This is a genomic window from Marinobacter sp. 3-2 (assembly GCF_003751355.1).
Lineage (GTDB): Bacteria > Pseudomonadota > Gammaproteobacteria > Pseudomonadales > Oleiphilaceae > Marinobacter > Marinobacter adhaerens.
In genome coordinates this window covers 55,032-112,702 of the sequence record NZ_RJUQ01000014.1, presented here as the reverse complement: position 1 = coordinate 112,702, position 57,671 = coordinate 55,032, and the positions used below count along the sequence as shown (strand labels likewise).

Annotated in this window: 45 protein-coding genes and 1 riboswitch (2 of these 46 cut by a window edge); of the genes, 26 read left to right on the top strand and 19 right to left on the bottom strand. The window is 57.7% G+C overall.

Annotated elements, in window-relative coordinates; translation table 11 throughout:
• The 7 genes from fdhF to EDB94_RS13110 all read left to right on the top strand — a co-directional run.
• Positions 1-2,836, top strand: partial view of a formate dehydrogenase subunit alpha gene (fdhF, locus tag EDB94_RS13140; RefSeq protein WP_108018912.1) — the 3' portion only. Its footprint begins 56 nt before the window's first position; the window shows 2,836 of its 2,892 coding nt (coding positions 57-2,892); its start codon lies beyond the left edge, outside the window; its stop codon occupies positions 2,834-2,836.
• Positions 2,837-2,962: 126 nt separating this feature from the next.
• Positions 2,963-4,084 carry a DNA repair exonuclease gene (locus EDB94_RS13135; RefSeq protein WP_108018913.1) on the top strand — a complete coding sequence of 374 codons (1,122 nt, stop codon included), beginning with the start codon at positions 2,963-2,965 and terminating at the stop codon, positions 4,082-4,084.
• Positions 4,081-6,729: an AAA family ATPase gene (locus EDB94_RS13130; RefSeq protein ID WP_108018914.1), complete on the top strand. Its 2,649-nt coding sequence runs from the start codon at positions 4,081-4,083 to the stop codon at positions 6,727-6,729. Before EDB94_RS13135 ends, EDB94_RS13130 begins: the two co-directional genes overlap by 4 nt.
• A 312-nt stretch (positions 6,730-7,041) precedes the next feature.
• Complete coding sequence (locus EDB94_RS13125; RefSeq protein WP_108018915.1) at positions 7,042-10,170, top strand: DUF3427 domain-containing protein; 3,129 nt, start codon at positions 7,042-7,044, stop codon at positions 10,168-10,170.
• Positions 10,137-11,849 (top strand): class I SAM-dependent methyltransferase, encoded by a 1,713-nt coding sequence (locus EDB94_RS13120; RefSeq protein WP_260312593.1) that lies wholly within the window; start codon positions 10,137-10,139, stop codon positions 11,847-11,849. The genes EDB94_RS13125 and EDB94_RS13120 overlap by 34 nt, the downstream gene beginning before the upstream one ends.
• Positions 11,850-11,895: 46 nt before the next feature.
• A complete protein-coding gene (locus EDB94_RS13115; protein WP_108018916.1) occupies positions 11,896-13,008 on the top strand; it encodes an FAD-dependent oxidoreductase in 1,113 nt (370 codons plus the stop codon).
• A 4-nt stretch (positions 13,009-13,012) separates the two neighbouring features.
• Complete coding sequence (locus tag EDB94_RS13110) at positions 13,013-14,347, top strand: NADH:flavin oxidoreductase/NADH oxidase family protein (RefSeq protein WP_108018917.1); 1,335 nt, start codon at positions 13,013-13,015, stop codon at positions 14,345-14,347.
• A 6-nt stretch (positions 14,348-14,353) separates the two neighbouring features.
• On the opposite strand, the gene EDB94_RS13105 is transcribed toward EDB94_RS13110, so the two are convergent.
• Genes EDB94_RS13105 through EDB94_RS13090 form a run of 4 tightly spaced genes read right to left on the bottom strand, consistent with a single transcriptional unit; the run spans position 14,354 to position 17,654 of the window.
• Entirely contained in the window at positions 14,354-15,400 is a 1,047-nt protein-coding gene (locus EDB94_RS13105) for a Gfo/Idh/MocA family protein (protein WP_108018918.1), read from the bottom strand.
• A 44-nt stretch (positions 15,401-15,444) separates the two neighbouring features.
• Positions 15,445-16,263 (bottom strand): SDR family oxidoreductase, encoded by an 819-nt coding sequence (locus tag EDB94_RS13100; RefSeq protein WP_108018919.1) that lies wholly within the window; start codon positions 16,261-16,263, stop codon positions 15,445-15,447.
• A 4-nt stretch (positions 16,264-16,267) separates the two neighbouring features.
• On the bottom strand, positions 16,268-17,110 hold the full coding sequence (locus EDB94_RS13095; RefSeq protein WP_108018920.1) for a hypothetical protein: 843 nt from the start codon (positions 17,108-17,110) through the stop codon (positions 16,268-16,270).
• A gap of 16 nt (positions 17,111-17,126) precedes the next feature.
• Positions 17,127-17,654: a CIA30 family protein gene (locus EDB94_RS13090; RefSeq protein ID WP_108018921.1), complete on the bottom strand. Its 528-nt coding sequence runs from the start codon at positions 17,652-17,654 to the stop codon at positions 17,127-17,129.
• 141 nt (positions 17,655-17,795) lie between these two features.
• Here EDB94_RS13090 and EDB94_RS13085 point away from each other — a divergent pair, with 141 nt between their 5' ends.
• From EDB94_RS13085 to EDB94_RS13070, 4 genes are read left to right on the top strand one after another with little or no spacing between them, the layout of a single operon-like run.
• The gene (locus EDB94_RS13085; protein WP_108018988.1) at positions 17,796-18,578 is read left to right on the top strand and encodes a hypothetical protein; all 783 of its coding nucleotides are present in this window, start codon (positions 17,796-17,798) and stop codon (positions 18,576-18,578) included.
• Positions 18,571-21,510: a hypothetical protein gene (locus EDB94_RS13080; protein WP_108018922.1), complete on the top strand. Its 2,940-nt coding sequence runs from the start codon at positions 18,571-18,573 to the stop codon at positions 21,508-21,510. The genes EDB94_RS13085 and EDB94_RS13080 overlap by 8 nt, the downstream gene beginning before the upstream one ends.
• Complete coding sequence (locus EDB94_RS13075) at positions 21,503-22,948, top strand: hypothetical protein (RefSeq protein WP_108018923.1); 1,446 nt, start codon at positions 21,503-21,505, stop codon at positions 22,946-22,948. Before EDB94_RS13080 ends, EDB94_RS13075 begins: the two co-directional genes overlap by 8 nt.
• Positions 22,941-23,567: a condensin complex protein MksE gene (locus EDB94_RS13070; RefSeq protein WP_260312592.1), complete on the top strand. Its 627-nt coding sequence runs from the start codon at positions 22,941-22,943 to the stop codon at positions 23,565-23,567. Before EDB94_RS13075 ends, EDB94_RS13070 begins: the two co-directional genes overlap by 8 nt.
• Before the next feature lie 11 nt (positions 23,568-23,578).
• Here the strand turns inward: EDB94_RS13070 and EDB94_RS13065 are convergent, their stop codons facing one another.
• From EDB94_RS13065 to EDB94_RS13055, 3 genes are all read right to left on the bottom strand, one after another.
• Complete coding sequence (locus tag EDB94_RS13065) at positions 23,579-25,285, bottom strand: bifunctional diguanylate cyclase/phosphodiesterase (protein WP_108018924.1); 1,707 nt, start codon at positions 25,283-25,285, stop codon at positions 23,579-23,581.
• Between the two features lie 124 nt (positions 25,286-25,409).
• The gene (locus EDB94_RS13060) at positions 25,410-26,888 is read right to left on the bottom strand and encodes a DUF3336 domain-containing protein (protein WP_108018989.1); all 1,479 of its coding nucleotides are present in this window, start codon (positions 26,886-26,888) and stop codon (positions 25,410-25,412) included.
• A gap of 85 nt (positions 26,889-26,973) precedes the next feature.
• Positions 26,974-28,881, bottom strand: a complete 1,908-nt coding sequence (locus EDB94_RS13055) for a hypothetical protein (RefSeq protein WP_108018925.1) — start codon at positions 28,879-28,881, stop codon at positions 26,974-26,976.
• On the opposite strand from EDB94_RS13055, the gene EDB94_RS13050 reads away from it, so the two are divergent.
• Positions 28,874-29,143, top strand: a complete 270-nt coding sequence (locus tag EDB94_RS13050; protein ID WP_014576985.1) for a hypothetical protein — start codon at positions 28,874-28,876, stop codon at positions 29,141-29,143. The genes EDB94_RS13055 and EDB94_RS13050 overlap by 8 nt on opposite strands.
• A gap of 207 nt (positions 29,144-29,350) precedes the next feature.
• A riboswitch (glycine riboswitch) is annotated at positions 29,351-29,443 on the top strand.
• 163 nt (positions 29,444-29,606) lie between these two features.
• A complete protein-coding gene (locus EDB94_RS13045) occupies positions 29,607-30,827 on the top strand; it encodes a D-amino acid dehydrogenase (RefSeq protein ID WP_008171203.1) in 1,221 nt (406 codons plus the stop codon).
• On the opposite strand, the gene EDB94_RS13040 is transcribed toward EDB94_RS13045, so the two are convergent.
• The 5 genes from EDB94_RS13040 to EDB94_RS13020 form a co-directional block, all read right to left on the bottom strand.
• Complete coding sequence (locus EDB94_RS13040) at positions 30,808-32,367, bottom strand: FGGY-family carbohydrate kinase (RefSeq protein WP_108018926.1); 1,560 nt, start codon at positions 32,365-32,367, stop codon at positions 30,808-30,810. The two genes, EDB94_RS13045 and EDB94_RS13040, sit on opposite strands and share 20 nt — an antisense overlap.
• Positions 32,357-33,955 carry a glycerol-3-phosphate dehydrogenase/oxidase gene (locus tag EDB94_RS13035; protein ID WP_108018927.1) on the bottom strand — a complete coding sequence of 533 codons (1,599 nt, stop codon included), beginning with the start codon at positions 33,953-33,955 and terminating at the stop codon, positions 32,357-32,359. The genes EDB94_RS13040 and EDB94_RS13035 overlap by 11 nt, the downstream gene beginning before the upstream one ends.
• A 26-nt stretch (positions 33,956-33,981) precedes the next feature.
• Positions 33,982-35,586: an FAD-binding oxidoreductase gene (locus tag EDB94_RS13030; RefSeq protein WP_108018928.1), complete on the bottom strand. Its 1,605-nt coding sequence runs from the start codon at positions 35,584-35,586 to the stop codon at positions 33,982-33,984.
• 123 nt (positions 35,587-35,709) lie between these two features.
• A complete protein-coding gene (locus tag EDB94_RS13025; RefSeq protein WP_008171198.1) occupies positions 35,710-36,372 on the bottom strand; it encodes a transglutaminase-like cysteine peptidase in 663 nt (220 codons plus the stop codon).
• A gap of 8 nt (positions 36,373-36,380) precedes the next feature.
• Positions 36,381-37,031, bottom strand: a complete 651-nt coding sequence (locus tag EDB94_RS13020) for a type II secretion system protein N (protein WP_108018929.1) — start codon at positions 37,029-37,031, stop codon at positions 36,381-36,383.
• Positions 37,032-37,197: 166 nt separating this feature from the next.
• Between EDB94_RS13020 and gspE the strand changes: the two genes are divergently transcribed.
• The 11 genes from gspE (at position 37,198) to gorA (ending at position 47,093) form a co-directional block, all read left to right on the top strand.
• Positions 37,198-38,706, top strand: coding sequence for a type II secretion system ATPase GspE (gspE, locus tag EDB94_RS13015; RefSeq protein ID WP_108018930.1), 1,509 nt, complete (start codon positions 37,198-37,200; stop codon positions 38,704-38,706).
• 3 nt (positions 38,707-38,709) lie between these two features.
• Positions 38,710-39,921 (top strand): type II secretion system inner membrane protein GspF, encoded by a 1,212-nt coding sequence (gspF, locus tag EDB94_RS13010; RefSeq protein WP_014576990.1) that lies wholly within the window; start codon positions 38,710-38,712, stop codon positions 39,919-39,921.
• Between the two features lie 67 nt (positions 39,922-39,988).
• Positions 39,989-40,441 (top strand): type II secretion system major pseudopilin GspG, encoded by a 453-nt coding sequence (gene gspG, locus EDB94_RS13005; RefSeq protein WP_108018931.1) that lies wholly within the window; start codon positions 39,989-39,991, stop codon positions 40,439-40,441.
• 6 nt (positions 40,442-40,447) lie between these two features.
• The gene (gene gspH, locus EDB94_RS13000) at positions 40,448-40,978 is read left to right on the top strand and encodes a type II secretion system minor pseudopilin GspH (protein WP_014576992.1); all 531 of its coding nucleotides are present in this window, start codon (positions 40,448-40,450) and stop codon (positions 40,976-40,978) included.
• Positions 40,975-41,349, top strand: a complete 375-nt coding sequence (gene gspI / locus EDB94_RS12995) for a type II secretion system minor pseudopilin GspI (RefSeq protein WP_008171187.1) — start codon at positions 40,975-40,977, stop codon at positions 41,347-41,349. The genes gspH and gspI overlap by 4 nt, the downstream gene beginning before the upstream one ends.
• On the top strand, positions 41,346-42,125 hold the full coding sequence (gspJ, locus tag EDB94_RS12990; RefSeq protein ID WP_108018932.1) for a type II secretion system minor pseudopilin GspJ: 780 nt from the start codon (positions 41,346-41,348) through the stop codon (positions 42,123-42,125). The genes gspI and gspJ overlap by 4 nt, the downstream gene beginning before the upstream one ends.
• 6 nt (positions 42,126-42,131) lie before the next feature.
• The gene (gene gspK / locus EDB94_RS12985; protein WP_108018933.1) at positions 42,132-43,136 is read left to right on the top strand and encodes a type II secretion system minor pseudopilin GspK; all 1,005 of its coding nucleotides are present in this window, start codon (positions 42,132-42,134) and stop codon (positions 43,134-43,136) included.
• Between the two features lie 2 nt (positions 43,137-43,138).
• The gene (gene gspL, locus EDB94_RS12980) at positions 43,139-44,443 is read left to right on the top strand and encodes a type II secretion system protein GspL (protein ID WP_108018934.1); all 1,305 of its coding nucleotides are present in this window, start codon (positions 43,139-43,141) and stop codon (positions 44,441-44,443) included.
• Positions 44,444-44,446: 3 nt separating this feature from the next.
• Entirely contained in the window at positions 44,447-44,977 is a 531-nt protein-coding gene (gene gspM / locus EDB94_RS12975; protein ID WP_108018935.1) for a type II secretion system protein GspM, read from the top strand.
• A 56-nt stretch (positions 44,978-45,033) separates the two neighbouring features.
• The gene (locus EDB94_RS12970) at positions 45,034-45,705 is read left to right on the top strand and encodes a GNAT family N-acetyltransferase (RefSeq protein WP_108018936.1); all 672 of its coding nucleotides are present in this window, start codon (positions 45,034-45,036) and stop codon (positions 45,703-45,705) included.
• A 26-nt stretch (positions 45,706-45,731) separates the two neighbouring features.
• Entirely contained in the window at positions 45,732-47,093 is a 1,362-nt protein-coding gene (gene gorA / locus EDB94_RS12965) for a glutathione-disulfide reductase (protein WP_108018937.1), read from the top strand.
• Positions 47,094-47,131: 38 nt separating this feature from the next.
• On the opposite strand, the gene EDB94_RS12960 is transcribed toward gorA, so the two are convergent.
• The 3 genes from EDB94_RS12960 to EDB94_RS12950 all read right to left on the bottom strand — a co-directional run bounded on the left by EDB94_RS12960 (position 47,132) and on the right by EDB94_RS12950 (position 52,201).
• A complete protein-coding gene (locus tag EDB94_RS12960) occupies positions 47,132-49,075 on the bottom strand; it encodes an ATP-binding protein (protein ID WP_108018938.1) in 1,944 nt (647 codons plus the stop codon).
• Positions 49,068-49,823, bottom strand: coding sequence for an ABC transporter substrate-binding protein (locus tag EDB94_RS12955; RefSeq protein WP_260312591.1), 756 nt, complete (start codon positions 49,821-49,823; stop codon positions 49,068-49,070). Before EDB94_RS12955 ends, EDB94_RS12960 begins: the two co-directional genes overlap by 8 nt.
• 254 nt (positions 49,824-50,077) lie before the next feature.
• The gene (locus EDB94_RS12950) at positions 50,078-52,201 is read right to left on the bottom strand and encodes a TonB-dependent siderophore receptor (RefSeq protein WP_260312590.1); all 2,124 of its coding nucleotides are present in this window, start codon (positions 52,199-52,201) and stop codon (positions 50,078-50,080) included.
• Between the two features lie 157 nt (positions 52,202-52,358).
• Here EDB94_RS12950 and EDB94_RS12945 point away from each other — a divergent pair, with 157 nt between their 5' ends.
• Positions 52,359-53,003, top strand: coding sequence for a hypothetical protein (locus EDB94_RS12945; RefSeq protein ID WP_014577001.1), 645 nt, complete (start codon positions 52,359-52,361; stop codon positions 53,001-53,003).
• 14 nt (positions 53,004-53,017) lie between these two features.
• Here the strand turns inward: EDB94_RS12945 and EDB94_RS12940 are convergent, their stop codons facing one another.
• The 4 genes from EDB94_RS12940 to EDB94_RS12925 all read right to left on the bottom strand — a co-directional run bounded on the left by EDB94_RS12940 (position 53,018) and on the right by EDB94_RS12925 (position 57,268).
• Positions 53,018-54,013 (bottom strand): bile acid:sodium symporter family protein, encoded by a 996-nt coding sequence (locus tag EDB94_RS12940; RefSeq protein WP_108018940.1) that lies wholly within the window; start codon positions 54,011-54,013, stop codon positions 53,018-53,020.
• A gap of 3 nt (positions 54,014-54,016) precedes the next feature.
• Positions 54,017-54,694 carry a FadR/GntR family transcriptional regulator gene (locus EDB94_RS12935; protein WP_108018941.1) on the bottom strand — a complete coding sequence of 226 codons (678 nt, stop codon included), beginning with the start codon at positions 54,692-54,694 and terminating at the stop codon, positions 54,017-54,019.
• Between the two features lie 81 nt (positions 54,695-54,775).
• Complete coding sequence (locus EDB94_RS12930; RefSeq protein ID WP_108018942.1) at positions 54,776-56,272, bottom strand: NAD(P)/FAD-dependent oxidoreductase; 1,497 nt, start codon at positions 56,270-56,272, stop codon at positions 54,776-54,778.
• 84 nt (positions 56,273-56,356) lie between these two features.
• Positions 56,357-57,268 (bottom strand): LysR family transcriptional regulator, encoded by a 912-nt coding sequence (locus EDB94_RS12925; RefSeq protein WP_108018943.1) that lies wholly within the window; start codon positions 57,266-57,268, stop codon positions 56,357-56,359.
• Between the two features lie 100 nt (positions 57,269-57,368).
• On the opposite strand from EDB94_RS12925, the gene EDB94_RS12920 reads away from it, so the two are divergent.
• Positions 57,369-57,671 carry the start of an NADH-quinone oxidoreductase subunit L gene (locus EDB94_RS12920; RefSeq protein WP_108018944.1) on the top strand. 1,317 nt of this gene lie beyond the right edge of the window, so 303 of the gene's 1,620 nt are visible here — the first part of the coding sequence; it begins with the start codon at positions 57,369-57,371; the stop codon falls past the right edge of the window.

Below are 57,671 nucleotides of genomic sequence, written 5' to 3'. Positions count from 1 at the left end.
GGACGATATCGAAGTCGAGGCCTTCCCCGGCGAAACCCTCTGGCAGGTTGCCAAACGAGCCGGAGAGACCATCCCCCACCTGTGCTTCAAGGATGCCCCGGGCTACCGTGCCAATGGCAATTGCCGGGCCTGCATGGTGGAAGTGGAAGGCGAGCGGGTGCTGGCAGCAAGCTGCATTCGGGAGGCTGCGCCCGGCATGGTCGTGCGAAGCGCGGGCTCTTCACGGGTTCAGGCGGCCCGTAAAGGCGTTCTGGAATTACTGCTGGCCGACCAGCCCGAGCGAGAGCGCAGCCCCGATCGGTCCAGCCATTTGTGGGATACCGCGGACCAGCTGGCCATCGATGCCGCTGCCGTGCGCCAGCGCCTGCCGGCACGTTCAGATCGCGAAGGGCCGACGGTCCACCATGTTGAACCCCGTTCCGATTCTCTGCCACACGCCGGCGGCCACGACGCTACCCACTCGGCCATGCACGTCAATCTCGACGCCTGCATCACCTGTGGTCTGTGCGAGCGGGCCTGCCGGGAAGTGCAGGGCAACGATGTGATTGGGCTGGCCCACCGGGGGGCCGCTTCGAAGGTCATCTTCGATTTTGACGACCCCATGGGCGACAGCACCTGCGTTGCCTGCGGCGAATGCGTGCAGGCCTGCCCGACAGGGGCGCTTATGCCGGCAACCCTGATCGATGACCAGGGCCGGGGAGACTCTACGACGGCGGACCGGACCGTGGACTCCATTTGCCCATACTGCGGCGTAGGCTGCCAGCTCAGGTACCACATCAAGGATGAGCCTGCCGACACCAAAACAGAGTCAGGCCTTCAAAGAGGAAGAATTCTTTTTGTGGAGGGCAGGGATGGCCCCTCCAACCAGGGCCGGCTCTGTGTGAAAGGCCGCTTCGGCTTCGATTATCCCGCGCACCCGGCCCGGCTGACACGACCACTGATTCGACGGGAGGGCGTCCCCAAAGGGCTCGACCCTGACTTTGATCCGGCCAATCCCCTGACGCATTTTCGCGAGGCAAGCTGGGAAGAAGCGCTGGAACTGGCGGCGAACGGTCTAACCGAACTCAAAGGCCAGCATGGCCCCAACGCACTCGCCGGCTTTGGCAGCGCCAAGTGTTCCAACGAAGAAGCCTGGCTGTTCCAGAAGCTGGTAAGAACCGGTTTTGGCTCCAACCACGTGGACCACTGCACACGGCTTTGCCACGCCAGCTCCGTGGCGGCGCTGATGGAGTGCCTCGGCTCGGGTGCCGTAACGGCCTCCTTCATGCAGGCGCTCCAGGCAGACGTGGTGATCCTCACCGGCTGCAACCCGGCGGTGAATCACCCGGTAGCAGCTACCTACTTCAAGCAGGCAGCCCGTAACGGCACCAAACTGATCATCATTGATCCCCGGGGCCAGTCGTTGGACGCCTATGCCTGGCGCAGCGTGCGTTTTTCGCCGGGTGGCGACGTATCGCTTTTCAACGCCATGCTCAATGTGATCATCAGCGAGGGGCTTTTCGACAAGGACTACATCGATACCCATACCGAAGGCTTCGAGGCGCTCGCGGCAAGTATCGAAGGCATGACCCCGGAAGTGATGAGCCCGGTCTGCGGCGTCGACCCCGACACGATTCGTGAAGTGGCCCGTGCCTACGCGCAGGCCGATAGCGCGATGATCTTCTGGGGCATGGGCATCTCCCAGCACGTGCACGGTACCGACAACGCCCGCTGCCTGATTTCTCTGGCCCTGACCTGCGGCCACACCGGCCGTCCCGGCACCGGCCTCCATCCGTTGCGCGGGCAAAACAACGTGCAGGGCGCCTCCGATGCCGGCTTGATCCCCATGGTGCTGCCAGACTACCAGCCGGTGGGGGATGCCCAGTTGCGAGCCGCCTTCGAAGAACTCTGGAATACCAAACTGCACCCGGAGCCTGGGCTGACCGTGGTGGAGATTATGGACGCCATCAGGGCGGGCACCATCAAGGGCATGTACATCCTCGGTGAAAACCCTGCGATGTCCGATCCGGACCTCACCCACGCCCGGGCCGCGCTTGGCGCTCTCGAGCACCTGGTGGTTCAGGATCTGTTTGTTACCGAGACCGCCCAGTTCGCCGACGTCATCCTGCCCGCAGCCGCCTGGTCGGAAAAGTCCGGCACCGTCACCAACACCAACCGGCAGGTGCAAATGGGCCGGGCTGCCCTTGCGCCACCAGGTGATGCAAAACCCGACTGGTGGATCATCCAGGAAATGGCCCGTCGTTTCGGGCTTGGCTGGAACTACGAAGGCCCCGAGCAGGTGTTTGCCGAGATGAAACAGGGCATGCATTCGCTGGATCATATCTCCTGGTCCCGGCTGGAGCGGGAAGGGTCTGTGACCTATCCGTGCCCGGCGGACGACGCGCCCGGCGATGATGTGGTCTTTGCCGATGCGTTTCCCAGGTCCGGGGGTAAAGCCAAATTCTCTCCGGCCAGCCCGCTGCCTCCCGACGAGCCGGTGGATGAAGCCTACCCCACGGTGCTGACCACAGGGCGTTTGCTGGAGCATTGGCACACGGGCGCCATGACCCGTCGAAGCCGGGTACTGGACGAACGGGAACCCGAAGCGGCGGCTTTTCTGGCGCCTGCGGAGCTGGATCGCCTGGGCGTGGCCTCCGGAGAGAACATCCACATCGCCACCCGGCGGGGCAGCATCACTCTCACGGCGCGGGCTGATCAGACCATGCCCGAGGGCATGGTGTTTGTGCCTTTCGCGTTCGTGGAAGCAGCGGCCAACCTGCTCACCAACCCGGCTCTGGACCCCTTCGGGAAGATTCCGGAATTCAAATACGCAGCGTGCAGGTTGAGCCCGGCCTAGTTTCCCAAACCAACTGGCTTTGCCTGAGCTCTGCCTGAACGACAGTCGTCGTCGCATCGCGTCTGTAAACTAAGCGCAGTTGGTCTAAAATGGCGCCAAAATTTCCAGATTTCTCAGGGACATAAAATGCCAAAGTTTTTGCATACGGCAGACTGGCAGATGGGCCGGGCCTTTACCCGTTTCGAAACGGAAGACGGTGCAGCCCTGGTCGAGGCCCGGTTCGAGGCCATTGAAACGCTTGCACGGCTGGCAAATGAGCATCACTGCGATGCGGTTCTGGTCGCCGGTGACGTCTTTGACGCCCAAACGGTGTCCGACCGCACCATACGGCGGGTATTCAACGCCACGAAAGCGTTCGCCGGCCCCTGGGTCATGCTTCCGGGTAACCACGACGCCGCACTCGCCGAGAGCGTGTGGACGAGAGCCCAGCGCCTGGGTGCGGTACCGGAGAATGTGCATCTCGCGCTTCAGCCCGGCGTGATAGATCTGGAACCCGAGCGCCTCAGCGTCCTCTGCGCACCGCTGACCCAGCGCCACACGTATGGTGATCTCACCGAGCCCTTCAGCGGTTACGAGACTCCGGAAGGTTTCATAAGAATCGGCCTGGCCCATGGCAGTGTCCAGGGCCTGTTGCCGGACGAGATTGATTCCACCAACCCCATCGCACCGAACCGTGCGGAAGCCAGCAGGCTCGACTACCTCGCCCTGGGCGACTGGCACGGCACCAAACAGATTGATGAGCGCACCTGGTACAGCGGGACGCCCGAGCCGGAACGGTTTCGTAACAACGAAGCGGGCAATGCCCTGATCGTTGAGGTGTCCGAGCCAGGCACAACTCCCTCAGTAACCCGACTACCAACCGGGCGGTATCAATGGCACCAATGGCGGGAAACCCTCGCAGTTCACTCCGATCTTGAACAGTTACTGGAACGTTTGAACGACTTGCCCGAATCCGCCGTGGTCGATCTGCGCCTTGAAGGCTCGGTGACCCTGGCTGGCGAGGAAACCCTGTTGAAGGCTTTGTCGGTCGCAGAAGCACGATTCCGCAGCCTTCGCTGCGAGCGAAGTGGGCTCCAGCTTGCCCCGACCGACGAAGACATCGCGGCTCTTAAAGCGGATGGCTACGTGGGCGAAGTGGTTGAGAGCCTGCGCGATCGGCAAGAAGGCGCGCAGGATGACACCGCCCGGGATGCGCTGGCTATCCTGGCCGGTTTACTGCGGGAGTGTGAACAGGAGGCGGGGCAATGAAGCTGCAGCGAATGCGCATCGAACAGCTGCGCCAATTCCGCAAACCCTTTGTTCTGGACAACCTGCAGCCCGGCCTCAACCTGATTCACGGGCCCAACGAGTCCGGCAAAAGCACGCTGGTACGTGCCATCCGTGCCGCGTTTTTCGAGCGCTATCGCTCAACCGCCGTTGACGACCTTCGCCCGTGGGGCGACTCCGCTGCGGCGCCCACCATTGAGCTGGATTTCGAGCACGACAACCGCGTTTGGCGGCTCACCAAAAGCTTTCTGCAGCGTAAACGGTGCGACCTGGTTGTTGGCACCGAGTCTTACAGTGAAGACGATGCGGAAGAAAAACTGGCGGAACTGCTGGGCTATCAGTACCCGAAACGGGGCGCCAGCAAAGCCGAGCACTGGGGCATTCCGGGACTATTGTGGGTCGAGCAGGGCACCGGGCAGGACATTGAACAGGCCATAGAACACGCCGGAGATCATCTGAAATCCGCCCTGAATTCCATGGTCGGCGAGGTGGCCAGTTCCGGGGGCGATGACCTGATCGAGACGGTTCGCAGCCAGCGGGACATCCTGCTCACAGGAACCGGCAAGCCCCGTGGAGATTACCTGAAACTGGAAAAAGACCGCGCCCAGTACCAACTTGAAATCGAAGAGCTGAAGGAGCGAGTTCATAAATACCAGGAGCAGGTCGACCGGCTTGGCAAACTGACCCACGACTATGAGCAGGCGGAATCCGAGCGGCCCTGGGAAGACGCTCAACGCCATCTGGAGGAAGCCCGGGCGCGCTATCAAAAGGTCGAGCGCCTGGAGCAGGAGCAAAACCAGGAAAAGGCGACGTTTGCCCAGCAGCAGCAAAACCATCGATTGTTGCAGCAGAACAAAGAGCATCTGGAAGGGCTCAGTCGCCAGTTGGAGAGCCGAAAGGCAGAGCTGGATCGCGCTGAGCACGACCTCGACTTGGCTCAAGCACAAACGCCGGCCGTCACAGGCCGTTTAACCGACGCAAGAACCGCCTACGAGCAAGCGGAAAAGCAACGGAAACTGGCGGGGCTGCTGCAAACCCGGCAGCGGCTGGAGCAGGATTTGAGGCGGCTTGAACACCAACAACAAGTGATCAGCCAGAACCTCGCCAAAGCCAGGGAATACCAACAGCAGTTAGAGCAAGCTAGGCAGCAGGCCAGGGAAAACCGGATCGATCCAGAGTTGGTTAAAAAACTGCGAGCGACCGGGAGCCAGCTCAACGAAGAGACCATTCGCTCACAGACCATCGCCACCCGATTGAGCTGGCGGCTGGAGGCTGACGCATCACTGACGCTGAACAACGAGCAGCTTGTCGGGCAGGGCGAACAACAGCTTCTGGAAGAATCGACACTGGTTATTCCTGGTGTGGGTACCCTGGGCATAACACCCGGCGGGGAAGAACTGGCCAGCACGCGCCGGAAGCTCAAAGCGCTGGAAGAGAACCTGGCGGAACAGCTGAAGACCCTTGGCGTGGAATCGGTGAAGCAGGCAGAGGATCGTCTTTCCGCGTTCGAAACTGCCGAAAGGGCCGTAAAGCACGCGGAAGATCTGTTCAAAACCGTGGCCCCGGCGGGCATGGAGCAACTCGTCTTTGACCAAAGCGAGGCCGAAAGCGAACTGGAAAAAGCCAGGAAACAGCTGGAATCCACGCCGAAGCCGGATTCGAACGAACCAGTTCCCACCCTGGAGGAGGCCGAGGCCGAATTTACCCAGGCCAGCGCTGCCCTGGATAAAGCGGAATCCGATGAGCGAGCGTATCAGTCCAGGCTCTCGGCCCTGAAGCAGGCCCGGGACAATGCCAAAACGGAATGGCAGCGGCTGGCGAATGAAGAAAAGAGCCCGGAACGCCAACAGCAACTTCGCCAGATAACCACCGATCTGGCCAACCTCGAAAAGCAGCAGGCCGAACTGGAAGCCAGCCTTGAGCGTCGCGAAAGGGAAATTCGCGATGCCCGCCCGGAGTTTCTCCGACAGGACATCGAGCGCTACCAGAACGCGGTCAACCAATTGCGCCAAACCCAGGAAAACCGGGGGCGAGAACTGCGCGACATCAAAGTCAGGCTGGAAGCCTGGGGCGCGGAAGGGCTGGAAGAACAGCTCAACGAGAAAGAGGCGGAACTCGACCAATGCAATCGTCGCTACGAGGAACTGCACCGCCGTGCCCAGGCCCTGGACCTGCTGCTCAATCTGCTCACGGAAAAACGCCAGGCCCTGACACGCCGTCTGCAGGCGCCCCTGCAAAAGCACCTCAATCACTATCTCTCTGTGCTTTTCCCGGAAGCCTCGCTGGAAGTCGACGAACAGCTACGGCCCGGTACCTTTAGCCGCGGCACTGAGCTTGGGCTGATCACCGAACTGAGCTTTGGCGCCCGTGAACAGATGGGCCTGATCAGCCGCTTGGCCTATGCCGATCTTCTGCGGGAAGCAGGAAGGCCAACGCTGGTCATCCTGGACGACACCCTCGTGCACAGTGACAGCGACCGCCTGGAAGACATGAAACGCATCCTGTTTGATGCGGCCAGCCGGCATCAGATTCTGCTGTTTACCTGCCACCCAGGGAACTGGAACGACCTTGGTGTACCACCTATTGACCTCCAGAGCTTGAAGGTTCATGCAGTTGCACAGGCATGATTAGCGACGCCAAGCAGTGCTTTGCAAGTTACGGACGGCTGGCCGGCAAGCTGGATACTCGGTTGTGGCTGTCCGGTGCGTCCACATTGTGGAAGCGCTCGATCTATCTGGTGTCATGTAAGGCTACACCGTAATCGATAGCAATGGCTCAATGGTCAGAAAATAACTGTCGTGAGGATCGCGGATCTCATGGAAATCCGACACGTTAGGGGTTAGCGTCATCCTGCCGGATTTAGTTAGATTGCGAGATATAAGGAATGCCGGTGGCCACAGCGCCGCTATTCTGGAAGCCATCAATGTGGGACGTACACGATGCAGCAGACCGGAATCTACGAGCAGCTTATTACCCGGCTCGTAGAAAACAGATTGGATCGGAAACAGTTTTACGTAGGTGAGCGCCAGCTTAGCAGTGTGGAAGCATCTGTATGGTTGTCACGATTCCTGACTAACATTCTGGAGTTCGCTATTGGTTCGGTGCCTTCGGGCGACAACCGACTTCAGGAGCAAATCGAGTTATCGAATCAGTTGCTGATGTGGCTCAAGGGGCAGGTGCAGGATGATGGGTTCCTAGATGAGAACCTCCTCGATAGCCAAGGAAAGATCCTCACCGCGCTTTATGAGCTGAAAAACCCGGTTGCTGCGAACCTGAAGCAGTATGTTGAAGACATTTTCCCGCTCACAGGACTCACACAGAGTGAGTTATTTTCAGGCAGTAATGCTGGCTTGTCACTGGAGTCAGAGCTAAAGCGCGAGATTTTGTCAGCGGACCGGATTTACTGGCTGGTCTCGTTCATCAAATGGGCCGGAATTCGGATATTCCGGAAAGAACTGGAAGCCTTCACCGCGAGTGGCCGAGAGCTGAAAATCATCACCACCTCCTACATGGGGGCAACGGATGCCAAAGCCGTTGAGTATCTGGCTAGCCTGCCGAACACCGAAGTGAAGCTGAGCTACAACACCGAGCGTGAAAGGCTGCACGCCAAGAGCTATTTGTTCCTCCGGAACACGGGTTTTCACACCGGTTACATCGGTTCATCAAACCTATCTCGATCGGCGCTGACCAATGGCCTTGAGTGGAATCTTAAGATCACCGCTCAGGAAATCCCTCACATAATCAACAAATCGCTCAGCACCTTTGAAACCTATTGGGCTTCGGAAGACTTTGAATGCTTCGATGGCCGGGCTGAGAGTACCGAAAAACTCAACCGCGCACTAAAACAACAAAAAGGCTTGGACGCTCCCGGCTCCTCCCACTATTTCGAAATTACTCCGTTTCCGCATCAGAAAGACATTCTAGAGCAACTCTCTGTTGAGCGGGACGTGCACCAGCGTTTGCGAAACCTCGTGGTGGCCGCCACTGGCACCGGCAAGACCCTGATCTCGGCGTTTGATTTTCGGCGCTTCCTGAAAGCAAAACCAAACGCCCACTTTCTGTTTGTGGCGCACCGGGAAGAAATTCTGCGCCAAGCCCGGGAAGCTTACCGTGGCGTGCTGCGTAATAATGCTTTCGGTGAACTCTGGGTAGGCGGCCAGTTGCCGGAACACTACCGGCAGTTGTTCGTTTCGATTCAGACTCTGAATAACCAGCTGGATCAGCTAAAGCTCACTGAAGGCTATTACGACTACATCGTAATCGACGAAGTGCACCACATCGCCGCATCGAGTTATCGAGCGGTATTGGAACACTTCTCGCCCGAAATACTGCTGGGACTGACAGCGACTCCGGAGCGACACGATGGCGGCGATATTCTCAGCGACTTTGGTGGCGTGATTGCCGCCGAACTCCGGTTACCGGAGGCCATCAACCGCCGCCACCTTTGTCCCTTTCAATACTTTGGAATAGATGATGACACCGACCTGCGCACTATTCCTTGGAGTCGTGGGCGTTACGATATTGCTCAGTTGACGAACTTGTATACGCACAACCAGAATCGCGTAAAAAAGATTCTGCGAAGCTTGCGGGAAATCGTCACCGATATAGCCAGCATGAAAGCTCTCGCTTTCTGTGTGAGCCGTGAACACGCGACCTTCATGGTGGAGCAGCTCCTGTTGCACGGCATCAAGGCCGATGTGCTCACAAGTGACAACAGCCACGAACGCCAACAAAAGCAGCAAGCCATTCGCTCCGGGCAAATCAACGTGCTGTGTGTGGTCGACATATTCAACGAAGGCGTCGATATTCCGGAAGTCGACACCCTGTTATTCCTGCGCCCAACCGAAAGCCTGACCATCTTCCTTCAGCAACTGGGTCGGGGTTTACGCCTTGCTGACGACAAAGATTGCTGCACAGTCTTGGACTTTGTTGGTAACTCTCGGCCTGAATATGATTTCGCCAATAAATTCCGGGCACTGGTGGGTAAGTCAGAACGCTCAATTTCGGAAGAACTGAAGCAGGGCTTTCCCCATGCACCACTGGGTTGCCGAATTGAGCTCACCAAGAAAACCCAGGAAATGGTGCTGAGCAAAATCCGGCAAGCCACGCTGACCATGAAGCGGCTGGTGTCTCTTGTTCGGCAGTTCCCACAGCATTCCACTCAGCCACTCACGCTGAAGAACTTCATAACCCATCATCCCCACATCGACGTGAACGAACTCTACAAACGGGGCAGTTGGGCCGAGTTGGTGAGCAAGGCAAAAGACGAAGACAGAGCCGATGACTCGTTTAAACTGGCGAAGAAGGCCATCTACAATCGGATTTTGATCTGCGACGATCACCAGTACCTGCTGTTTCTTAAGAAGCTATGCCAGGCAGGGTTTAGCTGTGACGACCCGAAAGGTCGCCAGGCACTCATGTGCCATTATGATTTCTGGCAGAAAGCTGGGCCAGAGCTGGAATTTGATTCGCTGACACAAAGCTTGGCAGGACTCAGCAAGCTGGGGCTGGAACAGGAGCTGGTGGACGTGCTCGACTGGAAATTGGCGAAAACCAAACACGAGCAGCCGGCGATGCCGGAGTTGCGGGAAGTCCCGCTACGATTGCACGCCCGCTATTCCCGAGAGCAGATTCTGGTTGGCTTTGGTGCGATGACGTTCGAGCATCAGCCACCATCGAGGGAAGGTGTATATGTCATTCAGGATCAAAATATTGAGCTGCTGTTTGTCACCTTGGACAAAAACGAAAAGCAGTTCTCCCCAACCACCATGTACCACGACTACGCCATCAATGAGCAGTTATTCCACTGGCAGTCGCAAAACAGTTCCCGGCCTGACCGTGGTAAAGGGAGGGACTATATTCAACACCAAGCGATCAACAAGCGGTTGTTCTTGTTTGTAAGAGAGCAAGCGAAAGACGAATATGGTCGCACGATGGGGTTTGTGAATTATGGTGAGGTGGATTACGTGTCTCACACCGGTTCCCAGCCGATGAGTATTACCTGGAAACTCCGAACGCCGATGCCGAACTTTATGTGGCAGCAGGCAGCGAAGCTGGCGGCGGCATGAGTTACGGTCCCTACAACAAAAACGCCCAAAACTTCTTCACCCAATACCAGTCCCTGACCTTCGAACAGGTTCACCAAGACTGGCTCTCCTTCCTTGGCGATGAAGCAGGCCTTGCTCTCGATGTGGGCGCAGGCAGCGGTCGCGATTCCGGTGCCCTTGCGGCGCGGGGCTGGGATGTTGTTGCGGTAGAGCCCGCAGCTGGTTTGCGAGAGTTGGGTCAGGGCGCTACTCGCAATCAGAGCATTCACTGGGTAGACGACCAATTGCCCGATCTTGGTAAGATCCGGGAGCTCAGCTATCGCTTCGATCTCATTCTTGTTTCCGCTGTCTGGATGCATATCCCGCCCTCCGATCGTGAACGTGCTTTTCGCATCCTGACTGAGCTTTTGGCGCCCGGTGGAATGCTGGTGATTACGCTTCGGCATGGGCCTGGTGATGGCGAGCGGCTTTTTTATGATGTCAGCAGGGAAGAACTGGAGAGTTCTGCCAAACGCCGGGCGCTGATCCCGCTTCCGGTGCCGGTCGAGCGTAGGAAGGATGAACTCCAGAGGGACGAGGTCTCCTGGGAGACGCTGGCTTTTCGGTTGGCGGACGATGGCACAGGCGCATTACCAACAGTCCGTCACATAATCGTTAATGACAATAAGTCCTCGACTTACAAGTTGGGTTTGCTGCGAACCCTTGTCCGGATCGCCGACGGTGCACCCGGCCTGGCGCTCAAGCGCAATGATGACTGGGTGGATATTCCTCTTGGGGCGGTCGGGTTGTTCTGGATTATGCTTTATCACCCCCTGGTTCTCCGGCATCAACTCAGGCAAGCGCCAGGTAGTCGTGGCTATGGCTTTGCCACGGACGATTTCTTCAAGCTTCAGAATTTCACGCCTCTGGATTTCAGAGTAGGTATGTCGCTGTCGGCGGATGTTGCTCCGGTGGTCCTTCGCGCTATCCGCGATGCTTGCTCGACCATTCTCAAGAACCCCGCACATTTTACGACCTGGCCCGGCAGTAACCGTCCGATCTTCGAAGGCGGTATGGCCAGGATAACGGTCAAGAAGGGACCGGTGCGTTTGGACAAAGCAACGCTTTCCCGGTTCGGTACCTTCCGCGTTCCTTCATTTCTCTGGGATGCATTCAGTCGTTATGCCTGCTGGATCGAGCCTGCGATTGTTAATGAATGGATTGATCTGATGGGTAGCTGGGACGTGCGTTATTCCATGGATGAATATCATCGTGGTTTGCAGTGGGTAGAGGGCCGGCGCGATACGTCAGCTGTCCGTCAAATGATTAATCAGCAGCTGGAGAATGGTCGTGTCGAGTGCGTGTGGACAGCGCAGAATCTCAAAGCGAAGCGGTTTGACGTTGACCACTGTTTTCCGTGGTCGCGATGGAACAACAACGATCTCTGGAATTTGATGCCTTCGACTCACAGGGCGAATGCCTCCAAGTCCGAAAAGCTGCCTGGGGACCTGCTGCTGAAGCAGGCGCACCCTCGAGTTGTAAACTGGTGGGAACAAGCCATCGTAGGCACGTCTCGTGAAGAGCAGTTCTTCTCAGAGGCTGAGGCCTCGCTACCATTGCTGGGGCAGGAGCGAACCCTGGAAGGTGTGTTTGAGGGGATGCTTCAGCAGCGATTGAGGCTTAAGACAAATCTTCAGCTGACTGAATGGTTAGGCGTTTAGAACCGTATATCACCGGGACAACACGATCATCACGGGAAGATCATTCATGCAAAAAGTGAGCGTCGCCATTGTTGGCGCCGGCCTGGCGGGTTTATACGCCGCTTATGTCCTGGAGAAAAAAGGCATCAAAGACTATGTCGTTCTTGAGGCGAGGGACGTTCTTGGTGGGCGTATTGCGTCTACGATCCACGCTGAGGGTCAACTTGATGTGTCGGGTGAGGGCTTCGATCTGGGGCCCGCCTGGTTCTGGCCTGCATTCCAGACCGATATGGCGCAGCTGGTGGATGAGCTCGGGCTAGAAACCTTTGAGCAATTTGAAACGGGCGATATGCTTCTGGAACGTTCATCCAATCAGCCCCCTGAGCGAACGGCTGGCTACGTCAACTCTCCACCTTCAATGCGAATCGCCGGTGGCATGTATTCGCTCATTGATGCTTTGTATCAGCGGCTTGATCCATCGCGGGTTGTGACGGGCCAAACGGTTCGCAGCGTGCGCATTTCAGAGCCCTCTATCGAGCTACTGAGCGAAGATGCTCAAGGGCAAACCCTGAGCTACAGCGCTGACCATGTGTTGCTGGCAATGCCACCCCGATTGGTTCAGTCTCAGCTAACGTTTTCGCCTGCCTTACCGGATGAACTTGCCAGGCAATGGCAGGCGACAGATACCTGGATGGCCCCTCACGCAAAACATATTGCCGTGTTTGATCAGCCTTTCTGGCGAGAGCTAGGATTATCCGGGGAGGCTCGAAGTGCAGTTGGGCCGATGGTTGAGATCCACGATGCCTCTACTCAGGAAGGGAAGGCGGCCTTGTTTGGTTTCCTGGGTGTGCCTGCTGACGTGCGCCGTCGCGTGTCTGAAGAAGAGCTTATTACTGCGTGCCGCACACAGTTCGTGCGACTGTTTGGTTCGCAAGCGGAGAATCCAGAGGCAGAATTTATCAAGGACTGGGCTAAAGAGATTTACACCGCCACCCATACCGATGAAAGATCCTCTGGCAATCACCCTATGCCTGCCTTATCGCCGAGCTCAGGTGCATGGGCTGACCGATTAACCGGCATTGGCAGTGAGTGGTCACGTGAGTTTACGGGCTATCTCGCCGGCGCTATTGATGCAGTAAATCGCGGTTTAGAATACAAAAAACTCAAACCATCAGGATGATGCCATGCCCGAATCACCGCTTGCCCAACCCCTGAAACTCCCCTGCGGAGCCGTCCTCCCAAACCGAATCGCCAAGGCCGCCATGACCGAAGGGCTGGCAGACGATCAGCTCCACGCTACCCACCGCCATGAAACCCTTTACGGCCGCTGGTCCGATGGTGGAGCGGGGCTGCTGATTACCGGCAATGTGATGATTGATCACCGGGTGCTGGAGCGGCCGGGTAACGTGGCGATTGATCCGGCGCCGGCTGAAGGCGAGCCGGAGGGTATGGCGCAGTTGCGTGCCTGGGCCAAGGCGGGTACCCGTAACGGCAACCATTTGTGGATGCAGATCTCCCATGCCGGTCGGCAGTCGCCGCGTTACGTTACTACGCGCCCAATGGGGCCTTCGGAAGTCCAACTATCGCTGATGGGCAACTATGCCCGCCCACGGGCGCTTACGGAGCCGGAGATCCTCGATTTTATTCAGCGCTTTGCCAACGTGGCCCGGACCGCCAAGGAGGCGGGCTTTTCCGGCGTTCAGGTGCACGGGGCCCATGGGTATCTGTTGTCGTCTTTTCTGTCGCCGGTCACCAATCAGCGCACTGATCGCTGGGGTGGGTCGCTGGAAAATCGCGCCCGTTTCCTGCTTGAGGTAGTCCGTGCGACTCGCGAAGCTGTGGGGCCGGAGTTTCCGGTGGCGGTAAAGCTGAATTCCGACGATTTCCGTAAGGGCGGCTTTACGCTTGATGAGTCTGTGACCGTGGTGCGCTGGCTCAATGAGGAGGGTATTGATCTGCTGGAGGTGTCCGGCGGCACTTATGAGCAGCCGCGGCTGCTCGGGTACAGTGGTGATGCCGACACGGCAACCGACGGGCCGGCCGTGCGGGAAAGCACTCGCAAGCGAGAGGCTTACTTCCTGGATTACGCCCAGACCATTCGCGAGGTGTGCGATTGCACGCTGATGGTCACTGGTGGCTTCCGGACACGCGCGTTTATGGAAGAGGCAGTCGCCAATGGCGAAACCGACGTGATTGGCCTTGGCCGGCCGCTCTGCACCGATCCCGATACGCCCAAGGATCTGATTGAAGGGCGCATTGATAAGACGGTTTGCCATGAAGGCCACATCAAGCTTGCTCAACGAGGGTTTTTCTCACCGGCGAGTCCGCTGATGCCGCTTAAAGTCATTAATGTGCTGGGCGGCCAGGCATGGTACTACCAGCAGATTTTCCGGCTGGCGGATGATGGTAGGTCTGATCCGGACCTGGGCATTTTCATGGCCATTGGGGCTTACTTGAAGGATGAAATGGGCCAGGCCCGGCGGGTGAAAAAGGCCCGCCGCCAGCGCGGCGGGACCTGAGAACGTTTACAAGGAGACAACGGCGCCGTTTGATTCCGCGGATTCGAACAGCGCCGACATCACCCGATGACAGGCCAGGCTGCGACTGGGCCATTGGTCGTCCAGCTCGCCAGTCAGAATGATGTTGGAAAACTTCTCAACCAGCTTCACCACGTGGTCACAGGGCTCTACCGCTTGCTCGGTGTCTTTGCCATCGGCATCACCGAGTATGTAGTGCGAGCTACCGGTGAAGCGTTCACCGTAGGCCGCGAAATTCCCGCTTCTTCCCTGGCCACCCACCAGGTCGTCGATGCGTATGAGGCCGGCGTCGCCAACCGTTTCTACCTGCGATCGGTGAGCGAGTTCGCAGCCTGCATCAAAGGTGGCCATTCGGCCATCAGAGAACCAGAGGGTGCCGCCACAGGCGACGATGGTGTCGATGGAGTTTTTGGAGACGAACGTCATCTGCACGCGTTCAGGCAGTTCGTAACCGAAGCTCCACATGGTGGCGCTGATCGGGTACCAACCCTGGTCACCAAAGCAGCCCATGGGTTCGCGAGACTTGTCGGTTCGGCCATTGCCGCCTTCGTACCATTCCTTGTTGGGGGCCTTGAAGGTGAAGGCACTGGTTACTCGCCGCACGTCGCCAATATCACCGTTGGCAATTCGATGCTCGATGTATTGCGTGCGGTTGCTGTGCAGCCACATGGTTCCATCCATGAACTGCACGCCGTTTTCTTTGCAGACATCGATGGCCTCTTCAATGCCATCGGCCAACGGTTTCTCGGCGTACACGTGCTTGCCGGCGCGGGCGGCCTTCTTGATCCATTCGTTGCGAAGGGCAGTGGGGACCGGGATGTAAACCGCGTCGATACTCTCATCTGCCAGAAGCTCATCGTAGGAGCCGAACGCCTGCGGCACATCGTACTCGTCTGCCCAGGCCTGGGCCCGATCGAGGGAGCGACTTGCCACCGCAACAACGTCGGCATTTTCCGCATCGTGCATTCCGGCCACGACCTTGGTGGCAATTTCGGCGGTGCCTATGATGCCCCACCGGACTTTGCGATTTTCCATGTTGGGTCTCCTTGAACAGGGTTGGCTTTGGGTGTGTGGTAACACTAGCTGAACAGAATGCGCTGGATCGACCGGGGAATAAACCGGGTGATAAATTCGGCAGCGTAGGTCTGCGGCGTAACCAGATATCGAGGCTTGGGCCGTTTCGCTTCTGCAGCTCTGTAGATCTTTTGGGCAACATCCGACGCACTGGCGTTAAACGGCTTGATGCTGGCGCCTGGCGCGAGCGCGGCTTCCATGGCTTCGTACTTTTCCCGGTGCACTGCGCTGGCTCGCCCAAGCACGGGTTGCAAAGCGGCCAGGGCATGTTCCCTGAACCGGGTCTTCACGGGTCCAGGGAGCACCAGCGAGACACTTTCCAGGCTTTTGCTGCCCTGTTCGTCAAACCAGAAGCTTTCGTGGGCCGTGTTCATCGCGGATTTGGCGGCACAGTAGGCGCCTTTCATTTGCTGGGGCACGATGGAGAGTACGGAGCTGACGGCGATGACCCGCAAGGGTTTGCCGTGTTGCTCACAGAGTTTCAGGCAGACGGCAGCCAGTTTGATGGGGCCGAATACGTGGGTACTGAACTGCTTTTGCCACATGGATTCGGAAAGATCACGAAGCGCGCCGAATTGCCCGTAACCGGAGTTGTTGACGAGAACAACCCGCTCGGCTGTCGGAATTTCCGTCTCCAGCATTCCAGCAAGTCCTTCGATCTGCTCAAAGGACTCAAGATCCAGCGCCAGCTCCAGATCGGCAGACTCTACGCCGGTTGGCTGTCGGGAGAGGGCGACAACCCTGTAGCCTTCGCGGGCAAAGAGGGCACAGGTCTCATGACCAATGCCTGCGCTGGCGCCGGTTATAAGGGCGAGTTTGGTCATTGCATCAATCCCCGATCCAGTTGGCTTTATCGACAATGCGCTTCAGCTTGTAGCCGAGAAACCGATACTTGCCCCAGTGTTGAAAAGCGCTTTGGGCGTACTTCGGGTCAACCCCTTGTTGGCGAAGATAGGCGCTGACTTCGGAGTCGATCGGCAGCGTCTCAAAATTTCTCATCAGCATCATGGTGTGAGCAGCAGCGTAGGGGCCGATGCCCTTCAGGGAAATCAGGTAGTCGTAATCGACCATGTCACCATGGGCAGAACCATCGGTCTGGATGGCCTGATCCCGGAGTAATTGATCGGTCACCGTATCGACGGTCTTGGCTCTGAAGCCCATTTTGCACTCGTCGGCCAATCGCTGGGGACCAAACCTCTGGATTTCCCCGGGCTCTGGGAACAGGCCGTCGCCTAGATCAACCAGGGAGGCGACCATGGATTTGGTCTGCTTCCAGGTGGTGTTGATGGTGCAAACCGTTTTAATGAGATCCTCAAAGAAGGTGTCGCCGCGCAGGAATCGCCCACCACCGGAACGTATGAAGCGGGAAATGTCCGGATCGGTCTGGTCGCAAAGGGCAAGAAACTCTGAGGGATCCCAGTCTAGCTGTAGCCAGCGAGCGACGCGCTCTGAAACGGCGTCGGTGCTGGACGAGGAGGTTTCGATAAGAAGCTGATCTTCAGAGGGCTGGTGGACCCGGGTCCATTCCGCGTTCTCGCCAATCCTAACCGTTCGCTCTAGACGCTCACCGTCCCAGTGCCAGGGCGCAAGCTGACACCAACCGTGGCTTTCCACCGTCATGCGCAGGTTGAATGGCTGTTGCAGGTCCAGGGTAAAGGTATTTGTAGTCATGGCCGGTTGAGCTCCATCAATACAGAACCCAGTCCTGCATCTTCAGTTGAAATTCACCAACCTGTCGCCCGGAAACGAAAAGGCTCACTGAAGCCAGGTACGAAAGATTCAGTGCTACCTCATCGGTCAATGTTTTGCCGCGCCAGGTAGGGATGAACTCACTGAACGGCAAGCGTATGCGGCCCCAATCTTCTGTATCTGGTGTGAATGCATGCTGGTAAACAATGCTTCGCCGGTTGGTGCTGTTTCGAAGGCCGATCTTGTAGGTTTTACCGTCGCCCTTTGCCAGCAATTCGATTCCTGTGAAATCGGTGGCATCGACCGGTTCCGGCAAGTCTGCTTTGACAGAGGCAAAGCCGCCGCCGTTATCGAGTCGCACTGTGCCGTGAAAGAGTCCGACTCCTTCACCAGAGTGAACCAGCGCTCCGTCCGATTGCCCGCCCATTACCTGGTCACCGAGGGAGTTCCATTCCAATCGCTGGCCTTTGGTATCGAACGTAACCAGGGTATGGCTGCCGCGGCTGTTTCTGTGCGTGTCTTTCATTGGCTTTCCTTTACCCGCTTTTCAGAGATTTCGGGTACCAGTCTGGATGAAAAGTCCCCGATACAGTGGGCGCCTGATAGCGTTACACTAACCCTCAAATCTACGTTCATATACTGTTTTCAGAGTGACTGTGGTGAGCTGTTGAACGACTATCTCGACAAAATCCTCCGTGGCCAGCCCATTAACTATGAAGCTTTCCTCAAGAAACTTCCGGATTCGTTTAGGCGCCGGCATAGGGAATTGTTTGCGGCGGAAAAGGTAAAAACCAACCGTTGGCTTGTCACGATTCTGGATGAGAGGGCTTTCGCTAAGTTGCAGGATGTGGCGCAAACGCCGGTAAGCCGGCTCGACGCCGCGAAAAAGGGTAACTCTCACCGCCACGGCACCGAGGTCAGTTTTCTTCTCGTTTACCATCAGGGGCTGGCGTCCAGCCGGCCGGATGTGGCCGTTATTGGGACGGAATCCGTTGATATGGGTTTTCGAAGGGCCCGGTCGGTGCTGGTGGTGGAGAACGAGCGGAATTTTTATCAGTATTCGCAGATGCTCGGTTTTGCCAGTGAAACACTGGGCACGTTCTTGGACCTCGCGGAGTGTGATGTGGTGTTGGGTGGTGGAAACCGGGTTACCCGGGGCGCGATTCTTGAGTGGTTGATGGGCTATGAAGAAGTATTCTGCGCATTCGATTATGATGCCGGTGGTCTGCAAATGTTCTCGACGATAGTGGCCTCGCTTGGTGACAAAGCTACGTTTGTTCAGCCGGCCGACTGGCAACCCTGGCTGGCCCGGTTCCGCAATATCCCGGACACCACCGAACGGTTTACTCGAGCGATATCGTTGGCCGAGGGGCTCGGTTTTGTGGCCCTGGCCGAGGCATTTCGATCGACCGGCAAATTCATGGAACAGGAGATGATTCTGGATGAGTGACTCCCAGGGGAGCCCAGGCAATTTCAATTTTGGTATTCGCCGTCTGGTGTTGGTGGATTCCGCCGGCTTCTGTTACGTCGAAATCCCGGTGGATAACCATGGCCTGATTCTCGGGCCGGGGAACCTGGGCAAGTCCAGTCTTCTAAACAGTCTGCGTCTGTTTTTGCTGCCGGAAAACAACTTCAAGAACAGCCGCAAGAAATTCGCGTTCCGCAATGCCAGCGCAGGTAGCTTCTACACCAACGAGGAAAGCTACCAGCATTACTTTCCCAGCCAGTTCAGTTTCCTGATCATGGAAGCCGAGAACCCGGCCGGGGTGCATTGCCAGATCCTGTACCGCGACAGCGCCAGCCAGCTAAGCTATGGCCGCGCTTTTGTGCCGGTGGGCTACGATCAGCTGCGGCCGCTGTTCTGGGATGGAAATGATGAGGACGGCATTGGCCAGGCAGCGCCGGAGCTGTCATTCAGCCGTTTGTCAGAGGCCTTGAAAAAGCTTTCCAAAGAAACCCGATTGGTGAATGACCCGGCCAAACTCAAACAGATGCTGTATAGCAGCGAGCTGATGAACGCCGATGCGGTGCGCTATTCGGTGCTGCCGTTGGGAGAGTCCGACGAGCGCCGGGTGCAGTCGCTGCGCACCCTGATTCTGCTGTTGTTTGAGATGAAGGCAGACGATCAGGCCATGTCCAATGCGGTGGCCAGCATTATCGAGGCAGACAAGAAGTTCGCCGACGATGCCTTCGATTTCAACATCGACGATTTTCTCAATCGCCACGACCAGCTGAAGCAGCAGCAAACCCAGCTCACGAGAATCGAGAAAGAGCGTTCACGGTTTGAAAAGCTCCAGAAGGATTACCAGGCCTACCAGACGCTGCTTCGCAGCCAGCATGATTTTGCCGCGTTTCGCGATGGTGTGAGCCATGCCCTGCAGGATATTGGCGCAAGGCGTAAAGCCGCGGTAGAGGCATTCAACGAACAGAACGAGACGCTGCGCCATGTGCTGCAGGCTCTGAAAAAGCTGGAGCAGGACGCCAGCGGCCTCAAAGGCGAGATCCGTTCCGCCGATCGGCGTATCAAGCAGGCCGAGCAGAATCAGAAAGATGGCGATCTGTTGGTTTCCCAATACGGCGAGATGACTCTGCAGGAAATCGAGGAGATCCAGAAAGAGGAACTCGAGAGCAAGAGAGGGCACCTGGCCGCCCTGAAAAGTGCCGCCCAGGCCGAGATCCGCCTGGAACAGATCCAGAAAAAGAAGCAGGAGCTTGAGCGCAAGCTGGAATCCCTGAAGGAACGGGAAAGCAAGCAACATTGGCAGCTTCAGAACCAGCTGGACGAGGCCACTGCCGCACCGCTGCGGGCCGTGGACCCACGATTGGTGATGGCGAGCCCGGGCCAGGATCTGGATGCCGACAGTAAGGCGGCCATCGAGGCATTCGCCCGGCTGTTTGTGCCTACTGAGAAAGGCTTTGACTGGTTCGATGCCGAATATCAGGCCCAGCCAGCGCGGCAGACCGACTTTGCAGAGCAGAGCCGGCATATCGAAGGCGAGCTTCATGGCCTGGATAGGGAGCGGGCCGAGCTGGCGGACACTGCCAACCAGGAACACGATCGGCCACGGTTGATCGAGCGCACCGAGAAAGAAATCCGCGCCATCGAGAAAGACCTCGAAACGCTACAGCGTTTCCCGGCCGCCGCGACTACTCTGCGGGATGCCACCGAGGAGAAACAGGCGGCGGAAGAGCAGTTGGCCAAACTGGACGAACAGGCCCGGCTGGAGCAGGAAAAGCAGGATGCGGTTCAGCAGAAAGCCGCCAAGGCCAGGGCCGAGAAAGAGCGTATTGAAGAAAGGGAACGGGAGCTGGCGGGCCTCAGCCGAAGCGTTGGCACGGTAGAGCATCGATTCCCCCATCTGAAAGCCGTGGAAGCGGAACAGCCCTTGGACATCGAACAAGTGTCCGTCGCGGCGTTTGACGATCTGCAAACCCAGCTGGACGACCTGGAGGAGCGCCGTCGTAGTATCCTCGACCACCTTCGCCAGTTCGTCTATCTCGGCATCCACGAAGATCCAGAAGGCGAGCTGCAGAAAGACAGCCCCGCGTCCTCGGTTATTCGTGAGACGTTTAAAAGCCTGTCGGATCTGTTCGCCGGCATGGCCGAGCGCTGGAATGTGCTGGAACAGCAGGTAGGTATCCACAATGAAACCGTGGCCAGCTACCGGCAGGCGCTGAAATCCAACCACGAGCACATTGCCCGTTTTGAAGCGCAGCTCAACCGCGAGCTGGAGGGCGTGCGCATCAACGATCTGGTGGAAATCCGGGTGGATATCCACACCGATCCGAAATTCCGCAATTTGGTGGAAGAAGCCAACAACATTGACCCATATGGCAATCAGCTGCAGTCGGACGCGTTCTACGACCGTTTGCGGGTGTTCGTGGCGGACTTTTTCGGGGAGGGCGGCAGCAAGCGCCTGACCATGGACAAGGTGATCACCGGCATTTCCTACAGAACCCGGAAGGAAAACGCCACGAGCCTCGACAAGAAGGGCCAGTCCACCTCCACCACGGCCCTGATCAATCTGGAACTGGTGTATCGGCTGTTGAAACGCGTGTTGTACCCGGGTGTGCAGCTGTCTTTCCCCATGGTTCTGGACGAGCTGGCCAGTGTGGACATCAGCCAGATGCCGTCACTGCTGGAACGGCTGCGCAAACAGGGCTTCAACCTGTTCTCTGCGGCCACCCACAGTGCCAGCGCGGAAGTGATATACCTGATCGGCCGGCACCTGGAAGTGGGGCAGATGCGTACCGCCCGGCCTTACAGCCCGCAGCGTACCCTTGTGTTCTGGGGTGGGGCTGAAGGCTTCACCAACGGCGAGGCCATGAGCCACTGGGCCGATCAGACCCAGGCCAGCTTGATGGAGCCGGTGGATGAGTAAACGCTTCAGCACCCTGGATACCACTCGGCTGTTGTTTGAGCACCCGAAGATCCTGTTCCGGATGATTGAACGGATGGATCGGAACGAAGCCCGGTATATTCGCGAGAGCGATCTGGTGGCCGAGGTGATGGACTACACCCGCACCCTTGGCAACGCCGATCGGGATCGGGTGCGTCTGGCACTGAACACCGACAATCTGTTCCGCAGCGGCCTGGTGATCGACATCATCAAGGCCGAGGGCGAGCGGCGCCTGGTGTTCCAGGATGCCCTGATCAACCTGATGCGGGCCTGCAACGCGTCTCTGTACCAAGAGCTGACCGATGCCCGATTGCGTGGCCATCTGGTAACCCTGCGGGATGTTCGCAACCGGCTGGAAACGAGCAGCTTCAGCGATGCCGACCCGGACTACACCGAATTGAGGGATGATCTGAACGAACGGGTGAGTCAGCTCATCGGCTTGCTGCGCCAGAATGTCCTGCGCATGCAGACCATCAGTGCGCAGCTTGCGGACCTTTCCGGCGACGCCAGCCGAGCGCCCGAGAAATTCCTGGAGTTCCGTCAGAACCTGTTTGAGCAGATCGTTACCCTTTACGAGCGCCACATCAAGCCAACCCTGGTGTTCCTGAACCCGGATACCCGGCTGCCGGATGGCAGTAACCTGTTTGAGACCCTGGAAGCGATGGTGCGGTTGCTGGAAAGCCACGGCGACCACAGCCTCGCAGACCAGTTGTTCCGTTCGTCCATCAGCCTGAACGCCCTGTATAAACCCATTCAGGCGGTGGCGCAGGAGGTGGAGCACTTCCTGCGCAAGACCCGCCAGGGCATGGTCCAGTACAACGCCATGGAGCATTTCTACGGCAAGCTTCAGGAACTCAAGGGCGAAACAGAGACCCTCAGCCTGAAACGAAAGTGGCTGGAAGGTGGCGATTTTGCCCGCAGCACCGGTTTCCTGATCGGCCTCCGTGCCCAGCAACGCCCGAAACATTACGCCTTTGGGGAATCGTCCAGCTATTACCAGCTTTTGTTCAGCGAACTGGACCTGCGCATGAACGACCTCCGCCGCAAGGCTGAAGTGCCGGTTCTGCAGCAGGTGGACGGCAGTGGCCGGCACACCCGGATCGATGTCCAGCGCATCAACCAGCTCTATCAGTGGCTGGAGACTCTGGAGCTGCGGCCAACAACCGATCTGGTGCGGGAACTGCACGGGCGCCTGGACGGGTTTATCCCGGGCTATCGCTTCCCGGACCTGTTGGCGGCCCTGAACCGGTTGGTAAACTCGCCACCAGAGGGTTTCAAGGTTGTCACAACCAACCGTTTCCGAATCCTTGATCAGTCATCCGACAGCGAGCAGTTTGTCTACCGCAGGCGCCGTCTGGAAAATCTGGAAACCATTGAAAGCAACGCCCCAGCTAATCAACAAGAGCAACAGCATGCCTGAATTCTCTGACGCGATTGAAACCACCGAATCCGTGGACAATTCACAAAGTTCCGGTAGCTTCGAGCAGATCCTGCCGGCCCACAGCGCCGCGATCTACCGGGAATTCCAGGCCGGCAGGGTGATTGTGCGTGATGTGTGGGACAACAACCGCTCCGAGTTGCGAGCCAATTCGCTCTACAACCTGCTCTATAACCATCTGTCCCACTTCCGGACCTTATACGAGCACCTGGGCAGCGAGCTGGTGTTCAACGAAACCGGCGCGTTTTTCTTTCTCAAGGAAAGCAGCGACGACGAGAATGAAGAGCACGATGAGAACGCCTTCCGTGTGCAGGTAATCCTACTGTTGATTGGGCGTTACTTCGCACGCAGCGGTCGGGATCTTGAATACCTTGGCCGGCCCGACGCCGGGCTGAACGAGCAAGACCTATCGGCCCTGGCGAGCGATGAGGAATACCAGGAAATCCTGAGGGCCGCACGGTTTGAGAAAGGCCTGCCGGAAGCCCTGGACTACCTCGATAAACGCCACCTCCTGTTTCGAGCCGGTGCAGGCCGCTGTTTCCTGAGTTCCGCCGGGCTGTATTTCCTGCAGGAGTTGGTTCGGGAGTTTGAACAGGGGTAGTGCTTTCCTGGTCAGAAGCTGGCCAGGAATTCTTCAACTTTGTTTGCCGGCATGGGCTTGGCATAGAGGAAACCCTGAGCGAGGTCGCAACCAAGGTCCGTTACCATCTGGGCCTGTTCATCCGTTTCAACACCCTCGACCAGCACGCTGAGGCCCAGACTGTGGCCGACGGTAACCATTGCCTCCATGATGGCCATGTCGGCGCTGTTCTGCATCGCATGTTGAAGAAAGCTCCTGTCGATTTTTATTCCGCAAACCGGGAGCTTTCTGAGATAGACGAGCGAGGAGTGTCCGGTACCGAAGTCATCGATCGAAATGTGCACGCCTGCCTGTTTCAATTTTTCCAACTGTTTGGTTTGGCTTTCATCGCTGCCGAAAACCTCGTTCTCGGTCAGCTCCACCCCAAGCTGGTGAGGCTGAAGATTGTAACGTTCCACAGTTTCGAGAATATGGCTCGCAAGGTGTGGATTGGTAAGCTGTCGCCCCGAGAGGTTGATATCAACCCGCAGGTTCTTCAAAGGGGTTTTCTGCCATGCGCTGAGCTGTTTGCAGGCTGCCTCGATCACCCATTCGCCAATCCGGTTGATGAGACCGGACTTTTCAGCCACCGGGATGAACGTGGCTGGCGACACGGCCCGGGATTGACCATGAAAACACCGGAGAAGTGCCTCGCAGGAGTCAGTTTTCCGGTTCGCCAGGCTAATCTGGGGCTGGTAAAACAACTCCAGTCCATCATTACTCAGGGCGTCCCTGAGCAGGTTGGTGATTTCCTGATAATGGACCAGCCTGTCATTGATATCCGGGGTATAGAAACACACGCCGTTTTTGCCGGTTTCTTTGGCCTGGTACATAGCCGCGTCTGCATTGCCCATAAGCTCAGCCACGGTGGTGCCATTATGCGGGAAAAGGCTCACACCGAAGCTGGCGGTAACCTGGTAACAGTCGCCTTCCAGCTGAACTCTGTGCTCCAGAGCGTCTATCAACCGACAAACAAGTTCATGTATTCCTTCAGGGCCTGCGAAATCGAAGATCAGCAAGACAAACTCGTCTCCGCCAAAGCGGCTCAACAGGTCTCCGCCACGAAGTTCGGCCCTCAAGGTTTCGGCCACCGCTTTCAGGAGGCTGTCACCATGATGGTGGCCAAGCGTATCGTTGATGATCTTGAAGTTGTCCAGATCGATAAAGACAACCGCCACTTCCTGTTGCAGACGATCCGCCTCATCCAGTCGACTCGACAACTCGGCTTCCATGAAATGCCGGTTGGGTAATCCCGTCAGATCGTCGAAACTCGCTCGCCGATACAGCTCATCCCTGGCGCGTTTCTGCTCTTCCAGACTGATGTCGATGCAGAACATCTCACAGGCCCCGCTTTCCTGTTTGATCATCACATGGCTGGAGTAAACGGGAACCAGGTGTCCTTCTTTGTGTTTCAGTTCAAGTTCGTCGGCGGGAATGCTGATGTTTTTCTCAAGCCAATTGCGGTGCGCCTCGATCACACCGTTACGCATGTGATCGGGAATGATCAGGTCTTCCAGGAACTGCCCGAGTGCCTCGTCGCGGGAATAGCCATACAGGCGGGCGCTCGCTTCATTCCAATAAATTACCCGACGGTGTCTGTCGTAACCCTGGACAGCAACCATGGGCAGACTCTCGATCAGCTCGTAAAACCTGTTTTCACTGTCTTCGGTAGCCGATCGAATTCCTTGTCTAATATCCATTACCGGTCAGCATCCTCATGATTAGCGAGAAACGTTTCGCGAAGCGATGATGCAATAGAATGAGAATAGTTCGGGATCCCAGGGTTATCTAGTTGATTTACAGATCGGCAGGGTAGTGCTGCCTCTAAAGCGGCGTTGCAGTCTGCTCTGCGGTTTCCTGCTCCAACTGTTGTTCCAGCCTGGTGATACAGCGATCGAACGCCCGGCTGATCCTGGTCTGGTCTTTGATCATGGCCAGCCGGGGCCACGCGGCCTGTTCACCGAGATTGATATACATCTCGAGATCTTCAGGGCTCGGATTGGAGAGGACTTTTCGATAGAGGGACGCCTTGGGCGGGAAGTGGATGTTGATGTCCCCGAGGTATTGCTGACTGGTCATGGCGTAGGCCTGCTCGATGAGTGGCCGGATGATGCCGGGGTGTGGGCTTTGCTTGGTCAGTTTCAGCGCCGTGGCAATCTGGCCGTGGGCGAGGGAGACTGCCGCACGTTTGGCCCAGGCCGTTACGCCGCTCTGGTCGTGGTGGCTGATGAATGGCACCACGTGGGGGTTGGCCTGGCTTACGATGGTTTTGTTCACGTTGTGCAGCCGCGCCATGCGCATCAGTGGCAGGTCGCCATGCACGCTGCCGTCAATCCAGCTTTCGGTGGGCATGTAGGGCACGCTGCTGTTCCGACTACCGTTTGATTCCCGGGCCTGAAGAACCACCGGCGGGAAAATGCCTGGCACCGCGCAAGAGGCCATCACAGCCGAATCCACCAGTACAGCCGGCGAGGACAGCCAGTTGAGCAACCGCGGTTTCTGCTGGGTGCGGGTGGGGGAGACGGAGATATTCAGTGTTCTGCCGCTGTGCTCGTAAGCCTCTTTGAAACTGACGCTGCCCAGATTGTGTTGGAGATGCTCCTGAAGTTGGCGTGGATCCATGGCATGGCCTGCCCTCAAGCCTTCCGTTACGCCGAGCCAGCGGAAGGCATTCAGGTGAATGCGTTCCGGATGGTTAAAGAACTCTGCCAGTTCCTTGGCGTCCCGTGTGCAGATGGCACCCGCCACGATGGCACCCATGCTGGAGCCGGCCATGACATCCGGTAGCAGATCCTGTCGCCAGAGCGCCCGGGTGACACCGATGTGGTAAATACCGAAGGCTGCGCCACCGCTGAGCATCAGGGCCGGACGGCCATAGACCCGCTCGGCGTCCTGAAACATTTTCAGTTTTCGGGCGGTTGTCACTTCCGGAATCGGGTGGTCGCAAATGAATTCCATAGACGTCTCGACGGCATCCAAGAATTCACCCACCAACCGGTTGGTGCCGCTGCGCGCCACCGTGTATAGGTCGGGATTAGATAGTTCGCCCAGGTGGCGGTACAGGCTCTCCTGAAGAATCCGGATCAGTCGCCGTGTGTCGCCATTCTGCCGGCAATGGTCCATGAGGCCCATGTGCTTGCGCATCAGGCTTTCATGCAACATCCCGGTTTCTTCCTGCTCGCGCCAGGCCAACAGGCCGTCCATGTCGTCGAGCGCGGTAGCGGCCTCGCACCACTGCTCGTAGTCGTGGGCCTGTTCCAGTTGCTGCTGGAGCTGTTTGCGGGTCTTCGCGGCGTGTTTCATGCCTTTTACCATAACTCATCCTGGCGGGAAAAAAGAAACCCCCGCCGGAGCAGGGGCCTTTTTCTGAGCCAGGACCAGGCGCTTATCAGATGGCTACGGGGTCCTGAATAACCGTATGGATAAACTGGATCACGTTACGGGTATCTTCGGCCTGTTTAACGAATGCCTCGATGTTGCTGCCGGTGTAGCTATCGCTGTCAAGCACACGGATCCAGAGGTCGTCTGTTTTGTCGATGTAAGCGCAGCTGAGGTTGTCTGGTTGGCGTTCCACATAACTTACATCCACCCCAGAGTAGATCGATTCAGTGGTATGGCTGAAGTTACTGTAATCAACGTAGCCGCTAACAAGACGCTTGGCACCGCATTCTGCGGCATTGCCCTGGCATGCTGGGGTGCCGTGCTTGAGGAACAGTAGGCCTTCATCGGCCAGCACTTGGTCCGGCAACTCAATAGCGATCTGCTTGGTAACCCAGGTGCCCTCGTCCATGACTTCTATCGTGCCTTCCAGCTTGCCCCAGCGCATAAGCGCCCAGTACAGAGCGAGGCCGGCCAGAGGGGAGTCGACGGTCTGATAGTGACTGAGATTACCGGTACCATCGTCGACGCCGTAAGCGAGTCGACCGGACAGGTCGAGTTTCAGTCCGACGGAGGCATTGATGGAGTTCATTACGTCATTAAGGGTTCGATCGAGTACCCGAGGATTGCTAAGGGCAACCCGGGCCACGTTCAGGCGTCCGAGTTCCAACTCGATGACGTCGTCCTCAAACCCGGCCACGATGATACATTCACCGGTTTCGTCCAGTTCCATGGGAACAATACCGCCGTTCACCGAGATCGGCTGGGGGCAACCGTTTGCGTCAAGGACGGGTACGCCATTTTCATCCCGCTCGAGCTGCCAGAGATCGCCGAATACTTCGCCCTTATAGGTGAACTCAACGCCCTCGTTCAGCCCGAGTACTGTGTTCAGGAAGACCAGCCCATCAATGGTCAGTGGAACGCTCTTGTTGGAGGCCCCGCCGAGGAATGCCGCCGCAGCATGCATTAAATCAAAGCTGTTGGGAGGGAGGGTTTCCAGCGGGGTTTCCGGCATGTCCTGAATGACATCATGGGTAAAGACGATAGTCCGTCTCGCATCGTCGGCATGGGTTGTGAAGCCGGCAATGTTTTCGCCGTAGTAGTCTTCAAGGTCGAAGATGCGGCTCCAGGCATTCGCAACCTGATCTTCATACAGGCAGGTGGAGCCTGAGTCGATGTACTGAACATAGGAAACAAACTGGGTTACATAATCGGTCATGCGGTTATGCGTCATGTTTGAAAGATCTGCATAACCCACATGCAGACTCACTCCACCGGTACGGCCTGGCGTTCCGTCCCGCAGATAGGAAAGGTCGCCCAGTTCCAGATCATCGCGGATTTCCTTCCATTCAGGTGGAACCACCTGCCCGCCTTCGCGGCTCTCGGGTCCGTAACCAGCGATGCGTCCTTCTTTGAGGAGCGCATAGTACAGAGCGAGGTTTTCACGGGGTGAGTCTATGGTCTTCTCAACCAGTTCACCATCAACTTCCGTTACCAGCACCAGTCTGCCTGCGGGGTCGGTTTTGATGGCAGTAGCCGCATTGATGTTGTCGACCGCCTCGGCCAATGCCCGGGCAAAGACGGCTGGATTCTGGGTGACGGTCCTGATCATGTTCAGGCGCCCAATTTCCAGCTCGATGGTATAGGTCTCATAGCCTTCTACCACTGTGCAGGCAAAGTCCAGTTCGGTGTCGTCGAATTCTTCAACAACCATCGGGACGGTATCGTGCTCGCTGCCGTCCGGCCAGGTTATGGTTTCGGACGAAATCGGCTGTATGCAACCATTTCCGTCCAGTACCGGAACACCGTACTCATCACGCACCACCATCCAGAGGTCGCCATACAGGTTTTTCGGATCTGTAGGAACGTCGTTGAGTCCCAGTGCGGAATTGACAAAAACAACGGAATCAATGGTCAAAGGTATTTCTTTGCCAGTTGCCGCTCCCAGGAACGAAGCGGCACTGTCGAGTACTTTTTCTGAGATTGCAGGCTGCTCCGTTGAGGGCGTTGTATTCGAGCTACTCGAAGAACTTGAGCCATCCAGAAAACATCCGCTCAACAAAGCCATTGAAGCAATTAAAGGCGCATTTATCAGATGCTTAATTGTTTTTGTACGGGACATGGTCATACTCCTTAATGCATGGGCCGAAGACCGCAACAACTATTCGGACAGAGCATGATTGCCGGATAACAGCTTGACGGTGCGCTCAAAACGCCGCGTCTATCTCAGACGATCTGGTTCTGTATGTATAAGCGTAAGGCAGATGGGTGTTAGATTGTCTGACGTTGGTCAATTTTTGCCACACCTGTGACACCAATGCTTTGGTTTCATGCCTTCCGGTTATTTGCTATGTTTAGGCCCGTGGGTTGGGTTTTATTACCAATCAGACATGTCTGCGGGAGAGACTGAATCCCTTGCGATCAGCGCCGAAGGAGCAACTGCCCCGGAAACTCTCAGGCAAAAGGACCGCTGACATGAATACTTTCCGAAGAGCTGCCGACAATCGCGTCAGTCGGCACACCGAAGGAGCAAGCGGCCGTTTTCGTTTAAACGGCTCGTGAATCTCTCAGGTCCCGTGACGGAAGGGGTGCTTTCTGCCATTTCGAGCAGGGAGGAAACCCTTGGCGCTCACGGAGATTGGAATGAAGCGAATCGCAGTAATTGGCGGTGGTATCACTGGTATTACCACGGCCTACACCCTTGCCAAGCGCGGGCTTGACGTTACGGTTTACGAGAAGCATCGCTATGCGGCGATGGAAACCTCCTTCGCCAACGGTGGACAGCTCTCCGCTTCTAACGCAGAGGTCTGGAACAACTGGCAGACCGTGATGAAGGGCATCAAGTGGATGTCCCGCCGGGATGCGCCACTGCTGGTCAACCCGAAGCCTTCCTGGCACAAGCTGAGCTGGTTCGCCGAGTTCATTGCCGCCATTCCCCAGTATGAGAAGAACACCACGGAAACCGCTCGCCTGGCCATTGCCGCCCGTGACCACCTATTTGCCTGGGCGCAGGAAGAAGGCATCGATTTCGATCTGAAGAAGCAGGGTATCCTGCACATCTACCGGGACAAGGCCGGGTTTGATCACGCTGAAAAAGTATCGCGCCTGCTGGCGGCTGGTGGCCTTGAGCGCCGTTCGGTGACCCCGGAGGAAATGAAATCCATCGAGCCGACCCTGGCCGGCAACTATTACGGCGGGTTTTTCACAGAGAGTGACTCCACCGGTGATATTCATAAGTTCACCAATGGACTGGCGGATGCCATCAAGCGGCTGGGCGTAAAAACCTGTTACGGCCACACGGTGACCGAGCTGAGCGCCGATGAGCGCAATGCCTGGGTGACCGCCCACGATGGCACCGAACAGTCCCGGGACACATTTGACGGCGTGGTGATCTGTGCCGGCGTCGGCAGTCGCGGACTCGCGAAAAAGCTGGGTGACCGGGTGAATATCTATCCGGTTAAGGGGTACTCAATTACCGTGGAGCTGGACGACGAAGCCTCGCAAAAGGCGGCACCGACCGTGAGTTTGCTCGACGATGCCACCAAGATCGTCACCAGTCGCCTGGGCGATGGCCGTTTCCGGGTTGCCGGTACCGCCGAGTTCAGCGGTTACAACCGCGATATCAAGGACGACCGCATCCGCCCGCTCACCCGTTGGGTTGAGCAGTGCTTCCCAGGTGTCTGTACTCGCAAGGTAGTGCCCTGGGCAGGCTTGCGGCCAATGCTGCCGAACATGATGCCAAGGGTTGGGCCAGGCCGCCTGCCGACCGTGTTCTACAACACCGGTCACGGTCACCTGGGCTGGACACTCTCTGCGATTACCGCTGAGTTGGTCGCTGAGAGCGTTACCGGGGATAGCCGGTAATCTCGCGGATTTTCCGGTACAGGGGTTGAAGCTGAGGGTACATCTTCAGATAAACCTCGGAATACAGCCGCTGGTAAAGAGCCCGGGTTTCTTCGTTGGGATGAAAAACGTCGCCAACCCGGGTCATCTTCGCCACGGCGGTGTCGAAATCCGGATGTAGCCCCAGCCCTACAGCCGCATCAATGGCGGCGCCGAGCCCGGAGGTCTCATAGGTGTGAGGCCTCTCGGCCGGTAACCCGAACACATCGGCGGTAAGCTGCATCGCTGCATCGCTCTGTGAGCCACCGCCGGCCACTCGCAACTTTCTGATCTTCACGCCGCTTCGCTTCTCGATTTTTTCCTTTCCTTCCCGGAGCGCGTAGGCAAGACCTTCGAGGATTGCGCGATAAATGTGGGAGCGGGTGTGAACGTCCCCGAACCCGATGATCGAGCCTTTCGCTTCCGGCCCCGGCTGGCGCACGCCGGGTGACCAGTAGGGCTGCAGCATCAGGCCCATGGATCCGGGCGGCACTGCCTTGACCAGTTCATCGAACAACGCTTCCGGCTCGATACCTCTTTCCTCGGCCAGTTTCTGCTCTCTTAGCCCGAACTCCCGCTTGAACCAGCTCACCATCCAGAAACCCCGGTAGATCATGACCTCCGTGGAATAGTGACCGGGCAATGCAGAGGGATAGGGCGGCATCAGCCGGATCGGCTCGACGTAACGCTGGCTGGTGGTGTTGATGGTGGCAGTGGTGCCATAGCTCATACAGCCAATATCGGGTGTCAGCCCGCCGGAGCCGAGAATTTCACAGGCCTTGTCGGAAGCTGCGGCGATTACTGGGAGGCTTTTTGCCAGGCCCAGGTGCTTGCAGGCTTCGTCGGTCAAATGGCCCAGTGTTTCGCCGGGTGCAACCAGCTCAGGCAGCATGGCGGGCTTGACCGGCATGGTCTGCCATTTGAAATCCCGCCGGCCGGCCCAGCGATGCTTTTTATAGTCGAATGGCAGGTATCCGACCTGGCTGCCGGTCGAGTCCCGGAATTCCCCGGTGAGTCGGTAGTTGAGATAGCCAGACAGCAGCAGGAAATACCGGGTTTTGGCCCAGATCTCGGGTTCATTCTGGGCGATCCAGTTGGCCTGGGTTTTTTCCCGGAACCGGTTGATAGTGTCTTCCAGACGGGCAACTTTGAACAGCCATCCCCAGGGCCCTTTGACGGAGCCTTCGACCCTTGCATGTCGCTGGTCGAGCCAGATGATTGCCGGGCGTAGAGGCTGTCCATTTGCATCCAGATTTATGACGGTGCCGCGCTGGGTGGTCACGGTAACGCCGGCAACCTGATCCGGTGTCGCGTCTGTGGAGCTCCAGAGCAATTGGCAGGCTTCCCCGAGCTGCTCCCAGAAGTAGTCCGGGTGCTGCTCGGCCCAGCCGGGCTCTCTCGAAAAATAGGGCTCGATTTCCTGCTTGCCTTTGCCCACCAGATTGCCGCCGGTATCGAAGAGCAGCGCCCGAACGCTCTGGGTGCCATTGTCGATGGCCAGGATGAGCGGCTCAGCTGGCATCGGAGGCCTCCTGAGGTGGCAGCGAATAGGCATTGTGATAGATCGACAGGTAGCGGGCCTGTTCCTCCTCCCACCGCTGGTCAGCCCAGCCAAGCAGGGGCTGGCAGTGGTTACGAATCTCCGGTAGAAGGGCTTCGCCGGCATTCGGTAGCACCATACCTAACCGCGTTCGGCGCAGAAGCAGGTCATCCAGATGCTGCACATCTTCTCTCCGGCACGCCCAGCAAAGCTCCGCCCAGAGCAGGTCGGTAGCCCGATTCGGAGTGACAGGCTCCAGTGGGCCCGAAGCAAGCATTTGATCAAGCTCGGGGCCATAGAACCCCTGCAGTCGCTGCCAGCACTGGTAGCTAATGGTGGCTGGCCTTGAGGGGTGATCTGTGCCCTGAAACACCGGTTTGGATGCGGGCCGCAGAACCTCGCTGGAGCCTTCCCCAAGCCCCTGGACCAGCGCCTCGCGGGCGATGACCCGGAAGGTGGTGAGCTTGCCGCCGGCAATGCTGACCAGCCCCCGATCCACTCGAAGTGCGTGTTCCCGGTTCTCCTTGGACGGTGCCTTACCCGTGCCATCGGTTACCACCGGCCTTACACCGGCCCAGGTCGAAAGGATATCGTTTCGCGTAATGGGGCTGCCCGGAAACAATCGTGAGGCGATCTCAAGCAGGTAGGCGGTCTCGGATTCAGAAATCACCGGCTCCTGATCCAGGTTGCCCTCATGGTCGATGTCGGTGGTGCCGAGGACTGTAGTGCCCAGCCATGGGAAGGCAAACACCGGGCGGCCATCTTCCGGATGAAACAGGGAAACCGAACAGGACACCGGCAGACTGGACCAGGGCAGCACGAGATGGCTGCCACGCAGGGGCCGAATGTGCATGGTGTCTTCGGAGGTCTCGCTGGACTGCAGCCGATCTGCCCAGGCACCGGTGGCATTGATGACCAGGGGCGCGAAGACCTCAATGGGCGTATCGTTTTCCTCTGCCTGAATCAGCAATCCGGATACATCACCGTTGCTGCGCTTTATTTCATCGGCTCGTGTGTAATTCAGGCACATGGCCCCGTCCCGCCGGGCTTCGGCAATCAGGCGGAGGACCAGGCGCGAGTCGTCGGTGACTGCATCGGTAAAACCGCTGGCGCCGGCGAGTTTTTCGCTCGCCAGGCCCGGAACCCAGAGCATGGATTCGGCCGGGGTCAGAAAGTGGCGGCTCCGGTTGCGGGCAATAAAGTCGTAAACCCGAAGCAGTGTCTGGAACAGGCGCGGTCCGGGGAACTGGCCTTTGAAGTGCGGCATGATGAAGCGCAGGGGCTCAATTAACCCCGGTGCTTCCGCCATTAACCGTTCCCGCTCGCGCACCGCGTCCCGGGTAAGACCGTAATGCCCACTGCCCAGGTACCGGAGGCCACCATGCACCATCTTTGAGGAGCGGCTGGAGGTACCCCAGGAAAAGTCCTTCTGTTCTACCAGAAGCGTGCGCAGCCCGCTGCCTGCTGCTTCCCGTGCCACGCCGGCGCCGGTAATTCCGCCGCCGACCACCACCACATCAAATTCGTTGGTCCCTGAACGCAGCGCATTGAGGATTTCAGTCCGGGTCATGTTGGGGCTCCCATTCAGCGATGCGCTCATTTGACCAGTGTTTCAGGATTCAGGATCGCGTCCGGGTCAAAGGTGCCGCACAGAGAGCGTATAGCCAACATGCCCAGTTCGCCTTTTTCCACCGGCAGATAAGGGGCGTGATCCTTACCGACACCGTGTTGATGGCTGATGGTGCCGCGGTTGTTCACGATCAGTTCGGAGGTGCTGGTTTTGAGCGTTTGCCAGCGCGCGAGTGTTTCCTCGTAGCTGTCGCCCACCCGGAACACGTAGGTGGTGTAGATGCTGCAGCCCTGGCTGTAGAAGTGGGAGAGGTGGGTGAACACATGGGTGTTCTCGTTCTGGTCTTTCAACCCGTCACGGAGGTTGGTTTCGATCAGACCCAGCAGATTGTCGACGTTGTCCCAGTCAGTGGCCGTTTCCAGAGTGTCGACCGCATAGCCCATCTGCCAGAGGGCCTCTCTCAAATAGGGCATGGTAAAACGCTTGGCCGCCCATTTGTCGCCGAGCCGCGTGCCGGTATAGACGCCGTTTTGGGCCTTGCAGATGCTTCGGGCCTCTTTCAGGGCGTTTCGGGCCTGCAGTCGGGAGCCCGTGATCCCGAAGGTCATCATGCATTTGCCCTCACCAGCGCCCCTCAGCGAAAGGAAACGCTCGAGCATGCCGATAAGCCGGGGGTGGCCGGCCAGCGCGAGCTGGGTCTCGGTCTCTACGGCATTGCTGAGCCTGAGCATGGATAACTGGGTTCGGTTCTGCACCAGCAGGCGGCTGGCCGTGCGGGCACTCTCCCAATCCGGAAAAAAGACCACATGAAAGCTCTCGTGGTCGGGCAGCGGAGTAACCCGCACCTTCACCTCGGTAATTAGCCCAATGCGGCCTTCCGAACCCAGAATCATTTCCCGGATATCCGGACCTGCGCTGGAGGCCGGTATGGTGGGCAGGTTAAGGGTGCCTTTCAGGGTTTCGACCCGGCCCCCGGCAAAGAGTTGTTCAATGCGGCCATAGCGCAGGGATTGCTGGCCACTGGATCGGGAGGCCACCCAGCCGCCGACGGTGGAAAGCTCGAAAGACTGGGGAAAATGCCCCAGTGTGTAGCCATGGGCCCGGAGTTGGGACTCAACGAGTGGCCCGGGCGTTCCCGCACCAAACGTTGCAATTTGGCTGTCCGTGTCCAGGTCGATCAGGCGATTCATCCGGCTCATGTCCACAGTCAGTATTGGCTGGCCTTTATCCACCGGATTTATGTGCCCGGCCACACTGGTGCCGCCACCGTAGGGAATCAGGTGAATGTGTTGCTCCGCGGCCCAGGAGAGCAGGGTTTGAACTTCTTCGCTCGTGGTGGGGTAGGCCACGCCATCCGGGAACACACCAAACTCGCCGCTGCGCATGGCCAGCCAGTCCGCAAGACTCTGGCCGCGGGCATGCCGCACTCGTGCTTCCGGGCCTGTATCGATCAGTGATTCCAGCTCTGCCGGCCGGGTAAGGCGGGTTTCTGGCACTCTGGCGCAAACAGAATCCAGGGTCGCGTCCGCCAGAGGCCGGCCACTACCGATGCGTGATGCCAGAAAGTCCTGGCCCTGTTCCGGCATTGCCAGATTGAATCCCTCGTCGCCCCAGCCGTTCCAGCGTCGCATGTGCTTTATTCTCCCGATTAAAAACGAATGTGGCGCATTCTATAGGCTCTGCGTGGTTCGCCGCTGTCGCTTGGCGCCATGGTTCCTGTCATTTGCCGCCAGAGGCTGGCTTTGGCAACTCGCTCAGGGTCGGAGCGATTCCGTCAGCCGGCTGTTGAGGTCCTGCCACCGTGAGAGTTTGCCGGCCTCGCCGATCCGGGTGCGCGCTCCGCCGGACTGGTTCAGCCAGAGGCCTTCGCCGTTGAAGCTGTAAACGGGTTCAAGATCAGTACGTTGAGATGCAGGTTTAATGTCATTTATCAGATTGTCCAGAATCAACGGATCGGCGTCTGGCTCCGGGTACCACGCCAGCACCATGTGGGCCTGGTTCAGTTCCAGCGCTTTGACATACACGATCCGGAGCTGATCATCGGGCACGCCCATGGACTTGAGGGTCAGGTATTTGGCAATCGAGAAATCCTCACAGTCACCACCGTTGGTGGTCAGCAGCTCTACCGGGGTTGCCCAGTAGTCTTCCTCGCCCCAGTGGCGGATATCGCTGACAAAGGTGACTCGATTGAAGAAGGAGTTCACCAGCCGGAGCTGCCGGTCGATGGGGGCATTTGCGGCAAGAGCATGCAGGCGCTGCCAGTTTTCAAGGCGCTGGTGGGCTTCGGTTCCGAATTCTTCCTGAACATAGTTCATCAGACGGGAGCCGAGCTCGAAGGCACTCACAAGAGAGACCACGAGCAATAACGCAGGCAGAAGCGTGGAACGGCGGCGTATCTGAAGGGCGGCCGTTTCCATAGCGCGCCTCAGTTATTGTTCCGTAGGCGTTCCCTGAGCTGCTCAAGGCGCCGGCGGATTTCCTCCCGGCGCTGCTCATCGCTGGTGGCGGAAGCGGGCGCTCTCGAGGGTGAGGGGGATGCAGCCTGCTGGACGGCGGGCGAAGGCTCTGCCTGCTGGTCGGCCGTGAAGGATATACCGCTGCGGTCTTCGGATTCCGGGAAGTAGAGGTTTTCGAGTTTGCCGGAGCGTTCAATGATCACCCGGTTCGGATGAACCGAGCGCAGTGTGGCATTACCGGGCAGTTCGTCACCCACTAGGTAGGCTTCGGTTTTACTCTTGTCATCTTCGATCAGCGCGCTGCCCGGGAAATCACCATCCGCGGCCAGTACGCCCCGAAGGAACAGCCGGAGGTTGGTTTCAGGGAGATTCTCGGTATCCATTTCTACCGGCTCGCTTTCGCCGGATGCAGCTCCGAACAGATCCAGGGAGGAAAGGTTCACGCTCGGTGGCTCGCGACCGGCGGCCGGGTCGGAGACCAGTGGCTGCACGTTATCGTACTGTCCCTGCTGGCCTTCCATTTGCCAGAAACGGTAACCCTGCCAGGCTGTCAGGGCGACCATGGCCGCCCCTGCCACGAGCGCGAGAATCAGGGGAAACCGTTCATTGTTTAAGAGCATTGATCATCCTGAATGCAAGTTTGTGGCCCGGGAAAAAGCTCACAGGTTATCAGACTGCAACGTTTTATTGGGAGTATAGTGTATAGAGTTATTCAGCGGGTCCATATCCTGTGGTAGCCTTTCTGAATTAGTTGAATCGAAAAGGGTTTCACGAACGAGGACGACCTTGACCACAGACACTGAACTTCAGCCGCAGGATGCTCCGCTGGGCCGTCTTCCGTTTACTTTTGCCAAGCGCAACGGAGTAATCCTGACCCGTTCGGACGCCGGCGAGCCGGTTATTCTGGTGCGGCCCGGTGCGTCCCATTCTGCGCTGGCGGAAGCGAACCGTATCAGTGGCGGTCGTGCCCGTTTTGCCACCATCGATCCGGACCGTTTCGACCAGGCCCTGAATTCCGCCTATCAGAACGATTCTGCGGAAGCGATGCAGATGGTGGAAGGCATCGGCGATGACATGGACCTGGCCTCGCTCGCTGACTCCGTGCCGGAAACCGAGGATCTGCTGGAGCAGGAAGACGATGCTCCGATCATCCGTCTGATCAATGCCATTCTCACTGAAGCAGTGAAAACCAGCGCTTCGGACGTTCACATTGAAACCTATGAAAAGCGCCTTGTGGTTCGCTTCCGGGTGGATGGTGTGTTGCGTGAAGTGGTAGAGCCCAAGCGCGCACTGGCCCCGCTGCTGGTGTCCCGGATCAAGGTTATGGCGAAGCTGGATATTGCCGAGAAACGGGTGCCCCAGGATGGCCGTATTTCGCTGAGGGTAGCTGGTAGGGAAGTGGATATTCGTGTGTCGACCATGCCGTCTTCAAGCGGTGAACGCGTGGTTCTGCGTTTGCTCGACAAACAGGCAGGTGCCATACGGCTGGAATCCCTGGGCATGGCGGGGCAGGACCTGAAGGTTTTGCGCAAGCTGATTTACCGGCCTTATGGCATTTTGCTGGTCACCGGCCCGACGGGTTCCGGTAAGTCCACCACACTCTATGCCTCGCTCCAGGAAATCAACGATCGTAGCCGCAACATCCTGACTGTTGAGGACCCCATCGAGTATAACCTGCCGGGCATCGGCCAGACCCAGGTGAATACCAAGGTGGACATGACCTTTGCCCGGGGTCTTCGTGCCATTCTCCGTCAGGATCCCGACGTGGTTATGATCGGTGAGATCCGGGATCTGGAAACGGCAGAAATTGCCGTGCAGGCGAGTCTGACTGGCCACCTGGTCCTCTCCACGTTGCACACCAACACCGCCGTTGGCGCGATTACCCGGCTTATGGACATGGGTATCGAGCCCTTCCTGATTTCATCAAGTCTGGTGGGCATTGTTGCCCAACGGCTGGTTCGGGTTCTGTGCAAGGAATGCCGGGAGCCGTATACACCCACGGAAGAGCACTGCGAGTTTCTGCAGCAGGATCCCGCTAACCCGCCGACCATTTACCGGGCAACCGGCTGTAGCCATTGCAACCAGCTCGGTTACCGTGGGCGTATTGGTATCTATGAGGTGGTGGAGATCTCCGAGGAAATTAGTTCTCTGATCCACAAACGTGCCGGTGAGCTGGACCTGGAAAAGGTGGCTCGCCAGCATGGGCCCAGTATTCACGCAGACGGCGTGCAGAAAATCCTGGATGGTGTGACCACGGTGGAAGAAGTACTCCGCGTTACGCACCGGGGTCAGTAAACCATGCCAGCATACGAATACAAGGCTCTCGATTCCCGAGGCAAGCAAAAACAAGGTGTCGTGGAAGCAGATGCGCCGAGAGCCGTTCGCCAGCAACTTCGGGAGCGAGGCCTAACGCCGCTGGCCGTCGAGCCGGCCGCCGAGAAACAGACCAGGAGCAATCCCCTGAGCAGCCGGGGTTCGCTGGCCGCGGCCGATCTGGCACTGGTTACACGCCAACTGGCAACCCTGATCCAGTCCGGCATTCCCATTGAGCAGGCGCTCTCGGCTGCTGCTCAGCAGTCACCGAAACCCAGAATACGCAGCATGCTGATCGCCATACGCGCGAAAGTCATGGAAGGCTACACCCTGGCGGACAGCCTGGGTGAGTTCCCCCGGGCATTCCCGAGGCTGTACCGGTCTACCGTTGCGGCCGGTGAGCACGCCGGCCATCTCGATCTGGTTCTGAACCGGCTTGCGGATTACACGGAAAATCGTCAGGAGGCTCGCCAGAAAATTCAGCTGGCGGCCATCTACCCCATCATTCTCAGTATCGTCGCCATTGCCATCGTCGTGTTCCTGCTGACCTACGTGGTGCCGGATATCATTGATGTGTTTCTGAAGCAGGGCCAGGAGCTGCCAACGCTGACCATGGCCATGCTTGCGGTGTCGGAATTTCTGGCGGATTACGGTGTCTATCTATTTATACTGCTGGTCGCCGCATTGATGGTGTTCCGCTTTTTCCTGACCAAGCCCGGGTTTAGACTGCGGTTTCACAAACGTCTGTTACATCTCCCCTTGTTTTCAGGGATGGTTCGTGGCGTTAACACTGCCCGCTATGCCAGCACCCTCAGCATACTGACGACCAGTGGCGTGCCGCTGGTAGAGGCAATGCGCATTGCCGGTGAGGTGTTATCCAACGATTTTCTGCGGCAGGAACTGCGGGATGCAGCCAGGAAGGTCAGCGAAGGCGGCTCATTGCACCGTTCCCTTGATCAGACCGGGTATTTTCCGCCGATGATGCTGCACATGATCGCCAGCGGGGAGGCCAGTGGTGAGCTGGACAGCATGCTGGAACGAACCGCGCGCATGCAGGAAAACACCCTTCAATCAAAGATCGCTGCGATTGTGGGGCTGTTCGAGCCGATGATGCTGTTGGTGATGGGCGTGGTGGTGCTGATCATCGTGCTGGCCATCATGCTGCCGATACTGAACATGAGTAATCTCGTGGGATGAAACCCGCGCCGGAGCGTCCGTCGACGAGCCCGGACCAAAGCAATCCATGCCAATAACGAGTGAGACAATGACGACCAAAAACCTCAATTCACAAAACCGTAACCGCGGCTTTACCCTGATTGAAATCATGGTGGTGATGGTGATCCTGGGCCTGCTGGTGGCCATCGTGGCTCCAAACATCATGGGTCGGAGTGACCAGGCCAAGGTCACCGTGGCGGAAACCCAGTTGAGCAACATTGCCAATGCGCTGGACCTTTATCGCCTGGATAACAGCCATTATCCCTCCACCCAGCAGGGTCTTGAGGCGCTGGTTTCCAAGCCAAGTGGCAGCCCGGAGCCCAAGAACTGGAATTCCGACGGTTACCTGAAGAGCGTGCCGGAGGATCCCTGGGGTTCTGAATACCAGTACGTAAGCCCGGGTACCGAAGGTCCCTACGATCTGTATTCCTATGGCTCTGACGGCCAGGAAGGTGGCGACGGCGACGCTGCGGATATCAGCGTCTGGGACACCGAGGGCTAAATCACTGTGCAGGTCAGATCCCGACAGACCGGTTTCACCCTGATTGAAATACTGGTGGTCCTGGTGGTTGTGGGTCTGCTGGCTTCTCTTGCCGTGTTTACCATGGGGGGAAGCTCCCAGCAGCGCGAACTGGAAAATGAGGTCCGGGAGCTGTACCTGCTTATGCAGACAGCCTCGGAGCAGGCGGTTCTGAATAACCTGGAGCTTGGCCTGAAGCTGGAGGAAGACGGCTACCAGTTCGTGGCTTACCAGGATCAGACTGGCGACTGGAAGGCCTCGGGTGAGCGTATGTTCCGGGCCCGGAGCCTGCCGGAGTGGCTCACTGTCACCGAGTTCATCGAAAGCGACGCGCCCAGGCTGGCATCATCCGAAGATACCCTGTTGCCGGACGTCGTTTTTTTCTCCAGTGGCGAGACAACGCCGTTCGAGCTTGAGTTCACTATCGGAAACGGGTCAGACACGATGCACGTTCTGGCCTCGGATGGGGTGTCGCCCATGGAGTGGCGCAAACCGGGCGATGAGGGGAGCAGCGGGTGAGGACGCAGAAAGGGTTTACCCTGATCGAAGTACTCATTGCCCTGCTTGTGTTCGGCCTGATAGCAACGGCTGCGGCTGAAGTTGGAAGCCAGTACATTTCCAGTTACGAACGGGTTCGGGACAAAACCCTGGCGAGCTGGTTGGCAGATAACCGAATTAACGAAATTCGACTGCAGGAAAACATCCCGGGTATCTCCGAGAACTCCAAGGATACCGATTTCGGGCCGTATCGTTGGCGGGTGACCACCGCGATTCTTGCAACCGCCGAGGCGAAGATGCGTCGTGTGGAGGTCACGGTTGCCCGTTATCGCGAGGAAGGCGCGACGCCGGAGCCGATCCATACCCTGTCGGCGTTCGTGGGGGCACAATGACGTTCCCGTCCGCACACAGCTGCCATCCGCAACAACGTGGTTTTACCCTGCTGGAGGTTTTGATCGCGGTTACCATCACCGCCGTTATCGGACTTGGCGTTTGGCAGGTTATCAACGGAGTGGTCAATTCCCGCGATCGGGTGAACGAACTGGCGGAACAGTTCGACGGTTTGCAGCGGTCCATGCTCCTGCTCGAGCGGGACATCATGCAGGTGGTCAACCGGCCGGCGAGGGACATTTACGGGGATTTCCAACCAGCGCTCTCCAGCCGTGCGGACGACTTTTCCCTGTTGCTGACCCGTCAGGGGTGGCGGAACCCCCTGGGTATTCGCCGCAGTGGCCTGCAGCGTGTCGGTTGGGAATATACTGGCAGCGAACTGCGGCGCCGGTACTGGCCCATGGTGGATCAGGGCCAGGAAGATGACAGCCGCGACGTGCTGCTGCTGGAAGGCGTAAAGCGCCTGGAAATAAGGTTTCTGGATGCCAACCGGAGCTGGCAACCGCAATGGCCAACCGATGAGGTGATGGCCGGGCTGACCCCGGGGAGCCGCCCGGATATTCCATTGCCGCTGGGCATGGAAGTGACTCTGGAACATGAACGTTTTGGAACGCTGGTGCGGACCTTTGCCTTACCGGATTTTGATCCGGCCGTTGCCCAGGGTGCGGTAAACCAGGCCAACCAGGCGGCCAGCGAAGCGGAAGAAGAAAGTACAGAAGAAGAGGCTACCGGAGAACAAACCGGAGAGAATACCGGTACAACGGGGCAGGGAGGCTAGGTAGCGATGGGCCAGACCCCGAGGTTATCGAATCGTCAGCGCGGCGTTGCTCTGATCATGGTGCTGCTGGCCATGGCTCTGGTGGTCATGCTTGCTTCGGGGATGACCCAGCAGCAGAGCTTGCGAGTGTTCAAGGCGGGACATTATCTGGCTCAACAGCAGGGTCAGAGTATCGCACTTGGCGCCGAGGCGTTCGCCCGCCAGATCCTGCGCAGGGATTATGACGAGGACAAGGAAGAAAGCCTGATGGTCGACAGCCTCGACGAGTTCTGGGCCGCCAATGCAGCCGTTCTGCCGCTGGATGACAATGGTGTGGCTGAGGTCCAGATTGACGACCTTGGAGGTCGGCTTAATCTGAACGACCTGGTCGGCGCCAATGGCCAGGTGGATCCCATCGTCAGGGATCGTTTCGTTCAGTTGTTTGCCGCACTGGGGATTACTGCAGTTTCCGTGGATTCGCTGGTGGACTGGATCGACCCCAACGACCAGACCGTCACGGCCTACGGCGCCGAGGATGGCCAGTATCTGATGGCTGAGCAGGGTTATCGGGCTGCCAATCAGCCGTTCACCACGGTGACCGAATTACGCCTTATCGAAGGCATGACCGAAGAGATTTATCGGGCCCTGCGGCCCCACGTGGCGGCACTTCCTGTAAATGGTGCGGGGATCAACGTGAACACTGCGACGGCCATGGTGATCCGCTCTCTACATGAAGAGCTGACGGACGCCCAGGCTGCGTCTATTCTTGAGAAGCGGGACGAGGAACGCTTCGAGAATCTCCAGGATTTTCTGGCGTTACCGGAGTTCGCCGGGCTAGGGCTCAAGTCGGTTGGACTGGGGTTGCAGACACGGTTTTTTGAAGTCGCCTCGCGGATTACCTACGATAACCGTGTCGTGAATATGGTCAGTACCGTTTTCCGGACGCCGGAAGGCGAAGTCCAGACGGTAAACAGGGATATCGGGCAGAAAAACAGAATCACCAAAGAGCCTTTCACAATTTCAGAAGGATAATCATGTCTTATCGCCTTTACGTCCGCCCAATACCGCCGTTTGCGGACGCTGACCAGGACCCCGGTGCCCAGATGTTCAACTGGGTCCTGCACGATGCCAGTGGCGATGCGCAGGCTCGCGGCGCAGGCGACAGTCGGGAAACCATCGAGCATACCCTCGGCCAGAATGCCCTGGATAATGTTCTGTTGATCGGCCTTATCCCCGGCGAAGAAGCGATTTATTGTCTGGCTGATATTCCCGCGAAACAAAGCCGGTTTATCAATCAGGCATTGCCCTACGCCGTCGAGGAGCAGATTGCCCAGGATATTGATTCTGTTCATCTGGCGCTGGGTGCCCATACCGATCACGGCTACCGCGTAGCGGCTATTGATCGCGAACGGATGGGGCAGTGGGTGAATCTGTTCAGCGGCTGGGAGCATGCTCGCCTGGAAGCGATTTTTCCGGATGCCTCATTGTTGCCGCGCACCGAAGGCGGCTGGTCGGTCTGCCTGGATGGCGAAACGGCAATGATGGTGAGCGAACGCGGCGAGTGGCTGAGTATGCAGTCTGCGAACCTGGGAATGTTTGCTCACACGCTGGCCGCCCCGTCTGCCGAAGAAGTGGTGGCTGAAATTCCGGTCACGCTTTATGGCACCGCTGATGAATTTGATCTCCAGCAATCGGCCATCTCGGAGTTGAAAGGTTCTGGTCGGCTTGCGGTTCGCAAGGAAGTTCTTGAACTCATGCCTTTGGAACTGCTGGCCTACGCCCATCACCATCATCTGTGCGAACCGGTGAACCTGTGCCAGGGGATGTTTTCGTCCAAATCGGGCAAGGCGAGTCCGCTCAAACCATGGAAGCCCCTCATCGCAGTTGCGGCCGTCTGGTTCGTGGTTCAGGTGGCGTTGAATGCCGGGATGGGATTCTACTATCAGAATCAGGCAGAAAACCTGCGAAACGAGGCCATGGCAATCTATCGAGATGCGTTTCCGAATGACCGGCGTACCCATGCCGGCAACGTCCGGCGCGTGATCGAAGGCCAGTTGCGGGTTGCCGGCGCCAGTGGGCCGGAGGTGGACTTTATTACCCTGATGAAATACACCGGACAACAGTATTCCCGTTTGCCGGGCAGCCAGGGCGTGAATTTCAATTCAGTGAATTACAGCCGCTCACGGGGTGAGCTGGTCGTAGACGTAAGAGCCGATAGCTATGACCGTTTGAGCGCTCTGCGCAACGGCCTCGCGAACCAGGGGCTGGAGGCGCAGATTGGTTCGGTGGTGAACGAAGCGAGCGGCGCCCGCGGCCGCCTGACGGTCTCAGGAGGTTAAGGTATGCTTTCCCGAATCAAGGATCAGCCGGCGGTCGGCAAACTCATTGCACAGTATGATCAATTGCCCCGTCGTGACCAGCAGGCTTTGGTGGTTCTGGCCATCGCCGTTTTTCTTGGCCTTCTGTATTTTGCCGTCTGGCGTCCGGCTGCCGGGTTTTACGACCAGGCGGAAGCTGCCAGAGATAACGCCGGCGAGCTGCTGGCCTGGATGCAGGCAAACCAAAGGACGATTCAGCGTCTTGGCAATACAGGCGGTGCGAGCACCACGGCGTCTTTAGACAAACCCGCGGATGGCCGTGCCCTGATGGCTCTGGTGACCCGTTCCGCCGGGGAGGCGGGCCTGTCACTTCAGCGCTTTGAGCCCAGCGGTGAAGACGCCATCCGGGTCTGGCTTGAGAATGCACCTTTTGCAGAGGTTGCCGCTTGGTTAGAGCGATTGAATGGCAACCATGGTGTCGTCATTGACCAGGCGGCCATGGACAGGGCCAGTGAACCAGGGCGGGTTTCCGTTCGTCTCACACTGGCCATCTGATTCTGAAAACCAGATTCCGGGCCTTTTGTCCGGGACTGACGCAGGAGAGGGAAGCGATGAGTAACGGCAGCGACAACAAGAACAAATCCGAGCCAGCCATTGTTCGCCTGGACGAAACGGCGCGGAATGAAGCCAGATCCATTCTGTTTCATGCCTACCGGAACGAGCCGACGTTCCAGTACCTGTTTGATCACCGGCGCCCCGGCTACGATCAGAGGGTGAGGGCGACCATAAGGGAGCTGATAGACCTTTATTTTGAGCTCGAACAGGATGCCATTGGCGTGATGGTTGACGACACGCTTGTGGCCGTTGCGTTCATCGGGGATCCCGAATTAAGGATGAACCTGGCTGATCAGATCAGCTGGCGGATTCGTATGGTGCTGACGACGGGGTTTGCCTCTACACGTCGGTATCTGGACTACCACGAGAAAATTCGCGACATGTTGCCCCAACCATTGGCGCATCAGTTGCCCATGATGGGGGTTAATCCCAAATACCAGAATCGCGGCTACGGCCGTTTGCTGCTGAAAACCGTTGAAAAACTCTGTGCCGAGAACCCGCGTGGCAGCGGGTTGGTGCTCGATACGGGTAACAACCGTTATCTGCCGTTTTACGAATCCGAGGGTTTCCGGAGCCTTGGCAAGATTCAGCTCGGCGATTTCGAAGATCACGTGTTGTTCAGGGAAGTGCATCCGGGAACCAAAACGGCCACCTCCGGCCAAACCTGATTTTAAAATGTGTAACGGGAGAAGCTGTGTCTGACCAGCAGGATTTTGATCTGATCGTTATCGGAGCCGGCTCCGGCGGCGTTCGCCTCGCGCGGATGTCTGCCCAGCGGGGCGCCAGGGTGGCCGTGGTTGAATCCAGGTATCTTGGCGGAACCTGCGTAAACGTTGGCTGCGTGCCCAAGAAACTGTTTGTGTACGGCGCTCACGTTCACGATGAGCTGGAAGATGCAGCCGGCTACGGTTGGCAGGTTCCACTCGATGATGTCAGTTTCGACTGGCCGAAGCTGGTGGCCAACAAGAATGCCGAGATCGAGCGTCTGAATGGCATTTATGGCCGGTTGCTGGAAAACGCCGGTGTGACCATCATCGAAGGAACGGCGTCCTTGTCAGACGCCAATACCGTGGTGGTCGGGGATACCTCCTATCGGGCCAAACACATCACGATTGCCACTGGCAGCTGGCCGGTGATTCCGGATGTGCCTGGCAAGGAATGCATTCTTACTTCCAACGAGATGTTCTACCTGCCGCAGCTGCCGAAGCAGGCCGTGGTCTGGGGCGGTGGCTACATCGCTGTGGAGTTTGCCGGCATCCTGGCCGGTTTGGGTGTTGATACAACCTTGCTGTATCGCGGTGATCTGTTCCTGCGCGGGTTTGATGGCGACATCCGACGGTTTACCGAACAGGAAATGCGGAAAAAAGGCGTAAACCTGCAGTTCGGGGTGACCATTGAATCGGTTGAAGCCGAAAATGCCCATTACCGGGTTCAACTTAACAATGGCGAAATCCTGGAGACTGGCCTCGTGATGGCGGCAACCGGTCGTCGTGCCCTGGTTGACGGTCTCGGTCTGACTGATCTTGGCGTTCAGCTCAGCGCCTCGGGACATGTTGTCGTGGATGATCACTTCCAGACTGCGGTGCCCTCAATTACTGCGCTGGGTGATGTGATTGGAACTCCTCAGCTTACGCCGGTTGCCCTGGCACAGGGCATGGTGCTGTCCAGACGTTTGTTCGGCGACGGCAAAGGCGAAATGGACTATTCGGCGATTCCAACCGCCGTGTTCTGCCAGCCAAACATCGGAACGGTTGGGCTGACCGAGGAAGAGGCCCGGGAGGCGGGGCATCGACTGCGGATTTACCGTTCGGAGTTCCGCCCGATGAAATACACCCTCAGTGGTCGTGACGAACGGAGCTTGATGAAGCTGGTGGTAGACGACGAAACTGATCGAGTATTGGGTGCCCACATGGTGGGTCCGGACGCTGGTGAGATTACCCAGGGGCTGGCGGTTGCCATCAAGGCTGGTGCGACCAAGGCCCAGTTTGATTCCACCCTGGGCATTCATCCGACATCTGCCGAGGAGTTTGTCACCATGCGCGAGCCGGTGGCGTGATTTAGTGCCGGCGTCCGGTTCTGGGCGCCGGAACCTTTCTAGAGCTTGATCCAGCGGCTGAGCACTTCGCGCAGCATTTCCTTGCGAACAGGCTTTGCCAGATAGTCGTTCATGCCACAGTCGAGACAACTCTTTTCTGTCCCGGGCAGAACGTCCGCCGTTAGTGCAATGATCGGTGTCCCTATCTGTCCGTTGCTCTGTTCCCATTCCCGGATATAGCGGGTGGCCTCGTATCCGTCCATCACGGGCATCTGACAGTCCATCAGGATGATGTCGTAGCCTGTGTGGTTAGTAGTCACCCTGTCCAGTGCTTCCTTGCCGTTGTTGGCGGAATCGGTATGGAAACCCAATCGCTTGAGCATAGCCGTGGCAACGCGCTGGTTTACCGGATTATCTTCCACCACCAGGGCGTGGCTGGTGCCATTAATCGTCTCCCTTGGCGGTGTACCGGTCGGCTCGGGCTCGCTGGATCGATCCGCCAGCTCGAAGGGCAGCTCAAACCGGAACGAGGAACCCTTACCCAGATCCGTTTCCACCTGAATGTGTCCGCCCATGAGTTCAACCAGCCGCTGGACCAGGGACAGGCCAAGCCCGGTGCCCCCGTATAGCCGGCTGTTTCCGCCGTCGACTTGTTCGAAGGAGTTGAAAATGTCGTGAAGGCGCTCGGTCGGAATGCCGGACCCGGAGTCGCTGACCGAGCAATTCAGAATGATGCAGTTGTCGTCCAGGGCGAAAAAGCCCGCCTGGATATTGATAAAGCCATCGCCAGTAAACTTGATGGCGTTGTCAGCCAGCCCCGCCAGAATTTGCCGCAAACGCGCGGGGTCACCGATGACAACGGGGTTGTCCGGCCAGTCGCCGAAGAACTTGAGATTGAGGGCTAGGCCCTGTTGCTCGGCGAGGTGTCGGTAGGTGGCGGTGCAGTTGGAAATCAGTTCCCGAAGGTTAAACTCCTGGCTGTCGAGCTTCAGGGTGCCGCTGTCCATCTTCGAGTAATCGAGGATGTCCCCGATGACGGTCAACAGATCCTCGGTGGACTGGCGGGCGGTGTTGAGGTATTCGCGCTGGCGTTGGGTAAGCGGTTCTTCCTGGATCAGATCGACCATCCCAAGCACCCCGTTCAGGGGCGTACGCAACTCATGGCTCATGGTTGCCAGAAATTCGGATTTTGCCTGATTGGCCATCTCGGCCTTTTCCCGGGCACCTTCGGAGGCAGCGAGGGTCTGGTCCCGTGCTGTTTTCAGGCCGGCCAGGTGATGAGCCAGCTGGTTGAGTTGCTCTTCAATGGCAACGATCTCCTTCGAACTCTGGTGTGTATTCAGGGGACGTTCCTGGTAGTCACCATCGGTGAGTTGACCGATTCGACCGGCGAGGTCCCGTATCGGTGCCAGAATTGCTCCGAGGAAATGATTGATGATCAGAATGCTGAACAGCAGCAGGGCCACGCCAACGGCGATCGATGTCCAGAGAATATCCTGCCGCCGTTCCGCAAGAACATCCTGACTTACGCCAACCTGAACAGTGCCAACCCGCAGAGAACCCGAACCGAAGCCATAGTCTGGCTCAAACCACTCCGCAGTGCGCTCCGAACCAAATTCCAGGGGCTGCTGGAGAATCTCGGCTTCGTAGATCTGGTAGCGCTCGGGTATCTCACCCGGATTGATCGGTTCGTGGGAAACGAAGCCGAGTTGGTCTCCCATAACGTCAGAAACCCGGATCCAGTCGGCTTTGCTGCGACGCAGCGACTGGGAAAGGATCTGGTCCAGTGCCAGAGTGTTGCCAGAGACAACGGCGTATTCCAGGGCAGGGGCGAGGCTATCGGCAAGCATTTGGCTGCTGTCGGACAGATCCCGGCGCGCATCCTCAAGGCGCACAGACGTGAAGAACACCATCAGAACGATAAACATGACGATGGCTGGCAGAGCTCCAAGGAGCAGCAGCTTTCGCGACATGGGGCGCTGTTGTCTGTGGCTGTTATTCATCAGACGCCTCCCCATTAATCGTTAATTGTCGATCCACCCGTGTGGCAATATCCTCACGGCTCGGCAAGGGAATGTTCAGAGAACGTGCAACCTGGGCATTGACCTCGACCCGAAACTCTTCCGGATACGAGGGTGCCGGATATGCACCGGTTTCGAAAAAGGTCGATAAAAAGTTGCCGGCCATCTCAACCATTTCAGGGAAAGGGGCATAACTGGAGGCCAGGGAGCCTGCTTTGACATAAGCCTGAGTGGGGCCTATGACGATCTGATTACGGCGGTAGGCGGTCAGCAGAATATGTTTGATGGTTCGGGGGTTGTAAATGGCGCTGTCGGGGGCTGCAAGCAAAAAATCACCGTAACCAAGGGCCCGGACAAGTGTCGGAATCAGCTCATCGTTGCTGTCGACCAGAAAGATCTTCGCCGACATGCCGTAGGCCGGCAGTTCATCAATCAGGGGCTCGTAAAGTTCAACGGAATCCGCGGTTGCCAGCAGGGCAATCTTGTTGGCCTGGGGCAAAATGGCCTTTCCCGTCAGAGCCTGGCGGATCAGTGGCACGTCGTACAACACCGCCGAGATCCGGCCCGGCGACCGGTCGGCAAAGGCGGAGATAAAGGATCGGTCGACCAGCATGGCCAGGATCGCTGCGGACCGGTTGGCTTGACGTGCCCGGGAGAAAGCGGCGGGGCCGACCGTAATGACCGGACTGTTCTCCAGAGTGGCCAGCTGGTCGTCGGAGACCTCGGTCAAGGAGGTTGCTGGTCCCAGCTGCCGTTTCAGGAGAGCAATCAGATGTTGATCCAAAGGTGCGTTGCCTGAGCCGACAAAATAAACGACCCTTGCCGGTGCTTCCTGAGCATTGGCCACCGTGGCGCAAACGGCGAAAAGCAGAATGCACAGGGCCTTGAGTAAAAGGCCCGGGTTTCCGCATCTATTCCGGTTTCGGTGAATCGTGCCTGTCCTTCGCTCCATACCGTCCAGGGCTCGCGCTTTCCTTGTTAACTTCAGAAACGAATACCAGCCTCAACAAAAAACTGGTTCTGATCCTCAATCCGGTTATCCGGGCTGATCCATGGCTTTGGATTCAGATAATGCTGCATCGTCAGTGCCAGCATATAACTGTAATCGGCTTTGTCCACCCGGCGGGCCAGACGGAAATCGGCTCGCTCGAACCGGGATTCTCGTACCTCATTGGTCCAGTACATTGCTGCGGAGGTCATGAAACCCATAGGCAGATCCTGAATCCAGGCGAAGCTGCCAGAGTCTCGGGCTGAGAGCCGTGCCAACAGATCCACAGCACGTTCCTGCTTGTCCACCGGCAGTGCCGCCGGGTCGCCGGTGTAACGACCTTCCTGCTCAAGGTAGGCGTAGGTGGCGCGAAGTTTGGTCCCGGAAAACTCCAACGAGGTTTCCAGTTCCACGCCTTCTTGCTCCAGATCGACATTATTGGCGATATACCACTCTTCTTCGTTGATGACACCGCTGATCATGTCACGGAAATCGTCGTTGAAGTAGCGGACTTCCACCGAGAGCAATGCACTTTCCAGATGGAATTGGCCAAAATAACTGATCTCCCGGGAGGTGATCCATTCCTCTTCCAGCTCCTGGCCGTAGGTGGAGGTTGTCGGGTCCAGAAGGCCCTCAACTTCGATTCTCTGGCCGTCCAATGCTTCAAACGGGGCCTGCACATTTCTGGGCGTGTAGCCCCAGTCAGGATTCTGTTCAAAGGCGTCCGGTGTGCGAACCGCCCGGGAAAACACGAAACGCAGGGCATGGTTGTTGTTCAGGATGAAGTTTGCTGCAGCCCTGGGCGAGAAATAATCTTCATCGGTGGTGGTGGTCTGTTCCCAGTTCCCGCCAGCGTTAAAGGTTAGCCATCGAAAGGGCGAGTATTCGGCATTCGCGAATACCCGAGATTGATAGTTGTCTCCCTTCCCGTTGAAGAAGGTCTCGGAATTGAAAGAGTCCTTTCTATAGCCCACGCCGGAAACCAGCTTGAATTGATCGCTGAAAATGATGGTGTCCTGCAGTTCGATTTCCTGCCGGGTTTCCTCGAGGTCTTCGTTCAGATCAGCAATGAACGGACCCTGGTCTTCGGGGAAGGCCGGGAATCCGGATGGCAGAAGCGCGTTGATTTCCGCTGCCGGGGCGGAAACCGTCCAACGCTGGCGTTGCCGTTGGTTCTGATAGCTTGCCTGAATATGGTAGAAGTGACTGGGAGAGGTCGCTCCGTCGAACCGGACATGGAGATAGTAGTCGTCCATGATGATGTCCGGGTTGGTGATCGCCCCCAGCTTGCCGGACTTCTCGAAGTCCTCTTCATTTACGCCATCCAGCACGCCGGCGCGCACATCGATGGAATGCTGACGATCAATCCGGAACACGCTGTCGAAATTGAAGTTGTTGATGTCGTGGCCATCGTGGAAGGGGATCTCCTCGCCGCCATCAACCTGGCTGTCAAAGCCATTGGATTTGCGCTTTTCGTATGACAACCTCCAACTCTTATCGGCATCGGTATCGCCCAGAGAGGTGAACGTTCGAACATGTCCCCGCGAGCCGACCGAGGTGTAGGCCTCCACGCCGGCGGTATCCTGAGGCGATCGGGTGATGATGTTGATGCTGCCGAGGAACGCGTTGATGCCGTAGGCCGCGGAGTTGGGGCCTCGACTCACTTCAATTCGTTCGATATTTTCCAGAGCGACTGGCATGCCCAGCCAGTCTACGTCTGCGAGGCTGATCCGGTAGGCGGTTCGTCCGTCAATTTGAACTTGCAGCCGACGCTGTTCGTACTGGGACGTACCGTGGTAGGTTGCCACCGGATTGGTGCTCCCCCAATGACCAACAACCATACCCGGTACCAGCCGGAGTGCCTCTACCAGGTTCATGACACCGAGATCTCGGATCATGTCGCCGGTAATAATGGTGGTTGTTCCGGGAACCCGAAGCTTGGACTGGCGCAGTCGGGTTGTGGTCAACACTTCGGGAATTTCGCTGTGTTCGCCTTCCAGGCCAAGCAAGCCGGGCATGAAGTCGGGGGTTTCAGTCTGTGCCTGGACCGTCACAGGCAACAGCGCAGAGATAGCAAGGCTGACGCCAAGGCAGGTTACGAGAGGGCGACAGTTACTCATTCCTGCCATTTTTATCGATTGATGCATGGTTGACGTTCTATAATCTGCCGAGAAATTGAGTAAAGCGGTTTTATTATGTTTGGGTCCTATCGTAAGGGACTACAGACGGTTTGTCTCTCTGAAATGTAATGAATCTAGGCCCGGGAGTTGCAGCTTTATGAATTGTTGGGAAATCCTTGGAATTGAGCCGACCGGCGATCGTCGGAAGATCCAGGATGCGTATGAGCAACAGCTCAAGTTTGCTTCGGAAGACGAGGCAAAGAGCCTGGAAGCGGCTTTCCGGGAGGCAGTCGGGGACGATCCGGGCCCGGTAAAGCAGGCTTCTGACACGGTTCAGACTGAACCGCATCGCGAGGTGCAGGACGAGGAGCCTGATCGTCCGCTGGATGCCAACGAAGGCCAGGTGGTTCGTGAGGTGGTTATCCAGATCAAGGCCTTGCTCAATGATTCCTCAAGAAGCAAGGACCCGGGCATCTGGAAAGCCATTCTGGACGAGCCGCCCGCTGATCAGCCGCGGTTGCGACGTGAGATCGGACGCCAGTTGGAGCCCCAGATACGTCCGATGGCGGAAAACGGCACCTTTCCGGCACCGGTGGCCCAGTTTCTCGGTGAGTGGTTTGGCTGGTTCACTATGGAACAGGCGCCTGAGGTGGCCGACGATCGGAATTACCCGGAACCCGACATGGCGGAAGAGCAGGGCGAACAGCCACCGCAAATGGTCAATTTCTGGCCGGCGGTGATTGGCTGGATTGTCGGGCTGGCGATTCTCGCCACACTCTTTGGCGGAATGGGGGGCGGTTGAGTCCGCCGCCCGTATCAGCCCGTTTTCTCTGCATTCGCCCTTTCAATTTTATCCCGGTACTTCTGGGCCAGGAAGGCTCCGACGATAACCTGTATCTGGTTGTAGCACATGATCGGTAACACGATCATGCCGAAGCCCGGGTGCCCTGAGAACAGGACCTTGGCCATGGGCAGTCCCGACGCCAGGCTCTTTTTGGAGCCGCAGAACACCACAGCGGCTTCGTCCTCCAGGCTGAACCCGAATCGCCGTACCAGGAACCTGGCAAACACCATGAATAGCAGCAGCAAGCCCAGGCAGAGCGCAATGGCGAAAAGGATGGCCTGCATGGGCAGATTCTCCCAGAGTCCGCTCTCTACCGAATGTGAAAAAGCGGAGTAGACGATCAGCCAGATCACGCACTGATCGTATCGGGCCATCAGTGTTTCGTTTCTGCCAAGAAACCCGCCGAGCCATGGTCGGAGCGCATGCCCAACCGCAAAAGGCAGCAGGAGTTGCAGAATGATGTCTTTCAGGGCTTCCGCTACGGAGAAATCCCCGCCGCCAGATGTGCTTACCAACAGCAACAACAGGAATGGCGTCAGCATCATGCCAAAGACATTGGAGGCGGCTGCGCTGCAGATTGCCGCCGGAACATTGCCACGCGCCATTGCGGTATAGGCGATGGAGGAGGATACCGCCGACGGCAGGACGCCCAGATAAAGAAACCCCAGACCAAGATCTTTCGGCATCCAGGAGGGTGCGATATTGCTGAGGCCGTTAATCGGCAGCACCGCGAGTGGAAAAAATACGAAGGTGAGCGAAGTGATCAGAATGTGCAGCCGCCAGTGGGTGGCACCGGCAATAATCTGCTCGCGGGACAGCGCTGCGCCATGGAAAAAGAAGAGCAGGGCGACGGCGACCGTTCCGGCAGTGGCCAGTGCCTCGCCTGCCTGGCCAGTTGCAGGCAGAAAGGTGGCCAATACGATGGCGCCAAGGAGCAGCAGGGTAAAGGTGTCGATCCGGAACTTCATGAATCAGGACTCCCGACGCTTCAAGGCCTGGAGGCTGGGTTTCAAAAGCGCCCGTGCCAGGGTTTCTGCCTTGCCCTCATCCTGACGCCGGACCGCCGCGAGCAGGAGTTCATGGTCTTCCTGGGAGGGTTCCGGCAGGTCTGCGTCGGTCTCGGTCTGCTCGATGGTCTGGCTGACAGCGTGGGAAAAGTAGTCGTAGAGCTCGATCAGCGCTGAGTTATGAGAAGCCGCAACCAGGGCATGATGGAAGGCTTCGTCGTGCCGGATGCGAGCCTGCAGGTCATCTCCCGCTTTGGCGCGAGCGTCCAGGGCTGTGGTCATGTGCCGGAGATCCTGTTCTGTGCGCCGGTGCGCTGCCAGCTTGGTGGCCTCCGTTTCCAGCATGATCCTGACCTCCAGCTGCTCCGCCAGCTGGGTGCGGGCAATTCTCCGCAGTGTCTCCCCGGCGTCCCGTGTCGCTCGTACGTATGTGCCATCCCCCTGGCGGGTTTCCAGCATCCCCACGTGTACCAGCACCCGAACCGCCTCACGAACCGTGTTTCGGCTTACTCCGAGGGATTCGGAAAGTTCTGATTCGACGGGCAGGCGATCGCCAACCGACCAGTCACCTTTTTCGATGGCGTTTCTGAGACTCTCGATAGCGGTCTCGACCAGCGAGCCTTTGCGAATACGTTCCAGCATGGTGTATATCATCCTTCCAACCGATAACCCAATCATCCTATGAATATGGCCGAGGTTCAAGTGCAAAAGGCTTTCACGCGATTACCCCGCGGTCTGGCCGGGGTAAAGAAACTGGTAATCAGCGGTGTCTACCCGGCGGGTGGCGAACCGGTAGGTGAAGGTGAATCCCGGCCAGTTGATGGTATTGCGCCCATGCTCATCGAGGTACCAGGAGGTGCAGCCGGAGCTCCAGACCGTGTCTTCCAGGCCCTGTTGAACCACATGGGTGAAACGGTCCTGCCGGTCTTGTCGGACGTCCATGGCGGAGTCAGGGTACTTTTCGAGTGCCTCCAGACATTCCAGAACGTAGCGAAACTGGGACTCGAGCATATAAAGGATCGAGTTATGGGCCAGGTTGGTGTTGGGCCCATAGAGCATGAACATGTTGGGAAAGCCGCTGACGGTGATTCCTTTGAACGCGACAGCGCCATTCTGCCAGGCCTCGTTCAGGGTCTTTCCGCCCCGGCCTGTTATCCGGATGGGTGACAGGAACTCCGAGGCCCGAAAACCAGTGCCGCAGATTATGGCGTCCACTTCATGGTAGTGTCCTTCGTGCGTAATGACGCCGGACTCGTCAATGTGGTCAATAGGGTCGGTGATCAGGTTCACATTCGGCCGGTTGATGGCCGGATACCAGTCGTTGGAAATCAGAATCCGTTTGCAGCCGATCTTGTAGTCCGGAATGATCTTTTTCAGCTTGGCGGGATCTGTGACCTGTTTTCTGGCCTCCCGTTTCGCCATGTTCGCGTAATACTCGAGAAGGCCGCTGAATTTGGTGAAAGCGAGGGCGCGACTCTCGTTTTTCCAGTAAATAAGGTACCGATAGAGGCGATCCCAGGCCGGCACTTTCTGAAACAGCGTCTGCTCCCAGCGCTTGAAGGGCCGATCCGGCTTGGGCAGGACCCAGGCCGCTGAGCGCTGAAACAGGTCCAGCTGCTTTACCTTCGATGCAATCTCCGGAACAAACTGAATGGCACTCGCGCCAGTGCCAATGACCGCCACCCGTTTATCGGACAGGTCGTAATCATGATCCCAACGGGCTGAATGGAACATCTTGCCCTGGAAACGGTCCAGGCCCTTCAGTTTTGGCCAGGCAGGTTGATTGAGCTGTCCGGTGGCGGTGATGAGTACATTGGCGGTCAGCTGCTCACCGTTTGCGAGTGTCACCGACCATTGATTTGTTTGGTCGTTAAACGCGGCTTCCTGCACCTCGGAGTTAAACCGGATGTGACTGCCCAGGCGATATTTCTGAACGCAGTGCTCCATATAGCCGAGTATTTCGCGCTGCAAGCCGAATTTCCGCGACCAGTCGTGCTTGGGTTCGAAGGAGTATGAATAAAAGTGCGATTGCACATCGCAGGCGGCACCGGGGTAGGTATTATCACGCCAGGTACCTCCAACCCGGTCGGCTTTTTCCAGCAGGGTCAGGTTATTGAACCCGGCCAGTTTCAGTTTGATGGCCATGCCCAGACCACCAAAACCGCTACCGATAATCAGAATGGACGGGTGTTCTCGCAGGCTGGCTTGGCTCATGATCATATGTCCGGCGTTATTATTGTGGTCTTTCCGCTTCAGTATACGGATGTAAGTCAGCCTTATGGATGACATTTTTCGCCACTCGGGCTAGTCAGAATGACCAATCGGCGTCCGGGTCAGGTAATTTTCCTCAGTCTGGGATAGCAGCTCCCTGAGTGCCGGCGTCTCGAACTGGCGCCGGATGCTGATGGCATAGAACTCCTCGAAGACACCTGGCAGGGCGCCGTAGTCTGCAAGGGTTCCGCTCTTCATTTCGTCGCGCACGACCACCGGAGGCATGATGGCGAAATGACCGGTATCCCGGGTGAGAAGTCGCATCATCGCCATGTCATCCACCTCGGCGGCGATGTTGGGACGCAGCCTGTGATACTCGCACAACTGGTCGAAGGCCTGGCGTATGTTGTTGTCGGGGCCCGGCACAATCAGACTCCGGCCACGCAGTACGTCGACAAAATCGCCCTGAACGTCTATTCCCCGTGGTCCGATGATGCTGACCGGCTGTTTGGCAATCAGCCGTGACCGCCAGGGATTCTGTTCATCTCCCTGTACCGCCTGGTTTGCGAGGATCAGGTCCAGCCGATGCGCCGAGAGGCGTCTTAGCAGCTCATCCATGTGGCTACTCTGCAGGCTCAGCTCAAGGTCTTCCCGGTTCAACAGCGGCTGCAGAAAGCCTTCCTGGAAGTTACGGGAGAGGGTGGCCACCGCCCCGATCCGGAGTATCTCGCGGTTTGGTTGAGCGCCGGAGGCGAATAATGCCGTCAGTTCCTCACCCTGGCGGAAGATCTCCTCGGCGTAGGAGAATGCCATTCTCCCGGCTTCAGACAGCTTGAGACGCCGCCCCTCGCGAATGAAGAGGTCGTGTCCCAGGCTGTCTTCCAGCTTGCGTATCTGACCCGACAGCGCCGACTGGGAAATATGCAGCGAATCCGCTGCCCGCGTCAGGTGGCCGGTTCGCGCGACCTTCCAGAAGTAGTAAAGGTGATGGTAATTCAGCTTCATGTGATTTCGTTCTCTAAAAACGAATGATCTGATAAGTATAAACCATTTTTTATATGTGATGAGGATCGGCAAAGTACTTGCAATCAGGAGGTTTGCAAGTATGAATCCAATCGCCGAATTTTCATTGCTCTCGATCCTCGCACTCTGGCTGCTGCTGCCGGTTGGTCTCTTCCTGCTTGCCGGGTTGACTGGCTGGCTGAAGAATCCACTGAAAGTGAACCACTGTTGGCGACTTGCCGGGTGGGCATTGTTGGCCTCCATGGCCGTTTCGGTCGTGATGGGAATCCTCCTCCTGATTCAGCCCTTTACAGGAGGCGACAGCAATCGTTTGGCTACCCTGGGTGGGCGCTTCGGCCTGTATCCAGACGGGATAGCGGTCTGGATGGCCACGATGGTGGCGTTT

Excerpts from the sequence above, each read along its gene's own strand:
- EDB94_RS13135 (WP_108018913.1), top strand. The coding sequence starts at position 2,963 with ATGCCAAAGTTTTTGCATACGGCAGACTGGCAGATGGGCCGGGCCTTT.
- EDB94_RS13130 (WP_108018914.1), top strand. The coding sequence starts at position 4,081 with ATGAAGCTGCAGCGAATGCGCATCGAACAGCTGCGCCAATTCCGCAAA.
- EDB94_RS13125 (WP_108018915.1), top strand. The coding sequence starts at position 7,042 with ATGCAGCAGACCGGAATCTACGAGCAGCTTATTACCCGGCTCGTAGAA.
- EDB94_RS13115 (WP_108018916.1), top strand. The coding sequence starts at position 11,896 with ATGCAAAAAGTGAGCGTCGCCATTGTTGGCGCCGGCCTGGCGGGTTTA.
- EDB94_RS13110 (WP_108018917.1), top strand. The coding sequence starts at position 13,013 with ATGCCCGAATCACCGCTTGCCCAACCCCTGAAACTCCCCTGCGGAGCC.
- EDB94_RS13105 (WP_108018918.1), bottom strand. The coding sequence starts at position 15,400 with ATGGAAAATCGCAAAGTCCGGTGGGGCATCATAGGCACCGCCGAAATT.
- EDB94_RS13100 (WP_108018919.1), bottom strand. The coding sequence starts at position 16,263 with ATGACCAAACTCGCCCTTATAACCGGCGCCAGCGCAGGCATTGGTCAT.
- EDB94_RS13095 (WP_108018920.1), bottom strand. The coding sequence starts at position 17,110 with ATGACTACAAATACCTTTACCCTGGACCTGCAACAGCCATTCAACCTG.
- EDB94_RS13090 (WP_108018921.1), bottom strand. The coding sequence starts at position 17,654 with ATGAAAGACACGCACAGAAACAGCCGCGGCAGCCATACCCTGGTTACG.
- EDB94_RS13080 (WP_108018922.1), top strand. The coding sequence starts at position 18,571 with ATGAGTGACTCCCAGGGGAGCCCAGGCAATTTCAATTTTGGTATTCGC.
- EDB94_RS13075 (WP_108018923.1), top strand. The coding sequence starts at position 21,503 with ATGAGTAAACGCTTCAGCACCCTGGATACCACTCGGCTGTTGTTTGAG.
- EDB94_RS13070 (WP_260312592.1), top strand. The coding sequence starts at position 22,941 with ATGCCTGAATTCTCTGACGCGATTGAAACCACCGAATCCGTGGACAAT.
- EDB94_RS13065 (WP_108018924.1), bottom strand. The coding sequence starts at position 25,285 with ATGGATATTAGACAAGGAATTCGATCGGCTACCGAAGACAGTGAAAAC.
- EDB94_RS13060 (WP_108018989.1), bottom strand. The coding sequence starts at position 26,888 with ATGAAACACGCCGCGAAGACCCGCAAACAGCTCCAGCAGCAACTGGAA.
- EDB94_RS13050 (WP_014576985.1), top strand. The coding sequence starts at position 28,874 with ATGGTCAAAGGTATTTCTTTGCCAGTTGCCGCTCCCAGGAACGAAGCG.
- EDB94_RS13045 (WP_008171203.1), top strand. The coding sequence starts at position 29,607 with ATGAAGCGAATCGCAGTAATTGGCGGTGGTATCACTGGTATTACCACG.
- EDB94_RS13040 (WP_108018926.1), bottom strand. The coding sequence starts at position 32,367 with ATGCCAGCTGAGCCGCTCATCCTGGCCATCGACAATGGCACCCAGAGC.
- EDB94_RS13035 (WP_108018927.1), bottom strand. The coding sequence starts at position 33,955 with ATGACCCGGACTGAAATCCTCAATGCGCTGCGTTCAGGGACCAACGAA.
- EDB94_RS13030 (WP_108018928.1), bottom strand. The coding sequence starts at position 35,586 with ATGCGACGCTGGAACGGCTGGGGCGACGAGGGATTCAATCTGGCAATG.
- EDB94_RS13025 (WP_008171198.1), bottom strand. The coding sequence starts at position 36,372 with ATGGAAACGGCCGCCCTTCAGATACGCCGCCGTTCCACGCTTCTGCCT.
- EDB94_RS13020 (WP_108018929.1), bottom strand. The coding sequence starts at position 37,031 with ATGCTCTTAAACAATGAACGGTTTCCCCTGATTCTCGCGCTCGTGGCA.
- gspF (WP_014576990.1), top strand. The coding sequence starts at position 38,710 with ATGCCAGCATACGAATACAAGGCTCTCGATTCCCGAGGCAAGCAAAAA.
- gspG (WP_108018931.1), top strand. The coding sequence starts at position 39,989 with ATGACGACCAAAAACCTCAATTCACAAAACCGTAACCGCGGCTTTACC.
- gspJ (WP_108018932.1), top strand. The coding sequence starts at position 41,346 with ATGACGTTCCCGTCCGCACACAGCTGCCATCCGCAACAACGTGGTTTT.
- gspK (WP_108018933.1), top strand. The coding sequence starts at position 42,132 with ATGGGCCAGACCCCGAGGTTATCGAATCGTCAGCGCGGCGTTGCTCTG.
- gspL (WP_108018934.1), top strand. The coding sequence starts at position 43,139 with ATGTCTTATCGCCTTTACGTCCGCCCAATACCGCCGTTTGCGGACGCT.
- gspM (WP_108018935.1), top strand. The coding sequence starts at position 44,447 with ATGCTTTCCCGAATCAAGGATCAGCCGGCGGTCGGCAAACTCATTGCA.
- EDB94_RS12970 (WP_108018936.1), top strand. The coding sequence starts at position 45,034 with ATGAGTAACGGCAGCGACAACAAGAACAAATCCGAGCCAGCCATTGTT.
- EDB94_RS12960 (WP_108018938.1), bottom strand. The coding sequence starts at position 49,075 with ATGAATAACAGCCACAGACAACAGCGCCCCATGTCGCGAAAGCTGCTG.
- EDB94_RS12950 (WP_260312590.1), bottom strand. The coding sequence starts at position 52,201 with ATGAGTAACTGTCGCCCTCTCGTAACCTGCCTTGGCGTCAGCCTTGCT.
- EDB94_RS12945 (WP_014577001.1), top strand. The coding sequence starts at position 52,359 with ATGAATTGTTGGGAAATCCTTGGAATTGAGCCGACCGGCGATCGTCGG.
- EDB94_RS12940 (WP_108018940.1), bottom strand. The coding sequence starts at position 54,013 with ATGAAGTTCCGGATCGACACCTTTACCCTGCTGCTCCTTGGCGCCATC.
- EDB94_RS12935 (WP_108018941.1), bottom strand. The coding sequence starts at position 54,694 with ATGCTGGAACGTATTCGCAAAGGCTCGCTGGTCGAGACCGCTATCGAG.
- EDB94_RS12930 (WP_108018942.1), bottom strand. The coding sequence starts at position 56,272 with ATGATCATGAGCCAAGCCAGCCTGCGAGAACACCCGTCCATTCTGATT.
- EDB94_RS12925 (WP_108018943.1), bottom strand. The coding sequence starts at position 57,268 with ATGAAGCTGAATTACCATCACCTTTACTACTTCTGGAAGGTCGCGCGA.